Annotated in this window: 38 protein-coding genes (2 of these 38 cut by a window edge); 20 read left to right on the top strand and 18 right to left on the bottom strand. The window is 51.1% G+C overall.

Annotation, left to right across the window (positions count from 1 at the left end):
* The 4 genes from IPN95_31460 to IPN95_31445 all read right to left on the bottom strand — a co-directional run.
* Nucleotides 1-1607 carry the 5' portion of a tail fiber domain-containing protein gene (locus tag IPN95_31460; GenBank protein MBK9453835.1) on the bottom strand. 163 nt of this gene lie to the left of the window's left edge, so the window shows 1607 of its 1770 coding nt (coding positions 1-1607); the start codon lies at nucleotides 1605-1607; the stop codon falls past the left edge of the window.
* The gene (locus IPN95_31455) at nucleotides 1519-2004 is read right to left on the bottom strand and encodes a hypothetical protein (GenBank protein ID MBK9453834.1); all 486 of its coding nucleotides are present in this window, start codon (nucleotides 2002-2004) and stop codon (nucleotides 1519-1521) included. Before IPN95_31455 ends, IPN95_31460 begins: the two co-directional genes overlap by 89 nt.
* Nucleotides 1961-2830, bottom strand: a complete 870-nt coding sequence (locus IPN95_31450; GenBank protein MBK9453833.1) for a hypothetical protein — start codon at nucleotides 2828-2830, stop codon at nucleotides 1961-1963. Before IPN95_31450 ends, IPN95_31455 begins: the two co-directional genes overlap by 44 nt.
* 269 nt (nucleotides 2831-3099) lie before the next feature.
* Nucleotides 3100-5880, bottom strand: coding sequence for a tail fiber domain-containing protein (locus IPN95_31445; protein MBK9453832.1), 2781 nt, complete (start codon nucleotides 5878-5880; stop codon nucleotides 3100-3102).
* A 246-nt stretch (nucleotides 5881-6126) separates the two neighbouring features.
* Between IPN95_31445 and IPN95_31440 the strand changes: the two genes are divergently transcribed.
* The gene (locus IPN95_31440) at nucleotides 6127-6624 is read left to right on the top strand and encodes a hypothetical protein (GenBank protein MBK9453831.1); all 498 of its coding nucleotides are present in this window, start codon (nucleotides 6127-6129) and stop codon (nucleotides 6622-6624) included.
* A gap of 115 nt (nucleotides 6625-6739) precedes the next feature.
* Here IPN95_31440 and IPN95_31435 read toward each other — a convergent pair whose 3' ends face one another.
* Complete coding sequence (locus tag IPN95_31435) at nucleotides 6740-8005, bottom strand: hypothetical protein (GenBank protein MBK9453830.1); 1266 nt, start codon at nucleotides 8003-8005, stop codon at nucleotides 6740-6742.
* Between the two features lie 42 nt (nucleotides 8006-8047).
* Between IPN95_31435 and IPN95_31430 the strand changes: the two genes are divergently transcribed.
* Complete coding sequence (locus tag IPN95_31430) at nucleotides 8048-8353, top strand: hypothetical protein (GenBank protein MBK9453829.1); 306 nt, start codon at nucleotides 8048-8050, stop codon at nucleotides 8351-8353.
* Nucleotides 8354-8703: 350 nt separating this feature from the next.
* Here IPN95_31430 and IPN95_31425 read toward each other — a convergent pair whose 3' ends face one another.
* Together IPN95_31425 and IPN95_31420 are read right to left on the bottom strand one after the other, a co-directional pair.
* Nucleotides 8704-9702: a T9SS type A sorting domain-containing protein gene (locus tag IPN95_31425; GenBank protein MBK9453828.1), complete on the bottom strand. Its 999-nt coding sequence runs from the start codon at nucleotides 9700-9702 to the stop codon at nucleotides 8704-8706.
* A 108-nt stretch (nucleotides 9703-9810) separates the two neighbouring features.
* Nucleotides 9811-10671: an AraC family transcriptional regulator gene (locus tag IPN95_31420; protein MBK9453827.1), complete on the bottom strand. Its 861-nt coding sequence runs from the start codon at nucleotides 10669-10671 to the stop codon at nucleotides 9811-9813.
* Nucleotides 10672-10879: 208 nt separating this feature from the next.
* On the opposite strand from IPN95_31420, the gene IPN95_31415 reads away from it, so the two are divergent.
* The 4 genes from IPN95_31415 to IPN95_31400 all read left to right on the top strand — a co-directional run bounded on the left by IPN95_31415 (nucleotide 10880) and on the right by IPN95_31400 (nucleotide 17271).
* Nucleotides 10880-11077, top strand: a complete 198-nt coding sequence (locus IPN95_31415) for a hypothetical protein (protein ID MBK9453826.1) — start codon at nucleotides 10880-10882, stop codon at nucleotides 11075-11077.
* Nucleotides 11078-12652: 1575 nt separating this feature from the next.
* Nucleotides 12653-13453: a hypothetical protein gene (locus IPN95_31410; GenBank protein ID MBK9453825.1), complete on the top strand. Its 801-nt coding sequence runs from the start codon at nucleotides 12653-12655 to the stop codon at nucleotides 13451-13453.
* Between the two features lie 640 nt (nucleotides 13454-14093).
* The gene (locus tag IPN95_31405) at nucleotides 14094-16091 is read left to right on the top strand and encodes a DUF4157 domain-containing protein (GenBank protein ID MBK9453824.1); all 1998 of its coding nucleotides are present in this window, start codon (nucleotides 14094-14096) and stop codon (nucleotides 16089-16091) included.
* A gap of 628 nt (nucleotides 16092-16719) precedes the next feature.
* Nucleotides 16720-17271, top strand: a complete 552-nt coding sequence (locus IPN95_31400) for a lamin tail domain-containing protein (protein MBK9453823.1) — start codon at nucleotides 16720-16722, stop codon at nucleotides 17269-17271.
* A gap of 30 nt (nucleotides 17272-17301) precedes the next feature.
* Here IPN95_31400 and IPN95_31395 read toward each other — a convergent pair whose 3' ends face one another.
* On the bottom strand, nucleotides 17302-18117 hold the full coding sequence (locus IPN95_31395; GenBank protein ID MBK9453822.1) for an SDR family oxidoreductase: 816 nt from the start codon (nucleotides 18115-18117) through the stop codon (nucleotides 17302-17304).
* Between the two features lie 59 nt (nucleotides 18118-18176).
* Nucleotides 18177-18755, bottom strand: a complete 579-nt coding sequence (locus IPN95_31390) for a Crp/Fnr family transcriptional regulator (GenBank protein ID MBK9453821.1) — start codon at nucleotides 18753-18755, stop codon at nucleotides 18177-18179.
* Nucleotides 18756-19337: 582 nt separating this feature from the next.
* Here IPN95_31390 and IPN95_31385 point away from each other — a divergent pair.
* From IPN95_31385 to IPN95_31335, 11 genes are all read left to right on the top strand, one after another.
* Nucleotides 19338-20219: a UDP-2,3-diacylglucosamine diphosphatase gene (locus IPN95_31385; GenBank protein MBK9453820.1), complete on the top strand. Its 882-nt coding sequence runs from the start codon at nucleotides 19338-19340 to the stop codon at nucleotides 20217-20219.
* 431 nt (nucleotides 20220-20650) lie between these two features.
* A complete protein-coding gene (locus IPN95_31380) occupies nucleotides 20651-21007 on the top strand; it encodes a T9SS type A sorting domain-containing protein (protein MBK9453819.1) in 357 nt (118 codons plus the stop codon).
* A gap of 251 nt (nucleotides 21008-21258) precedes the next feature.
* Nucleotides 21259-22623, top strand: coding sequence for a dihydropyrimidinase (gene hydA, locus IPN95_31375; GenBank protein ID MBK9453818.1), 1365 nt, complete (start codon nucleotides 21259-21261; stop codon nucleotides 22621-22623).
* Nucleotides 22624-22767: 144 nt separating this feature from the next.
* Nucleotides 22768-23787, top strand: a complete 1020-nt coding sequence (locus IPN95_31370; protein ID MBK9453817.1) for a ChbG/HpnK family deacetylase — start codon at nucleotides 22768-22770, stop codon at nucleotides 23785-23787.
* Nucleotides 23788-23898: 111 nt separating this feature from the next.
* Nucleotides 23899-24864 carry a GNAT family N-acetyltransferase gene (locus IPN95_31365; protein ID MBK9453816.1) on the top strand — a complete coding sequence of 322 codons (966 nt, stop codon included), beginning with the start codon at nucleotides 23899-23901 and terminating at the stop codon, nucleotides 24862-24864.
* Nucleotides 24865-25027: 163 nt separating this feature from the next.
* Nucleotides 25028-27196 carry an alpha-glucosidase gene (locus tag IPN95_31360; GenBank protein MBK9453815.1) on the top strand — a complete coding sequence of 723 codons (2169 nt, stop codon included), beginning with the start codon at nucleotides 25028-25030 and terminating at the stop codon, nucleotides 27194-27196.
* Between the two features lie 227 nt (nucleotides 27197-27423).
* Nucleotides 27424-28353 carry a hypothetical protein gene (locus tag IPN95_31355; protein ID MBK9453814.1) on the top strand — a complete coding sequence of 310 codons (930 nt, stop codon included), beginning with the start codon at nucleotides 27424-27426 and terminating at the stop codon, nucleotides 28351-28353.
* 199 nt (nucleotides 28354-28552) lie between these two features.
* Nucleotides 28553-29419 (top strand): acyltransferase, encoded by an 867-nt coding sequence (locus IPN95_31350; protein ID MBK9453813.1) that lies wholly within the window; start codon nucleotides 28553-28555, stop codon nucleotides 29417-29419.
* Nucleotides 29420-29512: 93 nt separating this feature from the next.
* A complete protein-coding gene (locus IPN95_31345; protein MBK9453812.1) occupies nucleotides 29513-30835 on the top strand; it encodes an FAD-dependent oxidoreductase in 1323 nt (440 codons plus the stop codon).
* 73 nt (nucleotides 30836-30908) lie between these two features.
* Entirely contained in the window at nucleotides 30909-32240 is a 1332-nt protein-coding gene (gene preA, locus IPN95_31340; GenBank protein MBK9453811.1) for an NAD-dependent dihydropyrimidine dehydrogenase subunit PreA, read from the top strand.
* A 151-nt stretch (nucleotides 32241-32391) separates the two neighbouring features.
* Nucleotides 32392-32823, top strand: coding sequence for a nucleoside deaminase (locus IPN95_31335; GenBank protein ID MBK9453810.1), 432 nt, complete (start codon nucleotides 32392-32394; stop codon nucleotides 32821-32823).
* A gap of 96 nt (nucleotides 32824-32919) precedes the next feature.
* On the opposite strand, the gene IPN95_31330 is transcribed toward IPN95_31335, so the two are convergent.
* From IPN95_31330 to IPN95_31290, 9 genes are all read right to left on the bottom strand, one after another.
* Entirely contained in the window at nucleotides 32920-36120 is a 3201-nt protein-coding gene (locus tag IPN95_31330; protein ID MBK9453809.1) for a TonB-dependent receptor, read from the bottom strand.
* Between the two features lie 99 nt (nucleotides 36121-36219).
* Nucleotides 36220-36930, bottom strand: coding sequence for a DUF2064 domain-containing protein (locus IPN95_31325; GenBank protein ID MBK9453808.1), 711 nt, complete (start codon nucleotides 36928-36930; stop codon nucleotides 36220-36222).
* A 269-nt stretch (nucleotides 36931-37199) separates the two neighbouring features.
* Nucleotides 37200-37874 carry a T9SS type A sorting domain-containing protein gene (locus tag IPN95_31320; GenBank protein MBK9453807.1) on the bottom strand — a complete coding sequence of 225 codons (675 nt, stop codon included), beginning with the start codon at nucleotides 37872-37874 and terminating at the stop codon, nucleotides 37200-37202.
* A gap of 66 nt (nucleotides 37875-37940) precedes the next feature.
* Nucleotides 37941-39728 (bottom strand): phytanoyl-CoA dioxygenase family protein, encoded by a 1788-nt coding sequence (locus tag IPN95_31315; GenBank protein MBK9453806.1) that lies wholly within the window; start codon nucleotides 39726-39728, stop codon nucleotides 37941-37943.
* Nucleotides 39725-40765: a phytanoyl-CoA dioxygenase family protein gene (locus IPN95_31310; GenBank protein ID MBK9453805.1), complete on the bottom strand. Its 1041-nt coding sequence runs from the start codon at nucleotides 40763-40765 to the stop codon at nucleotides 39725-39727. The genes IPN95_31315 and IPN95_31310 overlap by 4 nt, the downstream gene beginning before the upstream one ends.
* 285 nt (nucleotides 40766-41050) lie before the next feature.
* Nucleotides 41051-42256 carry a hypothetical protein gene (locus IPN95_31305; protein MBK9453804.1) on the bottom strand — a complete coding sequence of 402 codons (1206 nt, stop codon included), beginning with the start codon at nucleotides 42254-42256 and terminating at the stop codon, nucleotides 41051-41053.
* 263 nt (nucleotides 42257-42519) lie between these two features.
* Entirely contained in the window at nucleotides 42520-47973 is a 5454-nt protein-coding gene (locus IPN95_31300) for a T9SS type A sorting domain-containing protein (GenBank protein MBK9453803.1), read from the bottom strand.
* 756 nt (nucleotides 47974-48729) lie between these two features.
* Nucleotides 48730-54249: a T9SS type A sorting domain-containing protein gene (locus tag IPN95_31295; protein ID MBK9453802.1), complete on the bottom strand. Its 5520-nt coding sequence runs from the start codon at nucleotides 54247-54249 to the stop codon at nucleotides 48730-48732.
* Nucleotides 54250-54662: 413 nt separating this feature from the next.
* Nucleotides 54663-54905: a hypothetical protein gene (locus tag IPN95_31290; GenBank protein MBK9453801.1), complete on the bottom strand. Its 243-nt coding sequence runs from the start codon at nucleotides 54903-54905 to the stop codon at nucleotides 54663-54665.
* Between the two features lie 163 nt (nucleotides 54906-55068).
* Here IPN95_31290 and IPN95_31285 point away from each other — a divergent pair, with 163 nt between their 5' ends.
* The 3 genes in view from IPN95_31285 to IPN95_31275 are tightly spaced (at most 3 nt apart) and all read left to right on the top strand, a layout consistent with a single transcriptional unit that may run on beyond the window.
* The gene (locus IPN95_31285) at nucleotides 55069-55359 is read left to right on the top strand and encodes a hypothetical protein (GenBank protein MBK9453800.1); all 291 of its coding nucleotides are present in this window, start codon (nucleotides 55069-55071) and stop codon (nucleotides 55357-55359) included.
* Complete coding sequence (locus IPN95_31280; GenBank protein ID MBK9453799.1) at nucleotides 55356-56837, top strand: gliding motility-associated C-terminal domain-containing protein; 1482 nt, start codon at nucleotides 55356-55358, stop codon at nucleotides 56835-56837. Before IPN95_31285 ends, IPN95_31280 begins: the two co-directional genes overlap by 4 nt.
* A 3-nt stretch (nucleotides 56838-56840) precedes the next feature.
* Nucleotides 56841-57671, top strand: the 5' portion of a protein-coding gene (locus IPN95_31275) for a type IX secretion system membrane protein PorP/SprF (protein MBK9453798.1). It continues 234 nt past the right edge of the window; 831 of the gene's 1065 nt are visible here — the first part of the coding sequence; it begins with the start codon at nucleotides 56841-56843; its stop codon lies beyond the right edge, outside the window.

Below are 57671 nucleotides of genomic sequence, written 5' to 3'. Positions count from 1 at the left end.
ATTTCCAATTGTTGCTCCTGCAGTGCCTTCACCAAAACCGGGACAAAAGCGGTGTATCGGATGCCGTAGATGCCAGAGTTGGTATCGGAGGGCCTGTCCACCGCACCGAAGTCAAATCCTATGGCTTGGCAGAGTGAGTCGATCTCTTGCGCCATGAAGCCGATCTGACGCATGTCGTTGCCCGCGCTTTGTGGCGCATCCTGGATGGCAGGATTGCTGTTTTGGTAAAACTTGTGAAGGGCATTGTAATCAAACTGGTAAGTGACAGGGTTTAGTTTCATAATCAAATCCAATCCCTTGACATCGTCTTCAATATTGAATTTGAAGCGCTTGTCGCTGAAGTTGGTATATGCTACAGAACCACCAATGGAGGTATGCGAGCCGCTACCTAAGCGGATACGGTTGTCGGAATCTGCGACAGCATTGATGCCAAATGCTCCGCCATTTGTGCGTGTAGGCGAAGAGCCTGTGGCCGCTGCGCCAAAAAATGCGTTGTACCCACCCGAGATCACACCATTTCCTGCTGTGGCACCAAAGGCGGCGTTTTGAGTCCCATTGTTATCCACCAATGAATTGATGCCATACGCAGAATTGTGCGTTCCTCCGACATTGCCTGCCATGGAACCTTGTCCCATGGCAGTATTACCGCCACCTGTTGTCGTCCCCAACAAGGCCGATTTGCCTACGGCGGTGTTGCCATCACCGGTGGAATTAGCTATACCGGCCTGATGTCCCCAAAAGGTGTTGTAATTTCCACTGTTCCCGACATAACCCGCACGTTGGTTGTTGACCCTGAATTCCAAAGCTTCGTCATTGATATTGCCGATGAAATGCGTCCCAGCGACGGTGCCAGTGTTGCCTGTCGTGAACCAACCCCCAAAGGCAGGCGGCGTCCATGCCAGGTTGCCGCTGCCATCGTTTCTCAAAAAGGTACCAGGGTTGCCTTGCACCGTAGGGAAATTCGTTGGCAGGTCGTTTATCCGCACGAAGTTGCCTGAGTTGTCTATTTGCATTTGTCCTGTGCTACCAAATGTCACGGTTCCGTTGTCCTGCACGGTCAGTGCATTGATGCCATTGTCTTGCACGAGGAAGTCGCCTGAGTTTTGAAGGTTGATGGTTGTTGCAGCCGTGGCATTATTGGTAAAAGTAAGAGCCAAGGCGGCAGTTTGCGCCACAGTGGTATTAGCAGTAAGTGCCCCACCAAAACGCACGTCGTTGCCTATCAAAGTCAGACCATTGGACGCGGTGGTGGCGTCGGTCGATGTGGCTGGCGCTGCCCAACTCAGGTTTCCTGCGCCGTCGTTGCTTAGGACACTGCCTGCTGCTCCTTGGGCTGTGGGAAAACTGGTCGCAACGTTGTTGATACGGATGAAGTCGCCTGTGTTGTCCATTTGCATTTGGCCTGATGTCCCGATTGTCACGTTGCCATTGTCCAGTACAGTAAGTGCATTGGCCCCATTGTTTTGTACGAGGAAATCACCTGTATTTTGCAGATTGATCGTGGTGGCTGCCGTGGCGTTATTGGCAAAAGTGAGGGCTAATGCACCTGATTGAGACACGGTGGTACTGGCCGAAATGGCACCACCCAACCGTACATCGTTTCCCATCAAAGTCAAACCATTGGAGGCTGTAGTGGGATCCGTAAAGGAGGGAGCCGCCACCCAGTCGAGGTTGCCGGCGCCGTCGTTGTTGAGGAAAGTACCTGCAGCCCTTTGCATTGGGGAAGTTGGTGACGACGTTGTTAAGGCGCGTGATATTGCCCGTGTTGTTGATCGACAATTGGCTGGCTGTGCCGATGATAACCCTCCCGTCGTCAAGAACTTGAAAGGCATTCGTACCATTGTCCATTACCCTGAGGTCGCCAGTGTTTTGTAAATCGATGATCGTACCGGCAGTACCGTTGTTGTTGATGCGCAGCACCTCAGCATTGTCTTGGGTGATGGTGGTTGTGGCCGTCAGGTCACCGCCCAAGGTGACGTTCTGCCCCTGCAAGCGTGAGTCCATTGTTGGCGGTGGTGGCTTCGTCTGCTATTGTGGTCCAAGTCAAATCTCCAGCGCCGTCGTTGGTCAGGACCTGACCAGCTGTGCCTTGTACTGTTGGGAAGCTCGTGACCAGATTGTTGATGCGCGTGATATTCCCGGCATTGTTCACTTGGAACTGATTGGTCGTCCCTACAGTCAATGTTCCATTGTCGAGCAATTGGAGTGCATTGACACCGGCGTCAAGGATCCGGAAATCGCCCGTGTTTTGCAGGTCAATCACGGTACCGACTGTGCTGTTATTGTTGATACGCAGTACTTCGGCATTGTCTTGGTTGATGTTGGTGGTGCCTATGAGGTCACCGCCGAGCGCCACGTTGACCCCGGAGACTGTCAGGCCATTGTTGGCGGTGGTTGATTCGCCCGCAACACTGCCCCAGCTAGTGAGTCCCGCACCATTGGTGGTCAGCACTTGTCCCGAAGTCCCCATCACGGTGGGGTAGGCATTTCCACCCAAGTTTGCCGTGCCAGACGCCGTTATATTGGTGGTGTTGGTGATGCTGTTAGTTCCTAGATTAAGGTTAGTCGTCGCGGTATGGTTTCCGAGGTTATCGGCAGCGGCGCTGATTGCAGTCCATGCCGTGCCATTGTAATAATAAAACCCTGTCGTACCGTTGGTCTGGTAAATGAGCAGTCCTGTTGCAGGCGTGGCAATGGCGTTTCGCTGCACGAGCGTCATCCGCGGTACAAGTACACCACGCGTAGTCGATTTCACATCAAAGATTGCCGAGGCATCGGGCGGTGTATTGTCCGTCGTGACGCTTACGCCTTGTTGCGCTGATGCTGACATGGCCAACACCATGATTAAGAGAAAAGTGATCCAAAGATGTCGCATAAGAAAAAAAGTTGTTGCGTACAATGACCCAAATCTATCTGATCGTTTTCCCTCGTGCTCCACGAGGGAAGGTAACAAATAGGTAACAAGGGAATAACGATTTGGAATAGAAGAATTTACACACCTCTGGGTTAATGTACCCTTGCAAGGTAATTTTTGCATAATTCTATCAAAAGCCCGAAATGGCATAAGTTGTGAATGGCATTAATCGAATATGACCGGACTCACTTGTAGTTACTTGCATTCAGCAGTGGCAAGGTTTGGTGGATGCGGGCCACCTCCGCCTTCAACGATTCCAATTCAAGCTTGTATTGTGCCTTGATTTGTGCATTCTCGGCAATGGCCGCTTGGTTTTGCAGTGTCAGGACATCGATTTGCAACTGTTGCTCCTGCACGGCTTTTACCAAAATCGGAACAAATGCGGTGTAGCGAATGCCATAGATGCCTGAATTACTATCACTGGGCCTATCGACCGCCCCAAACTCAAAGCCCATAGCCTGGCAGAGAGAGTCGATTTCCTGTGCCATGAAACCAATTTGACGCAAGTCGTTAGCTGTTGTGTAGTCCGTCTTGGCAATCATGGAGTCTGGCCGATGATAAAAGCGGTCAAGCGCTTCGTAGTCAAATTGGTATGTGACAGGCTCCAGCTTCATGATGACATCTAGCCCCTTTACATCCTTGCATACGTTGTGCTTGAACCGCTTGTCAGAGAAATTGGTATAGGCTACAGGCCCACCCACCGAGGTGACGCCGGAGCCTCCGACACGCACCCTGTTGCTTGCATCTATGGTGCAATTGTACCCGATCGCGGTACTGTTGAGATAGCCAGGTGTGGCATCATAAGTAGCAGTGCCGAGGTAGGTGCAGCCAATATTGGTGGTCGCATTCAAGCCGCTTTGAACACCCAAGGCGGTATTGTCGATTCCATTGGCGTTGGAGGTCGCATTGAGAAAAAACAAGGATGCACGGCCGATGGCGGTATTGTGTGCGTTGTAAACCGCACCACCATTGGCAAAGTCGAAGGTGAACATTGCGGATTCCCCAACCACGGTATTCCTGCTGGAATTCAGGTTGTTGATCAATGCACTTTGCCCGATGGCAGTATTGCTCGAGGCAAGCAGGTTTGATATTGCAGCCCCGTTGCCTACCGCTGTATTGCCTCCTCCTGTCGAGTTGCCGCCAAGCGCATTTTTCCCGATACCGGTGTTGCCGTCACCACTCGTGATTGAAAAGCCTGCAAGGTGACCAAAGAAGGCATTCGATTTTGAGACTTCACTGATAAAGCCAGCGATTTGGTTGCCTACCCTAAATTCCAAGGGTATGTTGTTGGTGGTTCCGATGAAATGGGTGCCTGCCGTAGTGTTTCCGTTCCCAAGGATGCTCCAATTGAAGCCGCTGCCGTTGGTCCAAGTCAGGTCTCCAGTTCCATTGTTTGTGAGGACTTGGCCTGCAATTCCTTGCGCGGCAGGGAAATTTGTGGGTACGTTGTTGATGCGCACAAAGTCGCCGGTATTGTCGATTTGCATTTGGTTGGTGGTGCCGATGCTCACATTGCCATTGTCTTGCACTGTCAAGGCACTGACACCGTTGTCTTGCACTACGAAATCGCCTGTGCTTTGCATGTTGATCGCCGTGTTAGCTGTAGAAATATTGCTAAACGTGAGTGATTGTGCGGCATTCTGTGTAATGGTTGTGTTTGCGGCAAGCGTCCCACCCAACCGTACATCGTTTCCGATCAAAGTCAAACCATTGGAGGCTGTAGTGGGATCCGTAAAGGAGGGAGCCGCCACCCAGTCGAGGTTGCCGGCGCCGTCGTTGTTGAGGAAAGTACCTGCAGCCCCTTGTGCATTGGGGAAGTTGGTGACGACGTTGTTAAGGCGCGTGATATTGCCCGTGTTGTTGATCGACAATTGGCTGGCTGTGCCGATGATAACCCTCCCGTCGTCAAGAACTTGAAAGGCATTCGTACCATTGTCCATTACCCTGAGGTCGCCAGTGTTTTGTAAATCGATGATCGTACCGGCAGTACCGTTGTTGTTGATGCGCAGCACCTCAGCATTGTCTTGGGTGATGGTGGTTGTGGCCGTCAGGTCACCGCCCAAGGTGACGTTCTGCCCTGCAAGCGTGAGTCCATTGTTGGCGGTGGTGGCTTCGTCTGCTATTGTGGTCCAAGTCAAATCTCCAGCGCCGTCGTTGGTCAGGACCTGACCAGCTGTGCCTTGTACTGTTGGGAAGCTCGTGACCAGATTGTTGATGCGCGTGATATTCCCGGCATTGTTCACTTGGAACTGATTGGTCGTCCCTACAGTCAATGTTCCATTGTCGAGCAATTGGAGTGCATTGACACCAGCGTCAAGGATCCGGAAATCGCCCGTGTTTTGCAGGTCAATCACGGTACCGACTGTGCTGTTGTTGTTGATACGCAGTACTTCGGCATTGTCTTGGTTGATGTTGGTGGTGCCTATGAGGTCACCGCCGAGCGCCACGTTGACCCCCGAGACTGTCAGGCCATTGTTGGCGGTGGTTGATTCGCCCGCAACACTGCCCCAGCTAGTGAGTCCCGCACCATTGGTGGTCAGCACTTGTCCCGAAGTCCCCATCACGGTGGGGTAGGCATTTCCACCCAAGTTTGCCGTGCCAGACGCCGTTATATTGGTGGTGTTGGTGATGCTGTTAGTTCCTAGATTAAGGTTAGTCGTCGCGGTATGGTTTCCGAGGTTATCGGCAGCGGCGCTGATTGCAGTCCATGCCGTGCCATTGTAATAATAAAACCCTGTCGTACCGTTGGTCTGGTAAATGAGCAGTCCTGTTGCAGGCGTGGCAATGGCGTTTCGCTGCACGAGCGTCATCCGCGGTACAAGTACACCACGCGTAGTCGATTTCACATCAAAGATTGCCGAGGCATCGGGCGGTGTATTGTCCGTCGTGACGCTTACGCCTTGTTGCGCTGATGCTGACATGGCCAACACCATGATTAAGAGAAAAGTGATCCAAAGATGTCGCATACAGAATAGTTTTGAATTTGATCCGTCCAAAACTATCAAGTGACACGCCCATCTCCGCACCTGGAGAGGGTAACAAATGGGTAACAGACTACAAATTAAAGGCAGGTATAAAGGCTTTCAGGCGACCTAAGTCGGTTTTCAGAATGTACAATCATCCCAAAGCCTCTCAAATGCCTTCGAACCCATTGCAAACTCCATCGAATGTTTTCAACTTGGTCTTTGTAAAACTTGAAGCATCTGCCCTTTATGGAAACAGTAGTCTATGGCATCATTTCAGAGGTATTTGGTGTGGACGCCCACGAGGTAAACCCTGAAACGGAATTTCATCAAGACCATAGCGCCAATCGTGAAGCTACGCAACGGCTACAGCATCAGTTAAATGATCAGTATGTTATCCAGATGTCTGACGAGGAACTTGTTCAAATTAAGACTGTACATGATGCCATTAGCCAAATCAAAAGGCATGCATCTAAGAGATCTCAGTGTGATAAAAAGAAAGCATTTGTACCCAATATGGAAAATTCAATCTACCGAATCGTTGCCGATGTTTTTGGGGTTGATCCCTTGACAATTTCCGCAGAAACTCATTTCCGGAATGATATCGGTGCGGACAAGATGGATATTCTTAAGCTCATACAACAAATGAATGACGAATTTCAGATTGAAATTCCTGAAGAAGAGATGGAAAACTTCCTAACGGTACAAGATGCCATCCGGTACATCATCATGCACATGCCATCATAGGCCTTATTCTGCGGTGCGTTCCTTTACATTTCCCGCAGTTACATACGAAAATTGGATACTGTTCGCCTTCAAAGCCGGAGGATATAAGCGATCAAGTCCTCTTCTGCTGTAAGATTCATCTTTTCTTAAGCCGATTGCGTGCCATTTTCACTGCTTCGACATTGACATTTAGGAGAAGCGCGATCTCTTTGCGCGTCAAATTCATGCGCACGTAGGCGCAATGGCGCAAGTCGTTTGGCGTAAGGCGCGGAAATTGGGCCTGCAAATTCTGGAAGAACTCAGGATGGATGCGGTCAAAGTGTTGCCTGAAGTTTTCCCATGTTGTTTCCCAGAAGTCATTGTCTCGGATGCTTCCACGTAAAGATTGCAACTGCAATTTTATTTGCGACGACAATTCACTTTCTTTCAGTAGCGGGCTGATTTCGGCGTTCAGCCTTTCGAGGACTTCATTTTTTTGGATGATGTGGAGCGTTGTTGTTGCGAGTTCACGGGCGTTGGAAACATTCTCAGCCTCCAGCTTTTCATTGAGAAGCCTTTGATTTTCTAAGGTCAATTGCTGAATCTGATGCCTTTTGGTAGCTAGCCTGAGCTTTTGTCGTAGGACAAATGAAAGAAACACAGCGATGAAAATGGCGAACCCAACAGAAATAGCCAAAATAACGGTCCACAAGTGCGAGATTTGACGCTCCTGTTCGAGGTTTTTGATTTGCTCCGCCTGTTGATCCACTTGGTGTAGAACGCGCAAGCCATTGAGCTGAAGGCGTGATCCCTCCTGTGCGATCTCCTCCTTCAACCGAGCATAGCGTTCGTAATACGCATAAGCGCTGTCAGGAGCATCGTTAAGTTTGTTGAGTTGCGCGTAGGCATAGTAAATGTCGGTGATGTTGAGTCGCAACTGCATGGAGTCACAGGTCGGCAGCGAATGAGCGAGAAGCTCTTCCGCTTGAGGCAGGTCAAACTTGTTGTAGATAAGTAATTGTGCCAAGCCGACATAAGCCGTGGTCTTGGTGACTTTGCCAGAAGGTCCATTTTGTAGTGCAGGTAGAAAAGCCAACAAGGAAAGCAATGTATCGGGGTGCAGCTGCTTTCCTTGTTTGATCCTGCAAACTGCTTCCCTTATAGCGGCGCTCCCTTGGTAGTCCTTTATCGCAACCTTCTCAAATGCGCGCCGCGCCTTACTCGCAGACACCTCCGCAGTATCAAATCGATACAGTTGCATTTGCAGATCAGCCAATTGCATCCAAATTTTGCCTTGGGTATGAAAATCTTTCGTAGGCACAATCACATCCAAGGCCCGGCACAAATATTCCATCCCTGCCTCAAATTGATAGAGCTCGATATAGACTGTGGATAGATTGTGATACAATTTGCCCAGCAACACGGTGTCGTTTCCAGTTTCGATTTCAGGTAGGAGCGCCTGGAATTGCTGGATCGCTTCAACGGATTTTTTTTGCTTGGCATACAAAAGTCCGATCTCAAACTGAATACTTATCACCTTCCTTGCGTCATTGCATCGTTGCGCAACTTCCATGGACAGGTCGATGTAGCGGCTTACAGAATCCAGCTGGTGGGATTTGAAAAAGTATCGTTTCTTGAGGTCATAGTATTCGAGCAGCAGTGCATCCTCTTTGCCGTGAGACAAAATGCAATTTCCAAAACGATCAATGCTCCGGATGTCTCCCTGGTCTACCCTTTGGAGCATGGCCACACAGTTTTGGGAATAAAGTGATGTGAACAAAAGTAATAAAGCAATGATTACACCGCGGTTGATCATATTGAAATATGTTCCTGCTTTGCGCCCTCTAATCTGCTGGCAATAAGAAGAAATATCAGCATAAATGCAATTCAATGTTGAGACATCTCGTCGCGATTCGTCTAACGAAACGCCATTTTCGCCCTAAATGCAAGTTTCACGTTCAACACTTGCTATCAAATTTTTCGTTCTCTACCAGTAAGTTCCACCGCATTTTGTCAGTCAAAAGCCATCCGCACGGACCATCGCAGCAAAAAAGACTGCCGATTCTTCAAACACTTTCGGATCAATGGCTCCTATTTGTAACCACCTCGGCCTAGCAGCCTTCACAGTTTGACAATGGGCTTTGTGAGGCTGCCATTGGGTGTCCTTACCTGCAACCAATATTTGGCAGAAGGAAGCGTCGAAAGGTTGATGTCAAACGACTGCGTGGCATGTTTTTGACGTGCGACAGTTTGGCCCAGGTGGTTCAAGATTGTGATTTCGCACGACGACGCATTCGGCAAGCGAACATGGACCAAATTTTCGGTTGGATTTGGATAGACTTCAATCTGCCCGAGTCCGGAGGTTACGCCCGTTGTGGAACCATTCTCACCCGGGGCTGCTGCTGCTGCTTGCACGAGTACCTTGTTGCCAGCCTCCTGCACCACCGCCATTGTATAGATGCGGCTGAAGTCCCAAATAGGGTCCGCTGCTGAAGAGACCCTGAATACCATCGAGTCGCCAACCGTCGCCGGCAAGGTAAACGGTGTCCCGGTCGCATCGGTGAGCGCCTTCCTGAACACGTCAAAATGAGCCGTTTCGCCGTTCCCACCGGTGTAATTCACGGTGTCCTCCGACAGCGCAACGAATAGTACAAGGTTTCCCAACGTATGCACGGCTTCCGTTTTCACGCTGATGAGGGCAACGATGGAATCCATTCCAAACTTCTCTTGCACGATGCGGATGCTGGCCGGCGAGGTTTGACCGACAAAAGGTGTGAAAATGGAACTTGCACCGTAGTTGGCACCGGTCGAAATGACTGTGCCGTTGATCACCAAGCGCGGGGTTCCGCCATAGATACCATAGTGGTTGGTGCGCGCATCGTTTTGGGGGGAACTCTGTTGTGAGAGGAGGCAGTTCGGGTAAGGAGCGCTTGGGTGAATTGCCAAATGCAATGCATTGGACTGCATGTTATAGTTGGCATAGAAGGCAGGGTTGCGGTTCGCACAGATGCTGCAGTTGGTGTTTGAGAAGTGCTCCACCAAGACTTTTTTGGGAACTTGAGCCTTCATGCCTTGGATAGCTAAAAGGAGCAGGCAAAGGATCTGTAATTTGCGTTTCATTGACTATTCTTATTTTTAACAAAGGTGCCACCTTGCAAATTCTCTGTAAATGGACATCCTTCCCGATGCGTTGTACATCGTTCCCGAGAATGGCATTTGGACACCTGTTCACTTGTCGGGAAACAGTCGCGTGATCTTTTTGATCTCGGATGGGTTGTGGTTGGTGGCCTTTTTGAAAAACTTGCTGAAGTGCCCGACATCCTCAAATCCCAGGTCAAAGGCGATTTCCTTGACTGACTTGTCTGTGTAGTAAAACAACCTCCTCGCCTCTAAAATGATACGATCTTGGATGATCTGGGTCGGCTTTTTCTTGCTGTACAACGAGAAGTGATTGGAAATCGTCTTGGGCGATTTGTTGAGCAGGTTGGCATAAAATGCGAGTTGGTGCTCTTGACGAAAGTGCTTCTCGACGAATACACAGAACTGCCGGATCAGGTTGTATTTATCGTCCGGGAGATCTTCATTCCCAAGGTGCTGCCGCTTCGCCAACCGGGTAATGATGATGATCAACCGCACCAAGAGCATGCGCAGCATGTCGTCTTTTACATCTTCCTTGGAGTCAAATTCCTCCCGGAAAATTGCCAATAAGCCTTCTAGTCGAATCAAGTGCTCCTCATCCAAATTCACAAACATGGTGGGTGAGGGCCCATAAAAAATAAACCCTACACAGCTTACCACGGGATCCTGTGTCAAAACACAGTAAAATTCCCGGTTGAATCGCCACATTACGATCGATTCTGCATGTTCAAAATCAAAAGACTGATTGAGCATGATGGGCAGGACTGCATTGGATTCGAAGCGATAGGACACTTCATCGATGCGAATGATCTGGTCGTTGCCGGTGTTCCAAGCAATGGAATAATACCGTTTATGCGTCTGGTCTTGAAAATAGTTTTTTGAAATGGAAGGTTCCCCATACTGCATGATGAGACTGCCGATACCATCCTTGTTTACAAACTCGTGCTTCATGTGCTGCCACGCAGAGGAGGGGTTTCAAGAAGCTGAAACCAATCCATAGCGAAAGTAAGCCGCCCTGCCCAAGATCGCAAGTAGATGTAAGCGGATTGGCAAAGATGCTTCTCGTGATCTTTGACGGTTTGTATGCAACCATGTTTTCGATTTGTACCTGGTCCGAAGGGCATCGGAATTTCTACAGCCTCGGACTACCGGAGACGGTTTGGGCAAGGAAAAGGGTGTGGGCAAGGGCAAGGGCGTGAAAAACGGTGTGAGCAAGGGCAAGGGTGTGAAAAACGTGTGCGAATCGAGCAAGGGTGTGAGTTCGAGTGCGAGTCAGGAGGGGCTGGGCGGAGGCCAACGTGCCCACTCGTCCGGAATTGGTACCGTTCGTCCAGAAACGGTTTGGGCAAGGGCGTGATTTCAGTGTGCGTTCGAGAGCGAGGGAGGAGGGATTTGGCTGCGCCAAATTAACTCCCCTCTCCGCGATTTTTCCGTTAGGAAAAGTCGTGGAGAGCGGGCCGGGGGTGAGGCGATGGAAAGAGCAGGGAACGGCTCAGCCGTGGTTTCAGAAGGAACATGGGTTTTGTAATTATTTGAAGTCAAACAGGCGGCCCCCTTGGGGCGCGAGGTTTGTGGTGGGCTTCGTTCACCGGAGGCTGCCGCCGTCCGGCTACCGATAGACGGCCCTTTCAGGGCGAACCTTGGATGCATTTTGGGGAATGCCCGTTTATCCGTCAGGATGACCGTTCGTCCAGAATTGGTCCCGTTCGTCCAGAAACGGTGCGGGTTCTGGGCAAGAGTGTGGAAAACGGATTGTGCACGGGCACTGGCGCGTATTCGAGTGTGAGTTTGAGTGCGAGTGAGGAGGAGTTGGGCGGAGCCCAACGTGCCCGTTGGATAAATAGATGTGCCACTTCGTCCTTCCAGAGTGCCCGTTCGTCCATTCTTGCTGCGCGGGGTTTTTGGTTGTTGTATTATTGAATCATGTTGCGCGCGAATGGGGGATTGTCTCCGTTTGGGTAACAACGTCGCTCTTGCTTGACGACGGCTGCGGACTTGAAAGTCCGGCAGTGTTTCTTCCGCCTTGGGCAACATCTTGTAGCCTTCGGTGAAGGGTGGATCGATGGCCCGGCATACATCGAAACGGGGGTGAGTTCTTTGGTGACAAGCCTTGGAATTCTCCTGATTTGGTCTTGAAATGTGCTTGTAATTATGACCGTAAAGGAAGGTGATTCAGCAGATTTCAGACAGGAATATTGCGCAAAAAACATGCCTCGTCCTCGGCGAACAGAACGTCGTTTGCGCATTGATATTCAACCACTTAACGGGAAATAATTTCCGATCAAGACTTTCATTTTTTATTCGGCTTCAAGGGCAAAAAATATTTTAAAAATTTATTGCCTAAAAAATAACAAAATGAAAAATGAAGCGTATATATTTGCAACAACCGAGGTCAAGTATTGCGCTTGATTCCTTTCAGAAAGCTTGGTTGTCTGCTGCTTGCGAATTTGTTCTTTTGGACTTACCACATCGTTCTTATGAAACACTCAAAATTGATTCGCCTGTTTAACTTGCCTCAAGATGTTCAGCCTTGGTTCAAACCCTGGATATCGCACCTCTCCTACTTTGTTCCTCTCAGTTCATGATTTTTTTGCTCCGGTTGGTGGTGCAGCGTGTTGCCTTGGTTTCCGTTTGGGGTAACTCATTCGTGGCTAATATGACTGTGCGCATTTGACAAATTGAATCTGCGCGCTGTGCGAAGGTTTTGCGCATCTGCATCTACACCCAGCCTATATTGTGCGTGATCGATGCGATTGTGCATCTTGTAAATATAATCAATCCGGCTGTCGTTCTTTTTATTTCCGGATTGGGTGCAATGATAGTAGCCTACCTATTGTTGGAGGTACCGCCGCAGGAGGTGTGCTACTGGAAACATCTGAAACAGCCGGTTGATTTTTTTCGTTCTTTATTTACCATTTAAATCGTTAAGATTATGGCTAAGTTTCGTTCTTTATTTCGTGTCTCCGGTGATATCGGGGACGTGAACTTCTACGAGAAGGATGGTCAGAAATATATGCGTCAGACCACGAGTCTGGACAAGGAGCGCATCGAGAATGCGCCTGAGTTCAAGCGGACACGTGAGAACATGCGTGAGTTTGGCGGAGCTGCAGTGACCGGAAAATCACTGCGGATCGGACTCGCGAATGTGTTGAAGCGCTATGCTGACCGTCTCTTCACCTCGCGCTTAACGGGTATTTTCAAGCAAATGCAGAAAGCCGCAACGACTGGCGAACGTGGCAAGCGTCCGATTGAGGTGCTTCCCAACAAAGCCAAGTTGGTCGGTAAAAGCATTCACAAAACCGAGTTGTTGGAGATGGTATTCAGTGCACCTTTTACTGTGTCGCCCAATGTGGCGCGCAACGAGGTGACGTTGGATGTGCCCATTTTTGACGTCGATGCGCTTGTGACTGCTCCTCAAGGCACGACGCACTTCAAGCTTGTGCTCGTGATCACGGTCCTTTCAGACCACTACTTCGATAGTGCTGAAGGCGGTTACGTCCCCACCGATCCGGACTTGAATTCGGTGAATGCTGTGACTTCCAGCGCTGCCTTGGAGATTGATGTTCCCATCGTGGCTCCGGTGCAGCTGATTGCAACTTTGCCTGGCAGTCCGGTGATGACGGCGACTTGCGGGTTGGTCACTTGCGTCGGCATCGAATTTTACCAAGAGGTGACGGGCACGCTGTATTCGCTTGCGCAAAGCAATGGGATGCGGATCGTGAACATCTTCTGAGTTTTGCGGTTGGTGTTTTTTTTGAGAAAGGTCCTCGCAAGGGGACCTTTTTCAGTGAAAAGTGAAAAGTGATAAGTGAAAAGTTGGAAGCAGAATTTTCGGAATTTACGGAATCACATTTTGGGTTGAATTGTGGGTGTTGTCTGGATCAGAATCTTTAGATCAGCGAAGCTAATTTACAGAATTTTCGGAATAACGTATTGGCTTGTAACACGTTGGACTGAGACGTGGCGTGCTTCGTCTCTACTGGGGGAATTGGTTTGTTTTCGTGCCGCAGGTGGATGGCGCCTATTTGTAACCTGGGGTGGCTATGTGCCACTAGGCGGTAGCGCCCCTAGGTTTCGTGGGGCCTGCGATTTTCGTTATTCAGCAACCGGTGGCGGTGGCGGAGTCAGATTTGATTGTTGGGATATACAGGGATTTTTGGAGGCGGGACTCCGTGTTTCATCTGTTTGGGGGATGGTGAAAGGGTGCGGCATGGGCCACATGCAGCGATCTTGCGAAGGATCCATAGTTGCGAATGCGGGGTTGATTGGTCACTTTCTAAACAAACTACCTGCTTTGATTGCTTCACTTTTTCAGGATTGTGTTACCAAATAATGCGAAATTGGTGTATTTTCGTGTACCAACTCTGGAAATTATGAAAACCAACGAAGTACATGAAAGCCACAACGTGGCTCAGAAGAAGCCTTTTGAGGCAGGGGAAAAGGAAGGAACTTTGACGAACTCTTTGGTCGAAGGTTCATCCGAGGGTCCGGATTCCGGTCAATTGCGGCAATTGCAGGTGGCGGCTGACGCTAGTGCGCAGGTGCATCAATTGCGGACTTTGCAACTTGCTGCCAATCACAGCCCTCAAGTGAAGCAATCGGCGCAATTGAAGGAAAAGGCTACAGAATTTTCCCGCGGCGCCCTTCAGAACAAGGAAAACCGTTCGGGGCTCCCCGCGCAATTGAAGGCTGGGATTGAGGGGCTTTCGGGAATGGCACTGGATGATGTGAATGTGCATTACAATTCGAGTGCGCCTGCGCAACTCCAAGCTGCTGCATTTGCCCAAGGGAACGATATTCATTTGGGTTCCGGACAAGAACAGCATCTTGCTCATGAAGCGTGGCACGTGGTGCAGCAACGTCAAGGTCGGGTCAAGCCCACGACTGAAGCAGGTGGGAAACCGGTCAATGATGATGTCGGTTTGGAGCAGGAAGCAGATGTCATGGGTGCCAAAGCGGCCCAAATGCGCGTGGATTTAAGTTCTGAGAAGGATTCACCCTTGGATCATTCAGGGCAATCTTCCTCGTCGGCTGCTCAATTGAAGACAGCGGTAGTCCAATGTTACAAGCCGGGCTGGTCTGAAGTCAATGGCGAATTCCAAGTATTCGATGGCCAAAAGTGGACGGTTGCCAACCTTACGAAAATAACCAAGCACGGCTGGGTATTTACCACGCGTGAAGGAAAAAATCTCACGATTTATGACCATGAGGACGAGCGTATTCGGCCTACGGTAGGAATGCGCGGCCCATCCACCGGTTCTTCTTACACCCCGATGATCGAGGAAAAGGAAGATCGGATGGAGGAATCTTCTGAGTCGAATGACGAAATCGAATCCACTCCTCAGCAGTATGGTAGCATGATCAAGCTGTATTCAGATTGGAATCCTGATCAGCAATTTCAGGAAAGGTCGAATGAATTTGGGAAATTCAACGTCAAGCACAACCGGAATGCACCCTATATCACGACGAATTTGCAGCAGTATCCCAAAACGAGTCTCGATACGACTTACTCCTCAATGTTCAAGGCACTGATGAAGTCGGGACTCAGTGAAAAAGAAGTGGCAGAGGTGTTGCTCGATGCAAAAGCGGAAATGCTCAAGAATCCTACTGCGCTGCGGGCTGCTGCGATGCTGATGGGTGCAGTTTATCTCGGCGAACAATGGCGGAAGCATGGTGCTGTCAAAATCTTCCGGGCTTTGCTCAGGCAAGTGACGCGCGGAGCGATCAGCCTGGAGGATATTCCCAAATTGTTCAAATTCGTCGCTAGCGCCCAAAAAGGGAGGGAGCAGGTGGAGAGAATTAGAGAAATTCTACTCGGCGATCACCCGTTGAAGTCGATCACAAAAGATGATCGTTTGATTCTTGGTGGAATGTCCCCTTTGCGCGAGGGGGATTTGGATTCTGAAGAAGAGCTGGGAACTACGAAGGACAATGAGTTCAAGAAGAAACGCAAGCTCAAGCGACATCAAAAAGAGTACAAAAAGGTCGAATTGAACGAGGACGACTACTATCAGATCAATGGTACGCTGTACAATATTTCTCATCATCTAATACGCTCCAATGGGCCTTGTTTTTGGGACAATCTGATTCGATTTTATGGATTGGATGAATCTGTCGTACGACGTGCCGCAACCAGTGCCAATGTCACTTTCAATGAATATTTGGATGACCAATCGATTCAGGCAGTTGTGGATGCGCTCGGCTTGCTTGGCGTGGATATCACGATCCACTTGGATATGTTTACGTATGCGGGTAAGTTCATTATGTCGAAGACGATTGGCAACAAAGGCAGGCAATTGAAGATGGGGCTCGTGGTACAACCTGAAGATGATGGCAATGCCGATGGGCATTATATTCCAGGGCTTAATTAGCGTCAATTTTGAGCAGAATTTTCAGAATCTTTAGATCAGCGAAGCTAATTTTCAGAATTAGCTTCGCTGAACTCACGTTTCTCAGAATTGAAAATCGGAGCAGCCAATCCCACCGCGGGTTGAATTTTGAGCAGAATCTTTAGATCTGCGAAGCTAATTTACAGAATCAGGCCTTGGGTTGAATTCTAGGTGGCATGTTTTTTTTTGCGGCTTGCCGCCATTTTTGCCGCCTCTCCCCTTCCCTCCCCATCGCCTTCTTTGTCAGAGACTTTGAAGGCGTTGGAGAGGGGTGGCCGGTTGCCTTTCCGTTTGGTTTTGTTTTCGCGCCGCAGTTGGTTGGCGCATATTTGTATCCTCGGGTGGTTATGCGCCACTAAGCGGTAAAGGTCGCGGTGATGTGGTTCAGCTGTATTTTTCTCCGTGGAATAGGAAGAAGCCTATTTTGCCTCGACCTGGCGAGGCTGATGGATACAACCCGTCACCACCTATAGAATCCAACCCGAAAGATTCGGACGAAATCCCCCAATCTTCACCCAAACTTCAGATTCAGTTCACACTGCGGCCGTAGCTTGCGTGCAATTGGCGCATTCGCTTCAATGCCTGTCTGTTACCCGCAAAGAATTATACGATGAAAGGTCTCATGTTGCTTGTTTTTGGAATTGCCTTGGGTGCCTCGGTGCATGGGCAGCTGCGGATCAACGAATTCATGGCTGTGAACGAATCGGTTTTGGCAGATGGATGCGGGAGCTTTGACGACTGGATCGAAATCTACAATGCCGGTGACAGTGCGGTTTGTCTGAATGGCTATTCGCTGTCGGATGACGTGGAAAATCTGCAAAAATTCAAGTTCAAATCACGTGGGAAGCAAAGCTTGATCGTTCCGCCGCAGGGCTACCTGCTGATATGGTGTGACGAAGATCAATTGGAGGGGCTGACCCATGCGAATTTCAGGCTCGCGGCAGCGGGGGAATTTCTTGCATTGACGGGTCCTGAAGGTGCGGTCATTGATTCCGTCTATTTTGATGCGCAAACCGCTGACAAGAGTTACGGACGTTCGGCAGATGGGTCTGGCGAATTGGGATTTCTTCAAAAACCGACGCCTTGCAACGCCAACTTGGGGATGCTTGGGCAGTCGGCTGCGCAATTTCCTGCCGTTGAATGGTTGGTCCAGGTGGATTGATCCTTCATATTCGCAAACACCACCCTATCCTTAGACTGTCCGTTGGTGCTTGGTCATTCCTCCCATGACGCGCTTCATGATACGTACTTTCGCCCAACGGGGAACCGTTCGAAGGGAAGCCACCAAAAACTTGGTCAAAAACCCAGGGAGCACCGTTCCTTTTCGGCCAAGGGCCTTCAGGATTGGGATACCAATTTGGGCGGGTTGCAATGCCCCACCCACGCGCATATTGGCCCGCTGCTCGAATCCCGAACTCACTGGCCCCGGCGCAGCGGCCAAGACGTCTACCCCAAGCGGACGAAATTCGACAAAAAGCGCCTCGGCGAAGGACTGCACATAGGCCTTGGTGGCGGCATAGTGTGCGGCAAATGGCGTACCTTGAAAGCCCACCAAGGAGGCCATCAAGATGATACCGCCCCTTTTTTGCTGCGCGAACAATCCTGCAAAATGATGGGTCAATACCATCAACGCCTCACAATTCACCCGCAGCATTTCGAGTTCATCCTCCAACTTGCTCGCCACAAACGATCCCGAGGTTCCGAATCCCGCAGAGGCGACCAACAAACCCACCTGCAAACCTGCCGTGGCTGCGATCAAGGTTTGAACGCCCTCCCTTTCGGCCAAATCGGCAGCCACGACAAGGGTTTCCACCTTGTAGCGCTGTCGCAAATCCGCAGCGTGCTTTTCCAAGGCTTCCTGCCGGCGACCATGGAGCACAACATGTAATCCAGCCTCGGCGAGGCGCGTGGCGAGCTCTTCACCGATGCCGGAGGAAGCACCTGTCACAACGGCCCAAGGACCGTATTTTGTCTTGAGGCGTGATTTTAGCGCAATCGAAAATCTCATGGTTTTTCCTTTTACCGCAAATTTCGCAGGCGGAATACCTTCGAGACGATAACAAATGTTTAGATTTTTTGGCGATCGGCCTTCTTCAAGCGGCTCAAATGGACGGGGGTGATACCCAAATAGGAGGCGATCATGTGTTGCGGCACGCGGTTCTGAATGTTGGGAAACACCTGTCCAAGCGCTTCGTAGCGTTCCATGGGCGTGCGTGCATAGAGATTTCGAATGCGGTGGTCTTGGTAAATGAAATAGTATTCGGCGATCAGGCGGCCGAGTTTGTCACCTTGTTGGAGGTTGGCATAGCCCCAATCGATGGCAACACGCGGCATGATGATCACTTCCATGGGTTCAAGCGCCTGCAGTGTTTGGAGGGAAGGCTGCTTCAAAATGAAGGCGCTGTAATCGGCAATGAATTGGTTTTCCAGCGTGAAGTGCATCGAATGGTCTGTACCCTCCACGTCAGTGACGATCACACGGAGCAAGCCTTTATTGATGAAAAAAATCTCCTGTGGCACCTGATCCGGCTTGCTCAGAATGGCCTTGTTGTGAAAGGACGCCGGCCTGCAAAAGCCCAACAATTCAGCCATTTCCGACTCGGAAATCTGAATCATTTGTCGAATCACATGGGCAAGCTGCTCCATTCTTGTTGCTTTTGCAGTGGAGAACTTATTTTTCAGCAAGGTTGTTGCGTTGCAAGCCGATTATTTCAGCCTTCTGCTCCAAAGCGTGCAGAAAGCTTTGTCGGAGATTCATGTTGGGTTTAGGATCGTTGTCACAATATCCTTATCGGCAACTTTGCAAGTTCAAAATGTTCGACCCCGCTGGGGTCGTTACTTCAGGGGAAATCTTCTTCTATAAAGGTTTGACCCCTCTGGGGTCGACCCCAGGGTCAAACCATTGTAGAATCGATGGCCCTCCTTCCCAATCGACCCGTCGCAGGCGGGTCGAACAATACGCGAAATTGATTTGAACAGGGTATTACTGGCAATCATCCCGATAAGCATTTTATCACAAAGCCCAAAAACTACGTACCCGCCGGTTGGACCGCGAACCTCAGGAACTAGAGGCTGCTAAAATTGAGATGAAATTCCCAAGGAGAAAAAACACAGCATCGTACGCAATATCCTGCCTTGCAAAATCATGAACATTGCATCAAATCGGGGTTTTCCTATTATCTGTCGCGGTGAATCAGGCTACTTTTGCACCAAAATATGGAAAGCAAGATGAAAAATCACGAACAGGAAGCCACCACAACAAAACGCCGGGTCGATTTGGTCGTCATTTCTGATGTTCATCTTGGAACTTATGGTTGCCATGCGACGGAATTGCTGCGGTATTTGGAGAGTATTGAGCCGAAGGAAGTGATCCTCAACGGGGACATTATCGACATCTGGCAATTCAGCAAACGTTATTGGCCGGATAGCCACATGGCTGTTTTGAAACACCTGTTGGGTTGGGTCGTAGCGGGGATTCCGGTTCACTACTTGACTGGCAACCACGACGAAATGTTGCGGCGCTTTGCGGGAATGACGATGGGTTCTTTTCAACTGAGCAATAAATATGTCAAGACATTTGAGAATGGGGATCGCGCCTGGTTTTTTCATGGGGATGTCTTTGATGTGACGATGCGGCATAGCAAATGGCTCGCGAAGCTTGGCGGGACGGGCTATGACTTGCTGATCCTGCTCAACCGTGCTGTCAACTATCTGATGGTCAGATTGGGGCGCGGCAAATTCAGTCTTTCGAAGAAAATTAAAAATTCGGTGAAGGGTGCTGTCAGTCATATCAGCAATTTTGAAGAGACGGTGGCTGACATGGCGATTTTTCACGGGCATGAATTTGTGGTTTGCGGGCATATCCATCAGCCGGTCATTCGTGAGATGGAAACACAAAATGGACGCGTAGTCTATTTGAATTCAGGTGATTGGGTGGAGAATTTGACTGCTTTGGAATATCATGCGGGTGCATGGTCCATTTTCCAGTATGAAGAGGCCGCGGAATTGCATTTGACGGACGATGCGGAGCGGGTGATGATGGCGAGCGACAAGGTGCTGTTTGAAGAATTGTGGAAGGAGTTCCAGATGATGGTGCCGGCGGGGCGGTAATTGGCTTCTGATCTTGCGCTGAGTTTTGGCCACGAAGACACGAAGACACCAAGCCCCGCCCCGAACATTTACCGCTGAGTTTTGGCCACCAAGGCACGAAGACACCAAGCCCCGCCCCGAACATTTACCGCTGAGTTTTGGCCACGAAGGCACGAAGACACCAAGCCCCGCCCCGAACATTTACCGCTGTATTCTGGCCACGAAGACACGAAGACACCAAGCCCCGCCCCGAATATTTACCGCTGTATTCTGAATTCATTTTCAAACATTTCCGTTGCACCCAACAGGAAACTCAATCTGTAATTCCACCAACAAACCCGCCGATTGAAGCGTAATATTTAACAGAAAATTAGGAAGAAATCGACCTGCAATTTCATACGCCGCCCTAAGTTTGCAGCGTGATCAAGCACTCAATATATCTTGTAAATATTATGAAACGAAAGATTCGATTATCCCAATTTCTGAGCCTTTTGCTCCTTGTATTGTGCGCATCCACTGCGCTCGCAAAGGTTGCAGACCCTGGAAAATCGCGTTCCAATGAGCTTCGCAGCTGCCAACGGGTACATCATGGTGGATTTGCCCAAACGCAAGTGGAAACAAGGGCTTTCACAGAAGCCGAGGTAAATATCGAAAACGTAGACGGCAGTTTTCAATTGTCGCAACAAATTGTGCTCAATCCGGGAAACAACGTTTTGAAGTTCCGGATTGCTGAAATTCCTGCGGGAGCCTACTTCGTTCGGGTAAACGTCGAGGGCTATACGAAAGCCTTTACGATGGTTGTGAAATAATCGCCAATTGCCTGCCTCAGGCAAGTTCATACAGTGTTAATGTCCAAAGTTCACGTTCTTTTCAAGGGGATGGCATGATAGTCGCCACCTAAATTCCAGCCAAATGCCTCGGATGTTCCGGGGCATTTGTGCTTTTGGAACGATGCTCCCCATGCAGCATCAACCCCATCGCCGCACCATCCAAAAATCGACATCGCAATTGCATCCGATCAAAAAACTCCCCATATTCACCCCAAGAAAGTCTGAACAACATGGGAATTCTGATCCGGAACGGGAATATTTTTACTGCCACCGACAATTTCATCGGGGATGTCTATATCGAAGGGGAAACCGTGGTAGCGGTCGGCCAAAACCTGCCTTATACAGCGGACCGCGTCATTGATGCGACAGGAAAATTCGTATTTCCAGGTGGAATTGACCCGCATGTGCACCTCGACATGCCGTTTATGGGAACGTACAGCAGCGACAATTACGAGACGGGTACGCGGGCGGCATTGCATGGCGGCACGACGATGGTGATCGATTTTGTCTTGCAAACGCAGGGAAAATCCTTCCGAAGTGCGCTCGAGGAATGGCAGGGCCGTTCCAATGGCAACGCTTTTGGCGATTACAGTTTCCACATGGCGGTGACGGATTTCAACGATGAGACGGCCAAGGAAATTCCAGGCATGATCAAGGAGGAAGGCATCACGAGCTTCAAAACCTTCATGGCCTACAAAGGCGCCTTGATGATCGACGACGGACAAATGGTCGGGTTGATGCGGGTGGTCAAGGAAAATGGCGGATTGGTTACCGTCCATGCCACCAATGGTGATATGATCGACCACTTGATCGCCAAGCACCGTTCGCAGGGACATTTGAGTCCGCTGTACCATTATTTGAGTCAGCCGGAAGTAACGGAGGCCGAGGCAAGCGGACGGTTTACAGACATGGCGGAATATACAGGTTGCCAAGGCTATATTGTGCACATGACCTGCGAAGGCGCGCTCAATGCGGTCAGGCGGAGCACATTGCGCAATCAGCGTGTGCATGTGGAAACCTGTATTCAATATTTGATCTTGGATGCGGGCTTGTACGAAGGTGGATTCGAAGGCGCAAAATGGGTCATGAGTCCGCCGCTGCGGCAAAAAAAGGATCAGGTCAATCTTTGGGCCGGACTGAACCAAGGTTTGGTGCAAGTGGTGGGAACCGACCATTGCCCATTTATGTGGGAACAGAAAAAGATGGGCCTGCATGACTTCAGCAAAATCCCGAATGGCCACCCTGCGATTGAGCACCGTATGGAATTGTTGTTCAGCGAAGGTGTGCGCACGGGAAAAATTTCGATGAACAAATATGTGGAGGTGACGAGCACGAATGCCGCCAAGATCTTCGGCATGTTCCCCAAAAAGGGCACGATTGCACCGGGTTCGGATGCGGATATTGTGATCTTCGACCCGAAGAAGGAACATACGTTGGGCGTGGCTTCCCATCACATGCATGTGGACTACAGCGCCTACGAAGGCTGGAAAGTCACCGGAAAAACGGAAACGGTCCTCCTGCGCGGGCAAGTGGCCATTGAAGACGGGGAAGTGAAGGTCGCAAAGGGGTATGGGCAGTTTGTGAAGCGGAAGTAAACGGAACCCAATAAGCATTTACAGATTGCAATTGGCAAAATAAGCCAAAAACAGTGTCCATTGGCCCATTCTCAGCTTGTGATTCCCTACAATTGCTGTTGATTTGTACATGGGTAAGCGTTTGTTGCGATCATGTTGAGGCCAATGTTGTTGAAAAAGGCACCTCCCCTTTCCAAAAGGGATTGGCTGCGGATTCAATCGGAATTCGCGACTTATCCCTTTTTGCAGCTCAAGAACATCGAACCCTATCCTGAAACGCGTTATTTGATCTTGACAGCCGACGATTTTTGCTGCGCTCGTTGCATCGATGCAGGTTCGATGCTGGGGTTTTCCCAGGGCATCGTGAATACGTTCACCGCCATGACGACCTTTTCCGGTGCCGCGGAGACGATTCGGCAAGCAACAGCCACATATCCCAAGCTCAATATCGGCGTTCACTTGAACATCACCTCGGGTTATCCGCTTTCGCCCAAGGAGAGCATCCCGACCTTGTTGGACAAAGACGCACAATTCTACAAGATCCAACGTATCATGGCGCGGCTGAAACGGATGTCGCTGACTGAATTGGAAATAGAATTGCGCGCACAAATCGAGGAATTTCTAAAGTCAGGGGCAAGGCTTGACCATTTGAGTTATCAGTACAATATTTTGGCCTTGTATGCACCATTTTTTGAAGTGGTGATGCAATTGGCCAAGGATTACGGTGTCCCGGTACGGAATCCGATTGCGCATTCGATGCTGGACAAAACAACCTTCAAAAAGCCTGGAACACAAGTCGTAGGGCGGAAGCTAGCGCGCAATTTCATCTTGCGCCATCCCGTAAAGGCCGTCCGCATTGCCCGGCATTTCAAATCCGAATGGATGCTTGAACGATTGCAACAATTGAAGGAAAGGGAAATCAAACACCCCGACCATTTGATTGATTATTTTTACGGGAATCCTACGTCACAAAATATGTTGGACATTCTCAACCACCTGCCACCGGGCACTTCGGAGTTGATGCTTCACCTCGGCCAAAATTGTCATCCCAAGGAATTGGGCAAGGGCATCGACAAACATTATCTCCCCTACCGCGAGCAGGAAACGGCGATCGTCACCCGTGAATTCCTGCGACCCTTTCTGGAAAAGAAAAATATCCAGGTGATTTCATTTTCGGATTTGTAAGGGTGGATGAGTCGGCGGGGAAATGCCAATTGCCTTTTCCAACACTTCTTTTCTCCCCAGAATTTATACTTTTGCCTTGGTGGGCAACGAAAATGTCCAACGGCTTGAAACATGAATGCACTCACAGCTCAACAGGTGAAGGAAATCGCGGAACGTTTAGATTCGCATGAACGTTGCTTCATCGATCCCATCACCGGGGAAGTCGCATTTTGGTTGAATTTCGACTCTGGAGATTTCGATGAAAAGGAATATTTCAGCAGTATTGGCGGCGAAGAAGGCAAGGTGGAGAAGGCCCGCTACAAGAAGGCACTCAAGACTTGGAAGGAAATCGAACCCTTGGACAGCCGCGAAGATTATGCCGTAATGGAAGCCTTTGTGGAATCTCTCAGCGATTCTGCTGTCCAGGATCGCTTGTGGAAAGCACTTCGTAGCAGTAAGCCATTCGCCAAATTCAGGTACGAAATAGACAATTCCGGGAAATACCGCCAACAATGGTTTACATTCCAATTGCAACAGAACATCATTGCTGTGCAGGCCCAATTGAGGATGTATAAAATTGAATTCGAAGCAGTTGCAAAAACCACCTCCCAAGAAACATCCGTGGACACCGAGAAGCCGCCCATCCCTAGCCACATCCAAGTGCAACGGCTGGGCAGGAACGATGCAGAGGCTCTCCGCGCGCTGACATTCCTGTTTCAAGAAGTCTTTGAGAACGAAACTCCACCGACCGCTAGCCTTTCCTATTTGTCAAAATTGCTCTTCAGCGAAATGCTCGTCGTGTACAATGTCTATTGCGACAATGAATTGGCGGGTGGACTCACAGCCTATGTCCTACATTGTTACCGCAATCAGGAAAAGGAACTTTTCCTTTATGACATTGCCGTCAGGCAGAAATATCAGCGTCAAGGACTAGGAATGAAGCTCTTGCGGGCGCTTCAAAATTATGCGAAGAAAAATGGATTCCGTGCGGTTTTTGTGGCTGCGGATGTCGAAGATCAACATGCCTTGGACTTTTACCGAGCTGCAGGTGGAATAGCGTCTGATGTCCAGCATTTTACATTTCAGACTTCGTTTTGAATACGCTCCACACGAATGCCTGCCTTTTTGCCCCTTTGCTGCGATGCAGGTCAGGGGTCCGGAACCGAACCCAAAACCGGCGAATCATCATTCCTTCGCGTACGGTGGTCGGCGAAAAAGTGGTCATGATCAATGGTATCGTTCAGCGAAATCCAGTTTAAAAATGCACTTGTCAAATTACAATATCAAGCTTGGTATACTGGCATTTCTGGCAATCCTGTTGGCAGCAAGGTCGGAAGTTTCTGCGCAAATCCAAGTGCGTCAAACGAGCGCCGAATTGTCCTTTTGGTTGCCGGGAAAAAGCCAACCTGCGATCGCATTTCCTTTGGGAGAAGATTGGCTGATTGCTGCGGATGGGAAATCATCCATCAAACAGCGAATGGGTTCCTTCAAGTTGAAAGATCACCTGCTGAAGCCATTTCGGTTTGACGCCATTGACTCGGTGGTGACCCATTCGGGGCGTGCAATCACCGTTTTTATCCAGCTTGCGAATGGAAAAACCAAGATGCAGGCAAAAATGCTGGTGACGCATCCGACCGAAGACCACTTGCAGCTCAAGGTTCTGCCCGTCGCCGAATCGCCTACAACCGACCGCTTGATCCTGCGTTACGTTCAATCTTCGGCAGCCCATATCTTCGGCGGCGGAGAACAATTCAGCCACCTCAATTTGCAGGGACACAAGGTTCCGATGATTGTCGAGGAAAACGGAATCGGACGCGGCGACCCCAAAATCACGCCTTTCACACGGTTGGCGGGTGTGGCCGGAAATGAATTTTCGACCTATTGCCCGATTCCGTTTTACATGACGACCGAAGGCAAGGGAATTGCGGTGACAGGCGGAAGCCCTTCGCAGCTGGATTTCAGCAAACCCGATCGCGTGGAAATTGATGCGATGGAGGCAAGCCTCACGCTCGTCATCTGGCAAAAGCCGCAACCTTTGGATATTTTGGAGGCCTTCAGCACGATCAACGGGCGATTTCCCATTTTGCCGGACTGGGCTTGGGGGACATGGTTGGGCATTCAAGGCGGTGCAAAACAGGTGGATGAACGCGTCGCCCGCTTGCAGGCGTTTGGCTGTAAATTGGCCGCAATTTGGATCCAAGACTGGGTCGGAAAGCGGCAAACGCAATTCGGAAGTCGCTTGCAATGGCATTGGGAAGCTGATACGGTGCAATATCCGCGGATCCAACAATGGATAACGGCCAAAAACGCTGCCGGAATCAAAGTCTTGGGTTATATCAATCCGTTTTTGAAAGCTGAAAGCCATTGGGCGGATTCATTGGCGCAGTTTCTGGTCAAAGACATTCAAGGTCTTCCGCGACTGTTCCCGGTGGGTGGTTTCGATGCTTTTCAATTCGAATTGCACGATCCGGCGACCCGCAAAATGTTGTCCGAGATGATTCGCAAGAACATGATCGACATTGGTTTTTCTGGATGGATGGCTGATTTTGCCGAATGGTACCCGGTCGCATCCGATTCCAAAGGCAACAAGGCAAAGCACGAAGGCAGTATTGCAGCGCACAATGATTATCCCATTCGCTGGCAACAAGTCAACCGCATGGCGATCGAAAGCACGGGGCATCCCGAAGATTATGTTTATTTCAGCCGCTCCGGATATTTAGGTGCAGGACAATATGCATCGACATATTGGGCGGGCGACCAAATGACATCCTGGGGCGAAAACGACGGACTTCCCTCGGCCGTCACTGCCATGATTTCCTCCGGAATGAGTGGAATCGCCATCAACCACAGCGATCTCGGCGGCTATACCAATGTTTCCAACGGCATGCTGCACATCGACCGAAGTTTCATCCTGATGGAGCGATGGGCCGAATTTGCGGCCTTCACGCCCATTTTTCGGACGCACGAAGGATTGCTGAAACGCGACGACCAAGTCTGGGGACTGACAAAACCGCATCCCGGATTTTTGCGCATGGCCAAAGCCCATGATGCCTTAGGGGATTATTTGAAAGCCCTCAATGTCGAAGCGCATGAAAAAGGCTGGCCGATGATCCGACATTTGTGGCTGCATTATCCGGAGGATCCCAATGTACTTGATTTGAAATACGAATATCTCTTGGGGCGTGACATCCTGGTGATTCCGAATGTATGGTTGCACACCACCAAGGATCCAGAAAAAGTGAAAGTCCCAGCCTATTTTCCGGAAGGCGAATGGGAGCATTTGATCCGGAGCAATATACAGGTCAAAGGTCCACAATCCTTGGAGGTCACCGCTTGGATGGGCTGCCCGGCAGTGTACATTCGGAGTGACAGCAAATGGAAGGAAAGTCTGCAAAGTGCGATCGCCAAGGCGTTTGCGGAAAAGCTTTGAGGAAAACGTTGTTAAACAAAATCTGAACCGTTCGACGACAGAGACGCCGAATGCTGGGGAAATCATTCCAGTTGCAACGTTCACCCACAATATCGGTCACAGACCTCAATACAATTCCAGCAGCAGCTATCGACCGTATGGAATTCCAGTGTTGGATGGCCGAGTTTCATGCTGTTGTTGAATTGCATTCTCTTGCCTTTGAATGGGAAAATACATAGCCTTGGAATATGAAAACATCGCGCTGGCTTTTTGTCGGGGTTCTGTTCTTGCTGCTTTGCACGGGATGCAGCCATCGTCAGCGTCCGAAAAGCCTCGAAACGAAGGCGGTGATGACCATTCAATGGAAAAATGGTCCATCCCGCGAGATCAATCTGAACACGGTCAGCAACCAATTGACCCGTGAGGAGCTGCGGCAACATGGCGATTCCGGGACGATTCGCACGGAATTGGAGTATTCCATTTGTTACCACAGCGACTATTCGAAGGGCAATTTCGATGCTGAAGGGAAATTGTGGTGCAGCGTGGATTTTGTTGCAACTGATCGCAAGGGACTCATCTTTTCGAATCCGCAAGCCTCTCCCATCGACACGTTGCCGGATGACTTTTTTATGGTTCCGTGGGTGCATCAATGGATGGACGAAACTACGTTCAAAGCAATATTTTTCGAACTCAAACTTTGCGCGATCGGGCGCGGCGAATGGTTGGTGAATCCAAAGGATAGCAATACCGTGCTTTCCAGTCCCCTGCCTGACTTTTTCTACACTTGTTCGCAACCCGATTACGCTCAATACCTTGTGGGAATCGATGACGAAATTCCCGATGCGGGCGACACGCTGACCCTCAACGGCCGCAAGCAATTTTCCGAGGAATGGTTTGTTGCCAATGATTTCCGGTTCGCCGGCATGGCCAATGCCGATTGGATTTACAAGCTCCAAATCAAAGTTCATGGTCCCAATGGCACACCTTCATCCAATACGATCGAAAGATTACAGCAACTCGCTGTCAATCAAATCAATGAGCTCATCATACATCGAGCGTATACGGAAAACAACATCGATGAAAGCCACCTGATGGATCCGTTACCCAATCCGTATCATGAAGGTCCACTCCGTGATGGATTTGTCACATTGCGGTTTGTCAAACCCGCTGATCTGTAGGGCGAGCGATTGACCTTCAGCGATTGCACGAACCAAACCCCTTGACCATGAACCATTCCGCATGGAGGAATCCGAATCCTGCACGGAAAGGGCGAATCGCACTTGCTTTTCTCCCAAATTCCTCCAATCTTCCATTTTGATAGTGTATGGAGCAAAAATTTGCTTCCCAAAATCGATCATTTGAAAAGATAGAAGATATATGCCTAGAAAAGTAAAATCCGGACTCATCCAAATGAGTCTTCCCATGACCGAAGGCGAAGGTTCGATTGAGCAAATCGTCGAGGCGATGTACGAGAAACACATTCCCTACATCGAGAAGGCAGGTCAGGAAGGGGTCCAAATCCTCTGTTTGCAAGAGATTTTCAATACGCCCTATTTCTGCCCCGGTCAGGACAAACTTTGGTATGCAAGTGCCGAAGCTGTGCCGGGTCCGACCACGGAACGGCTTGCCGTTTATGCCAAAAAATACGGCATGGTCATCGTGGTGCCTGTGTATGAAAAGGAAAGCGCGGGCTTTCTTTACAATACCGCGGCCGTGATCGATGCCGATGGCAAATACCTCGGCAAATACCGCAAAAACCATATCCCGCATACGAGCGGATTTTGGGAGAAATTTTTCTTCAAACCCGGCAATCTTGGTTATCCCGTTTTTCAAACGGCGTATGCCAAGGTGGGGGTATATATTTGTTATGACCGCCACTTCCCGGATGGTGCCCGCTGCCTCGGTTTGAACGGCGCGGAAATCGTGTACAACCCGAGTGCCACCGTCGCAGGCTTGAGCCAATATCTCTGGAAACTTGAGCAACCCGCGCATGCTGCCGCGAACGGTTATTTCATGGGATGCATCAACCGTGTCGGCACTGAAAAACCCTGGAATCTGGGCAAATTCTACGGCACAAGCTATTTTGTCGATCCACGCGGCCAGATTTTTGCACAAGCAAGCGAAGACAATGATGAATTGCTCGTCGCCGAATTTGACCTCGACATGATCGAGGAAGTGCGTTCCACATGGCAGTTTTTCAGGGATCGCAGGCCGGAAACTTATGGGAAATTGACGGAGCTGTAATGCGTAGTGAGCAGTTAGCAAGTAGCAGTTAGCAGTTCGAAAGAATGCTGTAAACTGCTAATTGCTAACCGCTAATTGCTAACTGAGTATATGATGGGAGAATTCAAAACACCACAAAATGAGGCTGAGTTTGAGCAAAATTTTGCGCAACTGAAGCCGCTTATGAATGCCACGGAGGCTTATTATGAAAGCAGCCGTTGCCTGTTTTGTTATGATGCACCTTGTGTGAACGCCTGCCCTACGGGGATTGACATTCCGCTTTTCATCCGGCAGATCAATACGGGCAATTTGGATGGCGCGGCCAAGACAATTTACGAAAGCAATTTCTTTGGTCATGCCTGCGGCAAGGTCTGTCCGACGGAGGTCCTCTGCGAAGGTAGCTGCGTTTACAATCATCAGGATGTCAAGCCCTTGGAGATCGGTCGTTTGCAGGCCCATGCAACTTCCGCGGCCATTGCGGCCAATAAGAAATTGTTTGATTTGGCTCCTTCGAATGGCAAAAAAGTTGCGGTCATCGGGGCCGGTCCGTCTGGCATTGCTTGTGCCTGCGAATTGCGGTTGCTGGGTTATGAAGTTGATGTTTTCGAAGCCAAAGCTCAGCCTTCCGGATTGACGGTTTACGGTGTCGCACCCTACAAAATCACGAATGCCGAGGCACTCGACGAAATGGCCTATTTGCAAGCGCAATTTGGTTATCGTGTGTATTACGAATCACCGATTGAGGCTCCCGAGGATTTCGAGCGCCTGGAGCGTGGCTACAATGCGATATTCCTGGGAATCGGTCTTGGGAAAACGCGTGCTTTGGGATTGAAGGGTGAAAATTTGCCCGGCGTGACCGGCGCAACCGAATTCATTGAGCACCTGCGCTTTGCGCATTCGGATGTACACATTCCCGAGCGCGTGGTCGTGATCGGGGGTGGTAATACGGCCATGGACGCTGCAAGCGAAAGCGCGCGCTTGGGCGCATCGGAAGTGACCCTCGCCTACCGCCGCCCCAAAGCCGACATGGGCGCTTATGAATTCGAATACGACCTCGCGAAAGGTGTCGGCGTGCGTGGCTTATTTTCTGCCCAACCCGTTGAAATTGTTGGAAATGTAAAGGCGGAAGGCGTCAAATTCATTCGGACGGAAGTCGTGGATGGCCAAGTCAAGGAAATTGCAGGTTCGGAATTTGTAGTGTCTTGCGACATGGTGATTTTGGCAACGGGACAAGAAAAACAGAAGTCGCTTTTGTCACAAATTAAGGGCGAATTGTTTGACGGAAGCGGCAAAATCAAGGTGAATGCGCATGGTCAGTGCGTCAATCCGCAGTATTTTGCGGGCGGCGATGCCGTCAATGGCGGCGCTGAGGTCGTGAATGCCGCAGCCGAAGGCAAGGCGGCGGCGAAAGGGATACATTCTATATTCATGAAATAAAATCCATTGTCCCCCGTGTAGGGACAGGTCGCGACCTGTCCCTACACGGGGACAATGCCAGAAAATTAATATTATGGCAGATTTGAGCATCAATTTCGCGGGAATCAAGGCACCGAATCCATTTTGGTTGGCTTCCGCGCCGCCTGCAAACAGCGGCTATCAAGTGATGAAAGCCTTCGACGCGGGCTGGGGCGGCGCGGTTTGGAAGACCCTCGGCGTGCCGGTGGTCAATGTTTCGAGCCGTTACGGCGCAGTCAATTACCGCAATACCCGCATGGCGGGCTTCAACAACATCGAATTGATCACCGACCGCACCCTCGCCGACAATTTGCGCGAGATTGAGCAGGTCAAAAAACATTTTCCCAACCATGCCGTGATTGCCTCGCTTATGGTCGAGAGCCGCGAAGAATGGCATCAGATCGTGAAGGACGTCCAAAATGCCGGCGCAGATGGCATCGAATTGAACTTCGGATGCCCGCATGGCATGTGTGAGCGCGGGATGGGCAGCGCCGTCGGGCAGGATCCCGAGGTGCTCAAAATCATCGTCGGATGGGTCATGGAAGTGGCTAAAATTCCAGTGATTACGAAGCTCACGCCCAATATTTCGCATATTACGGATCCCGCACTTGCTGCAGTCCAAGGTGGCACCAATGCGCTTTCGTTGATCAATACAATCAAAAGCATCGTGGGTATCAACCTCGATACCCTCACCGCCTATCCTGAAGTGGACGGATTGAGTACCAACGGCGGCTATTGCGGTCCGGCAGTCAAGCCGATTGCCCTCAATATGCTCAAGGATTGCGCGCAGCATCCCGAGATCAATGTCCCCATCTCGGGTATTGGCGGCATCGAAAACTGGCGCGACGCCGCCGAATTTATCCTGTTGGGCGCGAGTTCGCTGCAGGTTTGCACGGCGGTAATGCACTACGGATTTGGCATCATCCGCGAGATGTTGCCGGGTTTGGAGCGCTACATGGATGAAAAAGGCTTCCGAAATATTGCGGAGATGTGCGGCAAGGCCCTGCCACGGCAGGTGGAGTGGAAAGAGCTCAACCTCAAGCACAAAGTCGTCGCCGAAATCAATAAAGACAAGTGCATCGGCTGCCAATTGTGCTATACGGCTTGTGACGATGGTGCCCACCAAGCGATTGCCCTCCCGACAGACGGCAGCCGCGTGCCGAGCATCATCGAAGAAAATTGCGTGGGCTGCAACCTTTGTTCGCTGGTCTGCCCTGTCGAGCAATGCATTACGATGGAGAAACGCGACGACGGCAAGGAATTCCTGAGCTGGGAGCAGCGCACCGCTGCTGGCACGATTCCGACGACCTTCAACGATGAACGAGCGGGCGGAAATGGCCATCATGTGCCTACGGTGGAGGATGCGATTAAGATGCGGAGGAATTGAGAATTGAGAATTGAGAATTGAGAATTGAGAACTGCGAAGCACATCAGCGAAGCTAATTGAGAAATGAAGTTCAGCGCAGCTAAATGAGAAATTGCAGTCCATTTCTAATTTCTAATTTTTCATTTCTAATTGTTCACAACAACAATTGATTATGGATGAATTCATGCGTCTCGCCATTGACGAGGCAAAGTTAGGGCTTTCACAGGGTGGTATTCCGATTGGTTCGGTGCTGGTCAAGGACGGGAAATTGGTAGCTACGGGTCATAACAAACGGGTGCAGGAACAAAATCCCATCCTGCATGGGGAAATGGATTGCCTGAACAATGCGGGACGCATCGGCAGCTACCGCAATACGGTGATTTATAGCACCCTTATGCCCTGCTATATGTGTGCGGGAACAATCGTGCAGTTCAAGATCCCGAAGGTGATCGTCGGCGAATCGCGGACATTCCCTGGCGCGGTGGAATTTATGCGTAGCCACGGCGTGGAGGTGATCGACCTCGACCTACCCGAATGCGTGAAGATGATGGAGGACTTCATTGCCGCCAAACCCGAGCTCTGGAACGAGGATATTGGGGAATAGGCAGTGCCTTCTCCGTCGTTTTGGATTGATGCTTTTGGAAGAGCACCGATCCAATTTCGAAGCAAATGTGGAAACGGGCATGGCAGCCGATGTTCCTCAAAAGCTGTACTGCAACCCCAACTGCGCCTGCCAACGCGAATTCAGCGGATCAATCTGCCAAGGTGTACCTCCCGGGTTTTTGAATTGAAAAACGGGTTCGCCATTTTGGATTTTGATGAAATCCATGAGTCCGAAGCCTGCATTCTGGACATTGGGTACAAAATACTGATTGCCCCAAGTTTTGGAAACAAGGTTGCCTGCATTGATCAGGTCCAACGTCACCTGCAGGTGATGCTTCCCGTGTAAAAGTGGTTTGTTGTATCCGAATCGGAAATCCAGTTGATGGTTCCACGGGGTCCTTGCGCCATTTCGTTCGGCAATTTGTCCGCGGTGATTGCGCAGATATTCGTTGCCTGAAATGTAGGCATCCAACTGCGTCCATTGTGCAGCTGCGCTGACGATTTCGACACCATTGGCATCCAAAATGGGTTGCAAACGAATCTCGGATGCGTCCCGTGGAATGTAAAAAAGGTCGTTTTTAGCCGATCCGTCGCGGTTCATATCGCCTTCATACACAAAGGAAAACGGGTTTCCCGACCGCATCGAATAAATCGCCATTAGAGAAAACTTGCCGATTTTCGTGGATCGTTCGATCATGTGGTAGGTCACGGCCTTGTGGCGCAAATCAAAATTGGAATAGGCAAGCTGCGGCGAATTGGCCACCACCGATTGGTTCCATTCGAAGTTTGCGGCATGTGAATTGCGGACGGTACTGCTGATGTCCTTGCTTTCTCCGAAGGTATAACCAATTGATCCTGTGTAGCTTTTGGTGCGCTTGGTAAGGTTCAAGCTGATATTGTACCTGTAACCCTGATCTACATTCGTGAGCAGAAAAACATTGGTGAAATTGGGATTGAGCTTGATCGCCGAACCCGTTGCAAGGTAATAAGGGCGGTCATCTGCCCCGGAAAAATTGCCCACGGAATCCTTGAAATTGATGGATTGAAACAGCAAGCCTGACAAGACTTTGGTGTACGTCCCTTCGATGCTCAGAAAGGTTTTGGCCGGGAGTTTGATGTCGAATGCCAAATTGGTTTTCCAATCGCGCGGCAAGGTGAAATCATTGTCCACCAAGTTGATTTCCGTCAAACCCGGCTGCTGCGCCGCCAAATCGGCGAGATTCTCCGTCAACGGCAATGGCCCCGAGGGTTTGAGATCGATGTTAAAATATTGCGTTCCGGAGATGTAGTGTACATAAGCATACCAAACAAAAGGAATTCGGCCCGTAAACAGTCCCGAACCGCCGCGCACCAAAACCGATTGTTGTTTGTCGAGCACCCAATTGAAACCCAAACGCGGATTCAGCTGTGGACGAGAATGTATTTTATTGTTGTAGCCAGCGAATGCAGGTGTGGCATGCAAGTCTGCATTCATCGGAAATTCTCCGGGATGCTGCTGTAAATCAGCCCGTAGGCCTGCGGTCAGACTCAGTTGCGAATTCACCCGAATCTCGTCTTGGGCATAAAATCCGGCGAGCAAAACGCTGTAAGCAGCGCTTGGCTGATCTCGGTTGAAGCCAAAATCATTGTTGCCGACATTGTACACGCCGCGCACGCGGTTGGGTTGGTCATCAAAAAAATCCTGCGGCGATTTGTATTGCCAACGTCCGTTCCAAGCCGTAAGAAAACGGTATTCGATACGGTTGAATTCCGCCGAAAGTCCGCCGGTGAAAATATGGCGGTTCTTGTAAAACGTGAGATTGTCTGCGAATTGAGTGGTATTGAGCGTGAGCCCGTAAATTGCCGCCTCGCGGTAAGTACCTGCAAAAATGGTATTTGCGGTATTGTAGTTGATCTCAATATGCGGAAAGACGCGACCGTCGAAGCTGCGACCATCGACGACCGTCGTCTGCGAAACGGTCATTTTGTTGTAGAAATTGGCTTTCAGGCTGCTGCGCAACTCGGCGACGACGCTGTTGGTATGCGAAGTATGTCGGTACCCTTGATTGCCAAAATTGAAGAAATTAGGCGTCCATTCGAGCCTGTCTGCAAAGCCACGTACATAATTGTCGCGCAAGGTCAACTTGTGCTTTGCTGAAATATTGAAGTCCATTCGACCGAATAATTTCAGGCTGCGCGCATCCAATTTTACATTTTCCATTGCCCCCGGGTCGTAGCCATAGCGCGCAATCATGGTATCTGCAATTTCCTGCACCACGGCCATCGGAATGTCGGATTCGGCCGTTCCGGGACCATTCAGAACGGGCTCGCGACGTGTGGCATACTCGGCATTGGCAAAGAAAAACAGCTTGTCCTTGACCAGAGGTCCGCCAAGGCTAAAACCTGTTTGGGCATCGCCAAATGCGGCATCCGGTTGCAATTCGCCATTGGCACGCCGCCCGAGCAGCACTTGATTTCGGCCGAATCCATAAACATCGCCTTTCAGGGTATTGGTTCCGCTTTTGGTCACGGCATTGATGCTTGCCCCGGTGAAATTGCCATAACTCACGTCAAAGGGAGCGGTTTTGATCGACAGCGCACTGATCGCGCCGTAACCAATGGGCTGCGTGCCCGCAAGTCCGCCGGGTGTGCCCGATGCTGTCGAACCGGCCGCTCCGCTTGCAGGCTCCTGAAAACCAAGCACATCGTTGGTCGCACTTCCGTCGATGCTCAGGTTATTGAACCGGTAATTGGCCCCTCCGAATGAATTTTGATTCACCTCCGGCAACACCCGCGTTGCATCTTGAATGCTGCGGTTGAGCGTTGGCAGACGGCTGATCAATTCACCTTTGAGCGTATTTTCATTGCCCTTTTTGGGATTTTTGATCGGATCTTGATCGTCTGTCGTGATCACAATCGCGTCCAAAGTATAGCTCTTGGCCTTCAATCGTACGTCAAATATTGTGGAACGCCCAAGGGCAATCGCAATATTTTCCTCTGCGAAAACCTGAAAATCAATCGCTTCCACTTGCAATCGATAACTATTGTCGGGTTGGAGCTGATTGAGCACAAAAAATCCGTCTTGCTGCGTCAAAGTCCCGAATACCGCGCCCGTGGAACGCTGAAAAACCTTGACCGTCGCATTTGGAACGGGTACACCCAAACTGTCCGTCACCGTGCCCCGCAGTGTTCCCGAGGTCTCTTGCGCCAAAGAAAATTGAGGCAAAAGCAAGGCCAGCATTGCGAGGAACAAGCCCCGAAAAATGGTTTGCATAGACACAAACGTGCGTAACCGCAAATCCTGCAAATGGATATTCATCCGAATGAAATTTTGGAAATCCGAAACTGAAAAAGGTCCTGGGCGATGCCCTCGATTTCCAGCTATCGGAAATGCGGCCTTCAAGCGGCGCAGTCAAAGCTAGAATTCGAGGAGAATTCCAGCAGGCGGGCCACGCTGCGGCCTCGGATTTGTGGTATGCGTAATGTATTGATTTTCGGCGAATTCCGTCCGGGTTCGATGGGCGACCAGCAGCAACGAAAGGCAAAATGCAAATCCGTCAGTACGGGTTTGTACATAAACTTGGAGGTCCCTTGCCGAATTGAGGTCCCGCATGCAGGCCAATTCGGTCGGGGCTTGCGCATGTGTCGCATGCAGGTAGGCCGAGAGGTGCGCATACACGTCGCGGGTCTGCCAAGGCAGTGCCGCAAAAGCTTCCGCATCGAATGCATTTGCTTGCAAACCAATGAGGTAGGCGCCGCCGCGCAAGGTGGGGCCGATCACGGATTGGCCTTGGTTCAAGGACGCTTGCAGCCCTTCCCAATCGAGGGTCCCGAGCTCGGGACTGTCATTGCCCACGGCCACGGCCGAGGAATAGCCCAGCGCAAACACATCCGCAAACGCATTCGAAAGACGTGCCCCGAAATCCTCCCCGCGTTGCAACCGCTCGTCAAAATGAAAGACATCCAAACCGGATTGCTGCACGTTGGCCTTGGCTTTTTCGATCAGGAGCCTTGCAATTGCAGCGTTGGTGCGTTTGTTCCCGTTGCCCAGCCAAGGCTTGGCAATGCCCTCCTGTTCAGCACTTCTGCTGAAAAATATGAGGGCGGTGGGGGAACTGGGGCGTACCATTGTTGGGGCAAGATAGGAAATGTGGGTGATTCTACGTGGTTTTATTGGATTTTAGCCACGAAGACATTAATGCAATTTTTGTCGTCAGAATTCGGTAGTTCTTGGCTGCGACTGCTGCTTATATTTTTGTATATTATTGACATTGAATCGGTTATTGGTAGGGACAGGTCGCGACCTGTCCCTACCAATAACCATCAAATGATCATGAACATAAAAACCAATTTCAGAATAGACGACTATTTCGGAAACAGTGTGCTCGCAAAAAGTAATCACTTCACCACTAAAACACGATGCGCCAATTCGTCCAGATGAGTCCCAACGGTTGCCAAGTAAAGCCCGGAAGGGATTTTTTCCAGCTCCATGACTTGAGTGTCGCTGGATGCGAAAGTCTGCCGGGTGACCAATCGTCCCTGCAAGTCGTGCAATTCGCAATACCAGGAACCTGTGGGCTTATCGGCGCCTGAAATTGCAACATTGACCTTGCTGCTTGCAGGATTGGGATACAAGAAAAGCTCGGTGGATGAAGGCTGCGTATTCAATCCGACCGAGCCAGGACCATAGGAACCATTGCAGGCTTCCAAAAAGGTGGAATCGCTCGCGTGAAAAACGCTATAGGCAATCGAAACGGTTTGGCCGCTGATGAAACCTTGGCCAGTGAGAAAATACGTCGGAGCTTGGGCCTGATAGGCAAAGGAAAAACTGTTGCCATTGCAGTCAATATCAGCGATGACATATCCAGTAGGCTCCATATACAAACCGTTGATGGAGAGCGTACTGTCAGAGGCGGCAGTGACGACAATGGCATAGGTGGTGGAACCCGTTACTGAGCATACCTCTGTAAAATTGGCAGCAGGGTTCAGGTAGGGAACGGCGCAAGGCTGTCCCAGAAGGCAAAAAGAAAAAAGACAAGCAAAAGCAATGGTAACAAGACCTTTTTTGATCATAATCCGGATATATGAAAGACGGAATATGTCATAAGATACCAAATATTTTTTGATATCCAAAGGGTCTCATCGCCCAAACAGCCGCTGAAAAAAGCTCTGCTTTTTTACCTCCGCTCTCACACTCGCACTCAAATCTGAACTTCTCCCCCCGCTTTTCCGGATCATTTCAATCAACGCTTCCCGTCCCGGGTGTGCCTGCACAAACGGAATTTTACCGATCGATTCCCCAAACTTTGGCCGCTCATAAATATCCTTGTGAAACTCTTCGAAGCGCAGCAGGAAGTCGTCGTCCATCGCAAAAACTTCCAATTCGCCAGGGGCGGATTGATAATGGAAGCGCATCGGGGCATTGGCGGTTTTGATGCCTGTGGTGATCGCGAGGCGCATTTGATCGCTCATATTCGGCGGACTTGCATGGATCAATGCTTGGTTGAGCACCACGGCATGGCCGGCTTTGACGTCGAGTTGCGTGAGGTTTTCGGCCATTTCGGATTTGACGTCTTCAAAGAAAAACGGAATCGTCGGGCAGCGCAAAACGGGCAAATAGCGGTGGCTACCGCGCAAAACCTGCAATCCGCCGTTGTGGGCATCGGCATCTTGCAAGGGCGTCCAGATATTCACCGCCACAAATCGCTTTTCGTCGACAATCGTCCAGTCCTGATGCATCGGCATGAGGCTGTTTTTGCCGGTATTCTTCGTCAGAAAGGCTGATCCGAAGTAGAAAAAATTCTGGAAAATCGCATCCAACCGGGGCCTGAAAATGTCCACGATGGCATTGCTCATCTCCTTTTTTCGCGGGAAATCAGGCAAATAGCTGCTGCTGTGAAAGGCTTGCGGGGATTCCGGGAAATAATGGAAATACAATTCGCGGAGCAGCTTCACATCGTCTGCCGACAAAAGCGGAAGCTGCACAAATCCATCCTCGTCAAACTGCCGCTGCAAGTCCGTATTCACGAATATCGGCGGAACGGCATTGTTGCGCCCTTGCCCCGCCTTGCGTGCCGGATCGGTTTTGCCATACTTCGCTTCCAATTCGGCGAGGGTCACCTTGGGGAAGTCGTAATCAAAGTAGCCCAAGCTTTCCCCGATTGTCGGACGCTTGAAAATATCGGTGCCAAAGCCGGTATAAAACCGCAAAAAGTCATCCGCCTGCGCGAAGATTTCCACCTTGTCGGGCGCCTTTTCCTTGTCGTGAAAACAAATCCGGATCTTGGCTGCTTCGTTGGAAATGAAGGTGTTGACGACGATGCGTTCCTTGCCTGAGAGATTGGCCGGGGAATAATGCAAGACACTCTGATCGAAGGCAACGGCCTGCCCGGCCTTGAGCAACAGCGGGGTCATCACGGAAATGACTTCCTTTTCGATGCCATCGTAAATGTCTGGCAATGAACTGCCTCTGTAGGTGGGTTTGAGCCGATGGCTCCCGGGCAAAACGTAAATCGGGCCATTTTCCATGGTCAAATCCACGAGCGGCGCCCAGATGTTCAGTCCCGGGTACTTCGCTTCGTCGACCAAGGTCATGTCTTGGTGCAGGATCAATTCGCTTTTGGGGTCGGGCGCCTTGGCGATGAACGACGAGAAGAAGTATTTGTAGTGGATGAAATTCTCCGAAACGGGCCGATCAAACACGCCGCGCAAGGCCAAGTCGACCTTGGTGCGGTATTCGGGGTCATTGTCGAAGGTCGTGGTATAAAAACCCTTCAGGCCTTCGGGGCGCAGCGATTCGAAGTGGGCCAACATCGCCGCGATTTCCTCCTGTTCAAAGAAATCCAAGACCACAAAACCATCGCGTTCGAAGGCAAGGTGCTGCTCCGGACGTTTGAAAATCTGCGTTCTTGCGGCGGATGTAATCATTTTCTAGAGAATAGGCGGCTGAAAAAGCCTCGTTTTTCGGGTTGGGCAACAGCTGACGCGGTTTGGGTTTGGGGAACGGTTTGCGGAGCCGGTGCAGGTTCTTCCTTTTTGGTGCCGTCGAGGTTGTAGTTGAATAGCCGCGCCAATTTTTCAATCAGTTCGACGTTCATGACATTCCCCGGATGGCTTTTGATCAGGTTTTGCATCTCCTCAACCGTGAATTTGGGCAAGGTGATCGGGTATTTTGCGACGCTTTCCCATCCTTCGATGGTGCCGCCGTTGTTGTGCAGATCGCTCAGACCGCCGTTGTTGTAGTGCAGGAAAAATTCGCGTTGGATGGCAAATACCTCGATGGTCTCCGGCTGCACGTTGGGCAAGAAGTAATGGTGAAACAGCTGTGCATCCTTGTGGGTGACCCCGATTCCGGCGGCCAAACGCGGCGACTCGGTCGTATTGGGTGGACTTCCATGAATGGTGCGATTGTCAAAGAGGATGGTTTGGCCAGCCTTCATCGGCACCAATTGCAGGTAGGGAAAGATGGTGAACATGTGCTCGCCCAGCGGCGTTTTGAACTGCGGGCTTGGCGAGCAACGCGGCCAATTGAAGAACTTATGGCTTCCCTTGATTACGCCAAGGCAGCCGTTGTCCATGTCCACATCGACGAGCGGCGTCCACAAAGTTCCCGACCAATATTGGCTTTCATCCACAAAGGTCCAGTCTTGATGCGGCGGCACAACCCCTTTCGGATTCGTCTCCTTGATGACAAAACTTGCCGTGAAAATCTGGAAATCCTGAAAAATCTCGGCCACTTTGGGGGTCAGCACGCGGTACAATTCCTCCGTCGCCGCCATGGATTGCGCCCGGTCCTTGTCATCCAGGCTCACATGGAAGCCATAGGAGGGCTTTTCCACTGGCGTATGCTGCAGGTAATAGTCTTTCAGATGCGCTACCTCATCTGCCGACAGTAAATCCAGAACAATGTACCCATCCTGCTCAAACTGCGCCTGCTGCGCGGAATCCTTGAATATCTGCTGCATCTTATTCCCTTTTCAGTCCCTCAAATTACGAACATTTTTCACGGATTTGGGAAATGAGGTTCGTCAGTCCGGGCGGAAGCAAGAACTGAGCGAAGGAGTGCAAGCCAAAGTGCGTTTCTGTAAATTCTACAAAGTCATCCTGAACGGACCCAAATTAGCTTCGCTGATCTAAAGATTCTGCTCAAATCTTCGCCAGCCGGAGGCTGAATTGCAGCATCGGCGTTTCGGCGGGACGCCGACGCCTCATCTCGTGAGAATTCAACCCGCGGTGTGATTCCGAGAATTCTATAAATTCTGCTCCAGGGAAGCCAACACATGCTTGGTATTCGTCTGCAATACAATGTCACCGATGAATTTCACAGGCAGGGAATAATCGGCTCTTGGGTGAAAATGATGCATCTTTTCCACCACCGCACTCACCGCCCAGTCGTAATCAAAGGGCTGACCGGCAATGATTTCGATCCATTCCACCTCCGCACCACGGGCGACACCCTTGTCGGCATCCCAAAGGCTCACCTTGAGGATGCCGTCTTTGAGTTCCCAATCGCGGACGCCGCCAATCTGTCCGATCACTTGACGAACCTCCGTGATGAGGCCAAACACGTCCTGACAGCGGTGGCAGCGCACCCATTCCTGCGTAAAAAAGGTCAATTTCTCGGCATGTGCCATGCATTGAACACAGTAGAGAAACGGGTAGGCACGTGCCAAAGGGAATTGGGACCTGACAATGTCATTCATCTTGTTGAGGGCATCCTCCAATTTGGCATCGTAATTCACCCGAAGTTTGTATTCCGACTTTTTGGAGAGCTGATTCCTGACGTACACGATCCGTTCAATCAGTTTGTCGATCGGAGCGACGCTGAGCGGCTTGCCGAGATTGTGCATTTCCAAGAGGATTTGATGGGCCTCGCGGGCATCCTTCGCAAGACTCGGATTGGGATCTTGGCCCATTTTCTCCACCTTCGGAATGACAGCAGCAGTTCCCAAAACGCCGTAACCCATCAATGCACCTTCCCTGACCCGTAAACTTTCATTGGTCGCTGCAGCATCAAAAAAGGCCATCGCCTCATCTTTGTTCCCGAATTTGGCAAGGTCTCGCGCAGCCTCCTGAACCAGAACCAGGCGGTACAGTTTGAGGTAATTGCGCAGAAATACGAACCAAGCGGCTCCAAAGGCCAAGGTAGCTCCCAGCAAGATTAAAGAGAAATTCAACATCGCATTGAGAATGGAGCGGTCGAGCAGTACCAAGAAGAAGGCCAAAACGACCCCAAGGGCAAACGGGGTTACCGGAGGATAAATCTGCCGGAAGTGCAACGGCGCAAATGCAAACTTTGCCCGGTTGAGGACATTCCCATGGTACAAATGCCAATTCTCTGGTGTCACAGCAAGCATCCATCTTTTTTCTTGGGGATGAATCAACAATGCAAGCAGTAGCAGTAAGAAACTGACCATGAAACTGAGCAACAACAAATCGGTGAATTTCAAATGCATGCGGATAGAATTGAATACGAAAAAATGAATGCTGCCTTGAAGATCGTCGGTGCCAACGATATTGCCAAATGCAAAACGAAACAGCAGCTTCAGGGACTGCTGAACATCCCCAAATCACCCAAAACACCAATCCAAGGAATTCAACCCAAAGTGTGATTAGCTTCGCTGATCTAAAGATTCTGCTCAATTCTGCTCCAATTATGTTCAAACAAAAGGGGCCACACCAATGGTGCAGCCCCTTCTCAAATTCATTGGATCAGCGATTAGCGCTGTACCACCAAACGCTTGTGGGCAGTCACGCCGTCCACAGTGACACGCAAGGTGTACACGCCGGTAGCGAAGTCGTTCAGATTCACGCTCTGCTTGTACAGACCGCTTGGCTGATCGCTGTTGTCACGCAACACAACCACGCCACGTGCATCGGCCACTTCGTAGCTTACTTCAGCATCGGCATTCAGCGCAACGGTGAACGTAAAGCGACCGTCGTTCGGGTTGGGATACAATCCCACGTTGAAGCCGTTGAAGCCGTCGGCGACGCTTGCACAGACATCAACAAAGATGGACACTGTTGCGGTATTGGAGCAACCATTGCCATCAGTGAAGCTGTAAGTGATGGTCTGAAGACCAGGACCTGCGGTCGGAGCAGAGAACTGATTGCCTGTCACACCGGTACCGGTGAAGGTACCACCACTTGGGCTGCCCGTAAGGGTGACCGGCGTGTTGTTGGTGTTACAGATCGTGTCGGAAGCAGCGCTAGCGGTAACAGTGGGCAATGCATTGATCGTCACGTTGACGGTGTCGCTACCCGTACAACCAGCGGTGTCGGTCAAGACGACGCTGTAGCTGCCCGTAGTAGTCACGGCAATCGTCTGTGTGCTGTCGGAGGTGCTCCAGTTGTAGGAAGATCCAGGGATGCCAGCATCCAAGGTGATCGTATTTCCTTGGCAAGTGGTGGTGTCAGCACCTAGGTTCACCACAGGGAACGGTGTGAAGGTGATGGCAACCGTGTCGCTGTTGCTGCAACCGAGGGTATCGGTCACTTGCACATTGTAGGAACCATTGGTGTTCACGAAGATCGTCTGCGTACTGTCCAAGGTGCTCCAGACATAATTGGCACCCGCATTGCCGGCATCCAAAGTGGTCGAAGTTCCGCAGAAGTAGCCATCGTTGCCCAAGTTGATCACAGGCAATGGATTGGCGAATACGTATGCCGTATCGACACCCACGCAACCGGACAAGGTATCTGTCACCGAAACAATGAAGTTGGTGCTGCCATTTGCAATACCAACGGTGTTGGCTGCTGTTGGCGTAGCCAAGGTTGCATTAGGGCTCCAATCATAACTGTAGCTACCCAACATCCAGAAGTACATGTTGGGGCGTTGTGCGTTGAAACCCGTTACCGAGTTGTTACCGCAAACACCGGCAGCATCTGCACGGTAGTATACGGTAGAGTTAAACCCTGTTGTGCTTTGGTTCACGGACACGTTGTCGGCGTACGCGGCATTGTTGTGGCATGTTTCCACAATAATGTTGGAACTGCCGTCCCAATAGAAATTGGTGCTAAATGGAATCGCCACGACACCTACAGCAGGCAAGTAACTTGGAGCAGTAAATACCGAGGTAAACGTAGGGGATTGGAAAACCGTGATATCGGTGGCATTGGTCAATGCCAACTTGATCTCGAAGTTGTCATGTGGCACAGCGGCATTCAGGCTCGTGACATCAAACGACATCGCGTTGAGGAAGCCGGGACCAATGTTTTGTGCCTGCAATTCCGAGGCAAGGATCAGCATTTGGTGACGTGAACCCCAATAGAAGTTGCCAAAAGGTGCTGGATAGCCAGTTGACGAATTCGCAATCGTACCTGTACCAACTTGGAAGTTGAGGGGGTTGGTTACCGTCGCCAAGGCAATGCTGTCGCCTGCACAGATCGTATCGGGTGTCACCGTTGCAATCGGAACTGGCTTTGGAATGTAGTTGACCACAACCGTATCGGCTGCAAGGCATCCGGAGATGCTGTCGCTGGCGTTGACGATATACGTGGTCGTCGCCGACGGTGTCGAAATCACAGTATCGTTGGTCGTGCTGTTCAGACCCGTACCTGGCGTCCAAGCATAGCTATAGGTTGGGTTGGTGCTCGATACAATCATTTCGACAGGATCTCCGCTGCAGGAAATCGAGTTGGAAACCGCGATCGAAACCGATGGTGCAGGCGTTACCGTTGCAGTCACAGGCACACGTGGGCCAGGGCAGCCGGTCAAGATCTGCCAGTCAAATCCCCAATACCAGAAGGTATTGCCAGCGGCACTACCCGTGATGGAAATGACACCTGGAATCGTATAGGGATAAGGCAGCGTTCCCGTGCTCACGCGGAACATGGAGACGCCGGTGATATCTTGTTGCAATCTGTAGGCAGTACCTGGGACCAAGTTCCAGCCCAAGGGGAAATAAGTGCGGTTGCCAACATCGCCAGGGCCTACGGTCAACGTACTTGCCTGCAGCAAAACGCCGGCGCTTGTCCGCCACTCCAATTTCGCAATACCTACTGCTCCAGGGTAGACATAGACCCCCATGAGGGTCGTATTCGAAAGCACATCAAAGATCTGATAGTTGGTTGAGCTCTGCTGTGCACCGCCCGCGGAGTTGTTGGCCAAGCCCACCGCAGAAATGGTACCACCATTGATGGCTTCTGCATAGTAGGTCGTCGTCGTCGTCACCGTTGGGCTGTAAGTGCCACCGGTTGCAAGTGGCGAACCACCACTTGGGCCGCTGTACCAGTTGATGGTCGGCGCCCCTGCAGCTTGCAAGGTTACCGTACCTTGACCGCAAATGGTATCGTTTACCACTGTAGGTGTCACCAATGGATTCGCAAGCACGTTGACCGTGTTGGAGGCAAAGGTGCCACAAAGCAATACGCGGTAAAGTGTCGTGTCCGTTGGGCTCGCCGTATAGGGGCTCGCTGTATTGCCGGTACCGGTTTCATTGACCCAAGTGGTACCACCGTCCGTGCTACCTTGCCACTGAATGGTGCCATTTTGGCCGGTAACAGTCAACACGACCGATCCACCCACGCAAAGCGTATTCACACTGGAAGTCACCGTTCCAGCTGAAATTGTAATGTTCACCGCTGTAAATGCATCATTGACAGTGACACCGTCACCGGTGACCGAGGTAAAACCATTGAAGGTATAGGTTCCCAAGGTGCTCATGTTCACGTTGCCCATGGCCACGGCCTGCGTAGCGCCAGCTGCAAGTGTACCGGAGTTGACTACGACGGTCAGCGTCGTCGTAATCGCACCTGTAACGTTCACTGTCACCGTGGTCGGATTCACCGAAAAGTCAATCGTAATTGGAGCATTATTTTTGATCGTTACGTTGACCGGTGTGGATGCGCTGTAGCAACCCGTGGTCAACGGTGAATTCAATGCCGTTGCCTGCATGTCGATCGTAGAAGGGGCAAATTCGTCTGCGCCAATATCTGGCGTACCCAATGAACGGGCTGCGTTGTCGATGTCAACGGTCACCCAAGGTGAGCCGGTCAAGTTGCCGACGTTGTTGATGCCACTGCCTGTAACGTGCAAGTCGGTGGCACTGATAAACGTTGGATCAGTTACGACAGAGTTGGCATCCATACCGACCATGCCAGCTTGCCAGTTGGCAAGTGTAGCGTAGGTAGTGGCATTACCGGTTCCCGTGAATCCGTTGGTGGCATTTGCGATATACAAATCATTGTAGTTGGAGACAGAACCGGTGTTGCCCGTAGCGGTTGCAGAGGTGCTAAACCAAGCGTTGTGTGTGGCCACACCTGCTTGAGCGCCCGTGTAGTTAGCAAATACGTTGTTACGCACGTTGATTACAGGACCGCTAGCGGTACCGATTTCAAAACATGCGTTGCTGCTGTTGGGGAACAACGTTCCGTCAATGCGCACGTTGTTCGCATCGACATTGATACTTTCGGTAGAAACACCCGAACCTGCGCTTTGCACATAAATGCCCTTCACAATACGTGTTGCAGTCGCAGCGCCGGTATAGGCAGAGGTGATGTCGGCCACAAAGTTGTTGTAGACGCGCAGCGAATGGGTGCCCGTTGTTGCCAAATTGGCGCGAATACCGGAAGCAAAGGATGTCGAGGCGGTGCCGTTGTTCCGCACCGTTTGCACCTTGTTCATGTAGATCTCGCTGGTGCCTTGGCCGAGTTCGCAAAGGATACCGTCGGTTGTTGTCTGGGCAGACACGTTGCGCACCAGGTTGTTGAATACCTTGGCACCGCTTTGCGAGGCAATTCGGATGCCGAAGTTTTGCGTAGCGACGTTTCCACCCCCAATGTCAAATGCGGTCAAGCCTCCAATGGTATTGAATGCGGTTGGGGAGGTATTGCCAATCTGACAAGCGAGGTCAGGGAATGCCGCATCTCCCAACAGGTAGATACCTGCATAAACGTTGCTGATATTCAGGTTGCGGTAGATGTTGGTGGAGTTGGCACCGGCTGCACTCGCTGCGGCTGTAGCCGTTAACTGCTGAATACCGATGGAAGAGGTATTGTTGCGCAACAAAGTGACGGTAATATTTTCATACAACCCGTTTTGAGAACCATTGGTCGCTGTCGCATTGGCCACTACCAATCCACGGTCGACGAGGTTGGAAGCCGTCGAACCCGTCGAAACAAGGTTCAGGTTCCTGACAGTCACATAGTCGGTTCCCACGATAGCAAGGATGGGCTCATTGCCAGTTCCGAAAACAGTGGAATTGGTTTGGTTACCGCCATTTCCGCTAGCAACACCGCGATAAGACAGTGTCGAATTGCCGGAGGCCGGCTGCATCGTGATGGTGTTCACAGCACTGTTGCCCGCGACGGGACCCATCATCAATGGGAAGGTGTTGCGACCACCTGTCAAAGTCGTATCATAGGTCGCATCGATCAGGCTCAGCGTGACCGGGCCGGTGATACCGCGATGGTTGATGTTGGCAAATGCTTCGGAGATATTGGGGTAGGTACCTGCCAGTCCAACGGTGTAGGTTCCGCCAGGAATTGCTGTTGGTGCACCCGGAGTGAACCGGATGTTCGCCGCAGGCCACTTATGGGTGGTCATATAAGATTGGTTGATGAAAGCAGAGCCAGAAACTGCGTCCAGGAAATTTCCTGCACCGCCGGTTGCGCCTTCAATGCCGATCGAGGCAGATTCGCTCGTACTGAAGGCACCTGCGCCGAGCGTACCGTAGCGAAACTCGATCACGTTGGTGCCTTCAAACAAGATGCACTGGAAATTCACGGTACGGGCGGAACCATTGTAGCTCAGTAAGTCGGTCCACTGAACAGTAAATGTCCGAGAACCTACTACACCTTGTGTTTGGTACAGAATCGTCCCAATCGTGCCCGTGTTCATGTCGTCCCACCAAGGGGCAAGCGTAAGGTTGGGGATTGTTGCGGAGAAAAGGCCTGAGTTCGTCCAAGCATTGGCGCCCGCTGCACCAAAGCTGATCCAGCCATTGGCACAGGCATCGACAGTGGTGTAGTTGGTTCCAAGGTAGTTAAATGTGAACCCAATGGGGATTAGGGTTTGGGTTCCATCATCACTGTTGAGAGTGATCGTCGAAGCTGTAGCCCCCCCTAAAAGGCTGATCGGCGTATAAGCCGCCGTAAACACACTCCGGGTCATCGGCAACTGCCCATAAGCCCGGTTTCCAGACAATCCTGCAAACACAAATAAAAACAGCATCCAAACTGCTGTTCGTCGCGAGAGAAGTCTAAGGTTGAAGTTTTTAATCATACTATACTATATCGTTGGTAAAATGCTGACAATTACAATGTGAGTGATCCTTTGAATCGCATATCGCTTTTGCTGTTCCAAAGCAATCGCACAAGGAAGGGAACCATGGTATTCAGCCCGGATGTGAACTTTTGAATGCTGCATCGTGAACAAATAGCATTGTTCGTGAGCTGTACGTGAGTGTATTTTACCACTAGTTGGTAGCGAAGTTAGGAGGTTTTCCAGAAACTGCACTTTCGGCTTGCCGACAGTTTGAGGTAATTGCCTGAAAGCACTCAGTTAAAATTGCCTCCCAACCCTCCAATTGGATGAATGCATCCATCCCTTGACATCAGCAATGCGCATTTTTGACCGCTGAGTAGCCACGACTGTTTACCCGAAGGGTAAATTCACACAATCTTCATATCACATGGGCCGTCGCTTGGTAACATGTTCACCTTCCTCTAAAGATTCGGATCCAGACTCAATCCCCAGAATTCAACCCAAAGTGTGATTGGCTGCGCCGATTTTCAATTCTGAGAAACGTGAGTTCAGCGAAGCTAATTCTGGAAATTCCGTTCCGAATTCACCCCAAAGTGTGATGGGCTGCGCCGATTTTCAATTCTGAGAATTCTGCTCAATTCTGCTCAAATTCTGATTCATTCAGCACAACAAAAGGGGCCACACCAATGGTGCAGCCCCTTCTCAATTCATTGGAATCAACGCTTAGCGCTGTACCACCAAACGTTTGTGGGCAGTCACGCCGTCCACAGTTACGCGCAATGTGTACACGCCAGCGGCGAAGTCATTCAGATTTACGCTCTGCTTGTACAGACCGCTTGGCTGATTGCTGTTGTCACGCAATACCACCACACCGCGGGCGTCAGCCACTTCGTAGCTCACTTCTGCATCAGCATTCATCGCCACCGTGAAGGTGAATCGACCGTCGTTCGGATTCGGATACAAGCCTACGTTGAAGCTGTTGAAGCCATCGGCGACGCCAGCACAGACATCCACAAAGATGGACACGGTTGCGCTATTGGAACAACCATTGCCGTCGGTAAAGCTGTAGGTGATGGTCTGAAGACCAGGACCTGCAGTCGGTGCGGAGAACTGATTGCCTGTGACACCGGTACCGCTGAAGGTACCACCACTTGGGCTGCCCGTAAGGGTGACCGGCGTGTTGTTGGTGTTACAGATCGTGTCGGTAGCTGCGCTCGCCGTCACCGTTGGCAATGCATTGAAGGTCACGTTGACGGTGTCGCTGTCAGAGCAGCCAAAGGTATCGGTCAAGGCAACGCTGTAGCTGCCCGTCGTTGTAACACCAATCGTCTGCGTCGTAGCTGAAGTGCTCCAGTTGTAGGAAGATCCAGGGATGCCAGCATCCAAGGTGACCGTATTGCCTTGGCAAGTAGTGGTGTCAGCACCCAGGTTCACCACAGGGAATGGGGTGAAGGTGATCGCCACGGTGTCGCTTGCACTACAGCCGATGCTATCCGTCACGTCTACCGAGTAAGTACCGTTGGTGTTCACGAAGATCGTCTGCGTGCTGTCGGCGGTGCTCCAAATATAGGTCGAACCAGGATTGCCGGCGTCCAGCGTTGCATCGGTTCCACAGAAGTAGCCGTCGTTGCCCAAGTTGATCACAGGCAATGGATTGGCGAATACGTATGCCGTATCGACACCTACGCAACCTGACAAGGTATCGGTCACCGAGACGATGAAGTTGGTGCTACCATTTGCAGTACCCACCGTGTTCGCAGCGGTTGGCGTAGCCAAGGTTGCATTGGGGCTCCAATCATACGAGTAGCTACCCAACATCCAGAAATACATGTTGGGGCGCTGCGTGATCGCCGCCGTCACGGTACTGTTACCACAAACACCAGCAGCATCTTGATAGAAATACACAGAGGAGCTGAAAGCCGTCGTGCTTTGGTTCACAGACACGTTGTCGGCGTACGCGGCATTGTTGTGGCATGTTTCCACGATGATGTTGGAGGTGCCATCCCAATAGAAGTTGCTCGTGAATGGAATCGCCACGACCCCCACAGCAGGCAAATAACTTGGAGCGGTAAAGACCGAGGTAAATGTCGGTGCTTGGAATGCGTTGATCGAATTGACTGTTGTCAACGCCAGCTTGATCTCGAAGTTGTCATGTGGCACCGCAGCATTCAAGCTCGTCACATCAAACGACATCGCGTTGATGAAACCGGCACCGATGTTCTGAGCTTGCAATTCCGAGGCAAGGATCAGCATTTGGTGACGTGAACCCCAATAGAAGTTGCCAAAAGGTGCTGGATAGCCAGTAGACGTATTCGCAATCGTACCCGTTCCAACTTGGAAGTTAAGGGGGTTGGTGGTCGATGTCAAGGCAATGCTATCGCCTGCGCAGATTGTATCTGGCGAAACGGTAGCGGTCACGGCGGGCTTAGGGACATACGAAATCGCAACACTCTCGACCATACGGCAACCTGCGGAGTCCAATCCTTGGACGGTATAGACCGTAGAGCCTGTTGGGCCTGCATTGACAGCGCTACCTGTAGCCGTGTTCAATGTAGAAGAAGGTGTCCAAGTGTAGTTGTAACCGGTGTTCACGCTGGATGCCGTCAAAGAAACGGTGTCTCCGCTGCAAGAAGTATTGCTGGAAGCAGCGATGGCAATCGTGTCAGCAGTATTCACAACGACAGTGACCGGTACACGGGCCGTGGGGCAACCTGCAGTGTAATGGATTCGACCATTCCAGACCCTTGTTGCGATGGTCATACCCGCAAAGGCAGTACCGCCATGTCCTTGATAAACCTCAAGTGCTGCATTGGATGAACCCAATGATCCAAGTGCGCCCCCATTGGTATAAGCCACCGAGCCACTTGGACGGAAGATTTGGAATGAATACGTCGCACCGGCGGGAATTTGGAGGTTCAACGCATTGGTGATCGGTGTTACCTGGCCCGTACCAAAGGCCGGAATGGACGGCGTCGCAATCAACTGTGTCCATCCAACGTTGCTCGTTTGAGAACCCGGAGTCAAAAGGTAGTCATTTGGGCGATACCAAATTTCCCATGCGCCTGCTGTGGTGGTGCTGGTGTGCCCGTCAAAGCCGGTGATCGTGATATTGGTAAGCGCCTTCACCGTAAACGCGTTGCCAGAGGATCCGTTGCCAGCAGCATACGTTGTGGTGTGGGTACCACCAGCGCTTCCAGCTCCTACATAGTAGGTCGTCGTTGCTGTTGGGACCGTCACAAATGGGTTTCCAGTATAAAGCACTGATCCACCTGTGAGCGAATCATACCACCGAATTTGTTGTGTCGAAGTCGCATACAAATAGGCTGTATCAATTCCGCAAATCGTGTCGCCGATGGCAACCGGAGGTGTGACATCAATCACATTGATAGTGTCCTGAGCACTTGGAATCAGACCGCAAACCAATGCACGGTAGAGAATCGTATCGGTAGGGGCAACCCGGTAGGGGCTCGTCGTAGCACCTGTCGTGGTCCATGTGGCGCCGTTGTTGGTCGAGAACTCCCAAACAAACGAGGTGCCGTTTTGGCCGCTGATCGTGAGGCTGGTGCTGTCTCCAAAACAGACACTCGAAGGATTTGCCGTGGCAGTACCGCCCGAGAACGTGCGGTTGACGGCAGTCATCGCATCATTCGTAAGGTTTTGGTCACCCGCCGTCGTTGCTGTCGCATTGAAGGTGTAAGTGCCTGCAGCCGACATGTTGACTGTACCGACTGGCACGTCCACGGTGGCAGCAGGGGCCAAGCTGCCAGTATTCAACGTGAAGTTGAGGGTGGCTGTTGTGGCGCCAGTCACGTTGGTCGTGATTTGCACGTTGTTGGTGCCAAAGTTGATCGTGTTGATCGAGCTGTTGCGAATCCGAATCGACACCGGCTCATTGGCAGTGTAGCAAGCACCTGCGGTAGGCAAAGCCAGCGTGACGGCAGCAACATCCAACGTGGTCGGAGTATATTCGTCGTAGCCGATATCCGGGGTGGTCACGCTACGCGTCTGATTGTCGATGTCCCCCGTGACCCAAGCGATCACCGAGGCGCTGTTGTTGGTGACACCAGCTGTTGCATGCAAGTCGGAAGCCGCAGGGTTCACGAAGACAGGGTCTCCAGACACCGATGCCGCATCTTGGCCCACCATAGCAGCCTGCCAGTTGGCGAGCGTTGCATAGTCGGCCGCGTTGCCTTGGCCAAAAAAGCCTTGTGCAACCGTAGAAATGAACACGTTATTGTTGTTGCTGATCGAGCCCGTATTGCCGGTGAGCGTTGCAGACGTGCTGCGCATGCCCCAGTGGCCAGCGGGTGCGACTTGCGCGCCAGTTGCATTCACAAAGTTATTGTTGCGGCAATTGATCACCGGACCACTCGCCGTGCCAATTTCATAGCAAACACTGGAAATGTTGGCATTCGAAGTCAGATCCAAGTAAACCGAGTTGTTGTCCACGTTAATGTTGCTCGTAACCAAGCCACCGCCCGCAGCTTGTACAAAGATTCCTTTGACTTGCTTGGTAGCAGTCGCAACACCCGTGTAGGCAGACCGGAGGTCGCTGACACCATTGTTGTACACACGCAAGCTATGACCAGCCGTCGTGGCAATGTTGGAACGAATCCCGCAAAGGTTCGTCGTCGCCGTGGTAGATGTGTTGCGGATCAGGCTCACGTTGTTGCGATGGACATTCGTGGTGCCTTGTGACAACTCCACCAAAATACCGTCGACCGTACCTGTACCACCAACGTTTTTCACGTTGTTGTTGAAGATGCTGCCGCCACTTTGGTTGCCAGTGCGGATGCCATAGGTCTGCGTACCACCACCGTTGCCGATGTCGTTGGCAGTGGTACCGCCGATGGTATTGAACACGGTGGGAGAAAGTGTACCGATTTGGCAAGCCAAATCAGGAAAGGTCGCATTCCCGAGCAAATAAATACCCGCATACACGCTCTGAATGTTCAGATTGGTGTAGGAGTTGTTGCTGTTTGCGCCTAATGCCGAGGTAGGGGTGGTAGCTACATTTTGCCAGATACCGATGGTGCTGGTCAACGTACGGTTCATTGAAACCGTGATGTTATTGAAAGCATTGAACTGTGCACCATTGGTCGCAGCATTATTGATCACAGCGATGCCGCGGTCTACGACGGAAGTTCCGGGTGTAGATGTCAAGTTCAAGTTGCTCACGCCGACATAATCTGACCCAACCAAAGCAAAAATAGGCTCCGTTGCAGTACCCAATGCGGTCGAGGAGGCGCCGTTGGCAATACTGCCGCTCGCGTCACCGTCATAGTTCAAAGTCGAGGTACCGGTGACAGGCTGAATCAAAACCGTATTCACCGGGCTTGTTCCTGCTACCGATCCGACAACGATAGGAAACCAGTTGTCTCCGCCGCCGACAGCGTTGTTGTAAAGTGCGTCGGTCAAGGAAATCACGACAGGACCCGCAACACCGCGATGGTTCAAATCCGCGATCGCCTCAGACAAGTTGGGATAGGCACCCGTAGAGCCTGCAGTATAGGTGCCGGCTGCCAATGGACTTGGAGCACCAGGTGTCAAGCGATAGTTGCGTGTCGGCCAGTCCGTGGCCGCTTGCATGAAGTAGTTACCGGTGTTGGAGGAGCCTGTCACGACATCCAGCCATTGTCCGACACCGCCGGTTGTACTTTTACAACCAATCGTGGCAGATTCTGACACGCTGACCGTTCCGGGCGTAACTGTACCGTAGTGAAATTCAATCACGTTGGTACCTTCATAGAGCTTGACCTGAAACCTCAGCCTTTGGGTCGATCCTGTGTAGTAGGAAAGGCAACTCCACTCGACAGTCATTACCTGCGAACCTACAGTTCCAGCCAGCTGATAATAGATGCCACCACCGACATCCACGGTCATGTCATCCCACCAAGCAGTAATCGCTGCGGATGGCGTTCCAGTTAAAAACATATTTGCATTTGCAGCGCTCCCTGCCAGACCTGAGGCGCCAAGGGCCATCCCACCGTTGGTGTTCACATCCAGGGTCGTATAGGGCGTTCCGAGGTAATTGAACGTAAAACCAATCGGAATACCCGCTTGCCCGACATCATCCCCCGTAGCGGTCGAGACCATAGTTCCAGGCCCTCCGATGATGGAAGTAAACGTGCTTGTGAAGTAACTTCTTGTCAAAGGAAGCTGCGCATTCAAAACGCCGCCCCCTGCAAACAGAAGCACCCCCAAAAGCAAGACTTGTAACAATCTTGAGTAAGTGTTTCTCATACAATTAAAAGTTAATGATCCTGAGCCGCTGTTGGCAATGCTGATTAAAACGCCCAATTTAAGCATTATTTATTCATGATTCGTTGACCTTGAAGCAACTCAATGCAAAAATTGATTTTCCACATTCCCCGACCTTGAAAATTGCCGTACCTCCTTCATCACGAATGGCACCCTTGCCAAAGGCATTAAATTGACCTTCACCCCTTTCTATTGGGGTCCAAATCCACACCATCGAGCCTTATTGCTGGACAGAGCCGATGACCTTGAAGCGTTGTTTTTGCTGTTCCTTTTTCGTTTCTTCGAACGCAAATAGCCATCGCAGGAATATTTATCAACGTTGCGTAGTGTCATGTTGACACTACCTGAATTCAGTTTAAATTGGTGGCTACCTCTCCCGAATTGTGCTGACGGCTTCACCGCGGATGCAGCAGTGTGATGAGGACGGATTTTGGATCAAGAATCGATCGACAATGCAGAGAATTTACTTGAATTGTTGCCTGCTGCTGTTTTCCATGCTTTTGCTCCCTGCCGGAAGTAAAGGCACGACCACAGCCGGCACGACCGCACGCAATGTCAATACCGCCGACGGCATCGTCACACTTGGCGGCATACCCGGTACCAATGGACCCGATTGGGAAACCGATGAGGAATTTCAAGGGTTCTCCCCAGTCAATTGGTATTTCACATGGGATGACAACAACCTTTACCTCGGTCGAATCGGGGGCAATAACTCCGAAGGTTCAGTGATTTACATCCGTGCCGATTATCCTGGGGCTACGTTTGACAATCGCGCACGCTTATACGATTTACTCAATCCGGATGTCACTCCCATGGGGGGCGTCAATTTCCAACGTCGGCGACGGCCCAAGTGTCGGTGTGAACGACGGTGTACCCATTTCTGCGCGTCAACCTGGCGGCTGCGATGTCGGCGATTCGACAGCGACCCGCGGGTGGGGCTGCTACCCTGTCATCGGCGGCGTCGGCTCCACCGGATGTGCAGCGCTTGCACCCAATGCCGGTCCCGACGACAGCATTTGCCAGACCGCGACCGCTCACCTTTTGCTCGCCAATACCCCTCCGGGAACTGCCACCGCACATGGAGCGTTGTGAGTCAGCCGCTTGGTTCGCCGCCGGTCACATTCACCGACCCCAACAACCCCAATGCCTTTGTGCAGAATTTGCAGGGATTCGGCCCTTACGTTTTTGTTTGGGACATCAACTATGGCGGCTGTCCCTCCTTGCCCGACACGGTCGTGATCACCCGCGTGCCCAATTCCTCCACCGCCAACACGATGGCAGATACCACGCTCACCTGCAACGGCGACACCCTCACGCTGCGCGGCAACGATCCGGGCAATGGCTGGAGCATCTGGACGACAAGCGATCCAGGCATCACTTTGCTGAATCCTTCCGATTCGATCACACAAGCCTTTGGCCTCGCGCCGGGCCTCAATGTATTCACCTACGCGATCACGAACGGCGTTTGCCCCGTCACGACGGCGCAAGTCAATGTCTATGTCCCCATCAATGTCACGGCCAATGCCGGACCCGATCAGCAACTTTGTTTGGCCAGTAGCGCCACTCTCGCCGGCAATGATCCCGATTCGATCCAAACGAGCGCCAACGGATTCTGGTCACAGGTCTCAGGCCCCAACAATGGAATTTTTACCAATTTGAGCCAGAACAGCAGCAATTTTTCGGCATTGATCCCCGGTCAATATACCTTGGTTTGGTCTGTCACCAACTTTGACTGCCCGATGGCAACCGATACCATGGTCATCACCAACTACCAAAGCGTGATCGCAGATGCCGGTGGAGACCAAGTGTACTGCTTCCCCTCCGATGGCGAATTGCTGGGCAATAACATTTATAGCTTGAGTTCGACAGCGGTAGGTCTTTGGACGCAGCTTTCCGGTCCGACGCAGGCGGGAATTCAGAATCCTGACACTTTCTTCTCCTTTGTCAACAACCTCGTCGCCGGCAGTTATGCCTTTTCGTGGTTGGTTTCCAACGGCGTTTGTCCGCCGGACTCTGACGTGGTGCGCTTTGACGTCTATGACATTCAGCCGAATGGGGTCATCGACAGCCTGCGTCCCGACAGCGGCCAATCCAATGGCAATATCATCGTTGCGCTGCCGAGCGGGGGCATTTCGCCGTACACCTACAGCATCGATGGCCTCAATTTCCAATCGAATTCGACCTTTGACAGCCTTGGAGCGGGAATCTATGAGATCATCGTGATGGACAACAACGGTTGTGTAGATAGTTTTCTGATTGAACTGGATTCGATTCTACCGACTATTCCGCCACCTCCCAGAGACACCCTAAAAGTACCGACAGGATTTTCGCCGAATGGCGACGGGACCAACGATACGTGGGAAATTCCCGGCATCGAGGCCTTCCCCAATGCGCGCATCGATGTCTACAACATCTGGGGCGGCTTGGTCTACAGTTCGGCCGGCGTGTACATTCCTTGGAATGGGCAACGTGGAGGTCAGGATCTGCCTGCTGCCAATTATTACTTCATTCTCGACCTCAAAGCCGAAGGTCAACCCGTGCTCAAAGGCTCCATCACCATCCTCAGATAAGACATGCAACAACATCGACACAAAGTCCTGCTGAGGTTTGCGCACTTGCTCTTTTGGGCAGTGTTCCTCTACGGATCGGCCCATGCGCAACAGCGGATGCGCTATACGCAATACCTCCTCAACACCTTCCTTACCAATCCTGCGGTCACGGGCGTCGAACCTTATGCAGACGTTCGGGCGGGATTTGCACAGCAATGGGTTGGATTCAAGGGCGCGCCAAGAAGCGTTTACTTGACCGCAAACAAAGGTTTGTACACCCGCAACATTCAGGGGGAGGACATCATCCTCAATTCGCTCCCCGCCCACGGTCGTGGCAAGGTCGGACCCACAAGCACGATTTTGCCGGGCGAAACCAAAATTGGCGCAGGCGAAGGTCCCAATTTCCACATGGGCGTCGGGCTGCAATTGTTCTCCGAATCCACCGGCCCCATCGCTTACAACGGTCTGACCGGTTCCTTTGCTGCACACCTGAAATTGGTCGGCAAGCTGCGAATGGGCCTTGGCGCTAGCATGGAAATGCTCAACTACCGACTGAATCCCGCCACGATCGAGATGCTCAATGACAATGACATCGCCTTGGCCACCAACCGAGTGAGTTTGTTGCTGCCAAGCTTGAATGCAGGCGTTGTGTTTTACACGCCGCGTTTCTTTCTCGCAGCTGCTTCGCGGCAGGTGCTGCAAAACCGTATCGAAATCAATCCGGCGAATCCCGTGATTTCCGGCTTGGAAATCCACTACTTTGCCCAAGCGGGCATGCGCGTCAAACTTGCGGAAAACATCCTGCTCACGCCGTCATTGGCAGTGCGCACCGTGAGTGCTGCACCGCCGTCCATC

The organism is Bacteroidota bacterium (genome assembly GCA_016718825.1).
In the GTDB taxonomy this organism is placed as follows: domain Bacteria; phylum Bacteroidota; class Bacteroidia; order J057; family JADKCL01; genus JADKCL01.
Note: the sequence above shows the minus strand (reverse complement) of the source record. Positions and strands in the feature narration are given on the sequence as shown.

Coding starts and splice junctions, on each gene's coding strand:
- IPN95_31390 (MBK9453821.1), bottom strand. CDS start 18,755: ATGGAGCAGCTTGCCCATGTGATTCGACAAATGATTCAGATTTCCGAG.
- IPN95_31370 (MBK9453817.1), top strand. CDS start 22,768: ATGTTGTTGAAAAAGGCACCTCCCCTTTCCAAAAGGGATTGGCTGCGG.
- IPN95_31420 (MBK9453827.1), bottom strand. CDS start 10,671: ATGAAGCACGAGTTTGTAAACAAGGATGGTATCGGCAGTCTCATCATG.
- IPN95_31425 (MBK9453828.1), bottom strand. CDS start 9,702: ATGAAACGCAAATTACAGATCCTTTGCCTGCTCCTTTTAGCTATCCAA.
- IPN95_31410 (MBK9453825.1), top strand. CDS start 12,653: ATGGCTAAGTTTCGTTCTTTATTTCGTGTCTCCGGTGATATCGGGGAC.
- IPN95_31320 (MBK9453807.1), bottom strand. CDS start 37,874: ATGATCAAAAAAGGTCTTGTTACCATTGCTTTTGCTTGTCTTTTTTCT.
- IPN95_31385 (MBK9453820.1), top strand. CDS start 19,338: ATGAAAAATCACGAACAGGAAGCCACCACAACAAAACGCCGGGTCGAT.
- IPN95_31440 (MBK9453831.1), top strand. CDS start 6,127: ATGGAAACAGTAGTCTATGGCATCATTTCAGAGGTATTTGGTGTGGAC.
- IPN95_31355 (MBK9453814.1), top strand. CDS start 27,424: ATGAAAACATCGCGCTGGCTTTTTGTCGGGGTTCTGTTCTTGCTGCTT.
- IPN95_31345 (MBK9453812.1), top strand. CDS start 29,513: ATGGGAGAATTCAAAACACCACAAAATGAGGCTGAGTTTGAGCAAAAT.
- IPN95_31360 (MBK9453815.1), top strand. CDS start 25,028: ATGCACTTGTCAAATTACAATATCAAGCTTGGTATACTGGCATTTCTG.
- IPN95_31300 (MBK9453803.1), bottom strand. CDS start 47,973: ATGCTGTTTTTATTTGTGTTTGCAGGATTGTCTGGAAACCGGGCTTAT.
- IPN95_31450 (MBK9453833.1), bottom strand. CDS start 2,830: ATGTCAGCATCAGCGCAACAAGGCGTAAGCGTCACGACGGACAATACA.
- IPN95_31310 (MBK9453805.1), bottom strand. CDS start 40,765: ATGCAGCAGATATTCAAGGATTCCGCGCAGCAGGCGCAGTTTGAGCAG.
- IPN95_31445 (MBK9453832.1), bottom strand. CDS start 5,880: ATGCGACATCTTTGGATCACTTTTCTCTTAATCATGGTGTTGGCCATG.
- IPN95_31330 (MBK9453809.1), bottom strand. CDS start 36,120: ATGAATATCCATTTGCAGGATTTGCGGTTACGCACGTTTGTGTCTATG.
- preA (MBK9453811.1), top strand. CDS start 30,909: ATGGCAGATTTGAGCATCAATTTCGCGGGAATCAAGGCACCGAATCCA.
- IPN95_31325 (MBK9453808.1), bottom strand. CDS start 36,930: ATGGTACGCCCCAGTTCCCCCACCGCCCTCATATTTTTCAGCAGAAGT.
- IPN95_31365 (MBK9453816.1), top strand. CDS start 23,899: ATGAATGCACTCACAGCTCAACAGGTGAAGGAAATCGCGGAACGTTTA.
- IPN95_31380 (MBK9453819.1), top strand. CDS start 20,651: ATGAAACGAAAGATTCGATTATCCCAATTTCTGAGCCTTTTGCTCCTT.
- hydA (MBK9453818.1), top strand. CDS start 21,259: ATGGGAATTCTGATCCGGAACGGGAATATTTTTACTGCCACCGACAAT.
- IPN95_31455 (MBK9453834.1), bottom strand. CDS start 2,004: ATGGACTCACGCTTGCAGGGGCAGAACGTCACCTTGGGCGGTGACCTG.
- IPN95_31400 (MBK9453823.1), top strand. CDS start 16,720: ATGAAAGGTCTCATGTTGCTTGTTTTTGGAATTGCCTTGGGTGCCTCG.
- IPN95_31305 (MBK9453804.1), bottom strand. CDS start 42,256: ATGCATTTGAAATTCACCGATTTGTTGTTGCTCAGTTTCATGGTCAGT.
- IPN95_31350 (MBK9453813.1), top strand. CDS start 28,553: ATGCCTAGAAAAGTAAAATCCGGACTCATCCAAATGAGTCTTCCCATG.
- IPN95_31295 (MBK9453802.1), bottom strand. CDS start 54,249: ATGAGAAACACTTACTCAAGATTGTTACAAGTCTTGCTTTTGGGGGTG.
- IPN95_31315 (MBK9453806.1), bottom strand. CDS start 39,728: ATGATTACATCCGCCGCAAGAACGCAGATTTTCAAACGTCCGGAGCAG.
- IPN95_31405 (MBK9453824.1), top strand. CDS start 14,094: ATGAAAACCAACGAAGTACATGAAAGCCACAACGTGGCTCAGAAGAAG.
- IPN95_31285 (MBK9453800.1), top strand. CDS start 55,069: ATGTCACTCCCATGGGGGGCGTCAATTTCCAACGTCGGCGACGGCCCA.
- IPN95_31335 (MBK9453810.1), top strand. CDS start 32,392: ATGGATGAATTCATGCGTCTCGCCATTGACGAGGCAAAGTTAGGGCTT.
- IPN95_31395 (MBK9453822.1), bottom strand. CDS start 18,117: ATGAGATTTTCGATTGCGCTAAAATCACGCCTCAAGACAAAATACGGT.